The organism is Streptomyces sp. NBC_01142 (assembly GCF_026341125.1).
Taxonomy (GTDB): domain Bacteria; phylum Actinomycetota; class Actinomycetes; order Streptomycetales; family Streptomycetaceae; genus Streptomyces.
Genome location: NZ_JAPEOR010000001.1, coordinates 1,484,632 through 1,542,302 on the forward strand (window position 1 = coordinate 1,484,632; position 57,671 = coordinate 1,542,302).

A 57,671-nucleotide genomic window follows, 5' to 3' on the forward strand; every position below is an offset into this window, starting at 1 on the left:
CGGCGGCCCCGGAATGGTCATGAAGACCGAGCCCTGGGGTGACGCGCTCGACGACGCACTGGCGAGCGGGTACGAGGCGGGGGCGCACGGCCCGGTGCTCGTCGTGCCCACCCCCAGCGGCCGGCCCTTCACCCAGGAGCTGGCCGTCGAGCTCTCGGAGCGGCCCTGGCTGGTCTTCACCCCCGCCCGCTACGAAGGCATCGACCGCCGGGTCGTGGACGAGTACGCGACGCGGATGCCGGTGTACGAAGTGTCCATCGGCGACTACGTCCTGGCCGGCGGTGAGGCTGCCGTACTGGTGATCACGGAGGCCGTGGCACGGTTGCTGCCCGGTGTCCTCGGCAACGCCGCATCACATCGGGACGACTCCTTCGCGCCCGGCGCGATGGCGAATCTGCTCGAGGGGCCGGTGTACACCAAGCCGCCCGAGTGGCGCGGACGCGGGATTCCGGATGTGCTGACCAGCGGGCACCACGGGAAGATCGCGCGGTGGCGGCGGGACGAGGCGTTCCGCCGTACGGCTCTCAACAGGCCCGATCTGATCGAGCGTTGCGACCCCGCGGCCTTCGACAAGAAGGACCGCGAGATGCTCTCCATCCTGGGCTGGGCACCGGAGCCCGGCGGCCGATTTTGGCGCAGGCCCGGGGCCATGGAACAATAGGCCGCTGCTGTACGTCCGGTCGGCGCCCCTGCCACAGGGGGAACGACGCCCGCTCGACGCGAACAGCACCCTCACTCTCATCCCGATATTCCGCTGATGACCTGTGGCATCGGCGAGGAAGCAGACCTTCATGGCCAGCCTGCTCGACTCCGTCAACTCTGCGTCGCTGCGCAGCGACGTCCCCGCCTTCCGTCCCGGTGACACCGTGAACGTGCACGTGCGTGTCATCGAGGGCAACCGCTCGCGTATCCAGCAGTTCAAGGGCGTGGTCATCCGCCGCCAGGGTTCCGGCGTCAGCGAGTCCTTCACGGTCCGCAAGGTCTCCTTCTCCGTCGGCGTCGAGCGCACCTTCCCGGTGCACAGCCCGATCTTCGAGAAGATCGAGCTGGTCAGCCGCGGTGACGTCCGTCGCGCCAAGCTGTACTACCTGCGCGAGCTGCGCGGCAAGGCTGCCAAGATCAAGGAGAAGCGCGACAACTGAGCTTCGGCTCACACGCGCGCCCAGCTTCGGATCAAGCACAGCCACAGGGCGGCCGGATAAACTCTGGCCCCGATGGACACCGAAGCACAGCACACAGAGCGCGACCGTTCTTCCGCCCCCGAAGCCGGGGACAAGGGAGAGCGGTCGCGCTCTGCGCGTTCCGCGCGACCTCTTACGCGCTTCTCACGCCTGTCTGTGCTGTCCTGGCGTAGAGCAGGCCTGCTCTACGCCGTCTGCGCAGTCTTCGTACTGCTGCTGAGCCACTTTGTGATGCAGCCGTTCCAGATCCCCAGCACCTCCATGGAGCCCACGCTCCAGGTCGGGGACCGGGTGCTGGTGAACAAGCTGGCGTACCGTTTCGGTTCCGGTCCGGAGCGCGGAGACGTGATCGTCTTCGACGGTACGGGTTCCTTCGTGCAGGAGACCTTGGCGGAGAATCCGGTCAGCGCGTTCACGCGCGAGGTGTTCGCGGCGCTGGGGCTGGCCGAGCCCGCCGAGACCGACTTCGTGAAGAGAGTGGTGGGTGTGGGCGGCGACCGCGTCGTCTGCTGCGACAAGGGGGGCAGGGTCGAGGTGAACGGCGTACCGGTCGACGAGGGATACCTGCACCCCGGCGACGTCCCCTCGGAGGTGCCCTTCGACATCGTTGTGCCCGAGGGCACGCTGTGGGTCATGGGGGACCACCGGAGCGCGTCGCGCGACTCCCGCGACCACCTCGGGGAGCCGGGCGGCGGCATGGTGCCCGTCGACAAGGTGATCGGCCGGGCCGACTGGATCGGCTGGCCCTTCGGCCGCTGGACGTCGCTGGAGCGGACCGACGCCTTCTCCGGCGTGCCGGGGACGGCACGAATGCCGGGCGGCGCCCATGGGTAACCGCGGGCGTCGTGCGAGCCACCGGGCCGACACCCGGCTGCCCACCGGGACACGGCCGACGGACGGCGCCCGGTCGCTGCCGGGCCGTGCGGACCGGCGCAGACTGGCGCAGAAGGTGAAGCGCAAGCGCCGCCGGTCGGCCGTGAAGGAGATACCCCTCCTCGTCGGCGTGGCACTGATGATCGCGCTGGTGCTGAAGACCTTCCTGGTGCAGGCCTTCGTGATCCCGTCGGGCTCGATGGAGCAGACGATACGGATCCAGGACCGCGTGCTGGTGGACAAGCTCACCCCGTGGTTCGGCTCGAAGCCGCAGCGCGGCGATGTCGTCGTCTTCAAGGACCCCGGCGGCTGGCTGCCGCCCGACGAGACGAAGAAGGGCGACGACCCGGTCGGGGTCAAGCAGGTCAAACAGGGGCTGACCTTCATCGGGCTGCTGCCGTCGGACGACGAGCAGGACCTGATCAAGCGGGTGGTCGCGGTCGGCGGGGATACCGTCAAGTGCTGCGACAAGGACGGGCGCGTGACCGTCAATGGCGTACCCCTAGATGAGCCCTATCTCCACCCGGGAAACGTTCCTTCGACGATGCAGTTCGAGGTGCAGGTGCCGGCCGGGCGGATCTTCGTACTCGGGGACCACCGCTCCGACTCGGCCGACTCGCGCTTCCATCTCGACGAGCAGTACCGCGGCACGGTGTCGGAGGAGGAAGTCGTCGGACGCGCGGTCGTCATCGCCTGGCCGCTGAGCCACTGGCGCAAGCTGGAGGAGCAGGAGACCTTTGTATCCGTGCCGGATCCGCGCGCCGGGACGACGGCGGCACTCCTCCCGTCGAATAGTGTGTCTCCTCAGGATCAGAACGGAATGATCCTGCTCCCGAGCCCTGCGGAACTCCCGCTCGTTATGGGAGTGGTGGGCCTGCACCTTCTCTGGGGCAGGCGGTTCGCACGGAGTGAGGAGTGGATGTGGGGGATGTGGCCGTCGGCGCACGATCCGGACACGAAGAACCCGAGGAGAAGCCCGGGGAGCCCGCCGACTCGTCCGCAGCCGTGACGGAGGGTTCGGCGGAGACGGCAGGGACGGACGGCGGGTCCGGGGAATCCTCGGACAACAGCGGTACGGGACAGAAGAAGCAGCGATCCTTCTGGAAGGAACTGCCGCTCCTGATCGGTATCGCACTGCTTCTCGCCCTTCTGATCAAGACGTTCCTGGTCCAGGCGTTCTCGATTCCCTCGGACTCGATGCAGGACACCCTGCAGCGGGGCGACCGGGTGCTGGTCGACAAGCTCACCCCGTGGTTCGGCTCGGAGCCCGAGCGTGGCGAGGTCGTGGTCTTCCACGACCCGGCCGACTGGCTCCAGGGTGAGCCCACCCCCGACCCGAACGCCGTGCAGAAGTTCCTCAGCTTCATCGGCCTTATGCCGTCGGCCGAGGAGAAGGACCTGATCAAGAGGACGATCGCGGTCGGCGGCGACACGGTGGAGTGCAAGAAGGGCGGCCCGGTCAAGGTCAACGGCAAGGCGCTCGACGAGCCGTACATCTTCCCCGGCAACACCCCCTGTGACGACCAGCCCTTCGGGCCCTTGAAGGTGCCGAAGGACATGATCTGGGTGATGGGCGACCACCGTCAGAACTCCCAGGACTCCCGCTACCACACGGAAGATGTGAACGGCGGCTTCGTCCCGGTCGACAAGGTCGTCGGGCGCGCTGTCGTGGTCGCCTGGCCGCTGAACCGCTGGTCCACGCTGCCGGTGCCCGACACCTTCGACCAGCCCGGGATCAACACCGCGGCCACTGCCATGTCGGCGGCGCCCGCGGCGATGGGCATGGCGGGCGCGCTGCCGATCGTGCTCTGGCGCAGGAGGAGGCTGACCGGCGGGCTTACCGCCGGGTAGGGTGCCGTCCCAGATCGCCGATCCCCGAGGAGTCTCTCGGGGACGAATCTCCGAGGTGGGGAGCGCTGGGATGAGCGGAACAGGACGTACGGACGACGGCCGCGGCCGGCTCGGCAGTGCACTGTCGGGTCTGGCCGTGGCCGTCGGCTGTGTGCTCTTCCTCGGAGGGTTCATCTGGGGAGCCGTGGTGTACCAGCCGTACACCGTGCCGACCGACTCGATGTCCCCGACCGTGAAGGTGGGGGAGCGGGTCCTGGCGGAGCGGATAGACGGCGACGCGGTCCGGCGCGGGGACATCGTGGTGTTCCGCGATGCGCAGTGGGGCGATATGCCGATGGTGAAGCGCGTGGTCGGGGTGGGCGGCGACAAGATCGCCTGCTGCGACGCGGACGGTCGGCTGACGGTGAACGGCACGGCGGTCGAGGAACCGTATCTGCGCACCCAGGGGCCCGCCTCGCGGCAGGGTTTCACGGCGACGGTGCCCAAGGGGCAGCTGTTCCTGCTCGGCGACGAGCGCAGCGTCTCGCTGGACTCCCGGGAACACCTCGAGGAGCCCGGGCAGGGGTCGGTCCCCCGCTCTGCGGTGACCGCGCGGCTGGATGCTGTGGCGTGGCCGCTGGACGGCGGTCTGGTGGACCGGCCCGAGGGCTTCGCAGCGCTGCCGGGCGGGGTGTCGCAGCCGGGTCCGGTGAAGCTGATCGTCGGGGCGGTGGTGGTGGGCGTCCTGCTGATTTTGGGCGGCGCGGCGTACGGGCCGATCCAGCGGAGGCTGTCGAGGCCGCGGCGCGGGGCGCCGGGCAGTGGTGGCAACGGGGGCAGTGGGAGCGGGAAGGCGGTCGCCGGTGTCGGATGAGAAGCGTGGCGAGGGACTTGAGGGCCCTGGGGGTTTTGAGGGGCCCCAGGGCTTTGAGGGACTTGAGGGTGTTGAGGGCCTGGAGGGCTTTGCAGGCGAGCTGCGGAAGGTCGCCCGGGTCGTCCTGCTCGACCCGCAGGACCGCATTCTGCTGATGCACGGGTACGAGCCCGAGGACCCGGCCGACAGCTGGTGGTTCACCCCGGGCGGCGGCGTGGAGGGCGACGAGAGCCGCGAGGAAGCCGCGCTGCGCGAGCTGGCGGAGGAGACCGGGATCACAGAGGTGGAACTGGGGCCCGTGCTGTGGCGCCGGACCTGTTCTTTTCCGTTCGACGGCCGTCGCTGGGATCAGGACGAGTGGTACTTCCTGGCACGTACCGCTCAGACGGCGACTGCCCCGCGCGGACTGACGGAGCTGGAGCAGCGCAGTGTCGCGGGGCTGAGGTGGTGGACCTCCGCCGAACTGTCGGCGGCGCGTGAGACGGTGTATCCGACCAGGCTCGCCGAGCTGCTGCGGACGCTGCTCGACGAGGGTCCTCCGGGCGTGCCGGTGGTTCTGGCCCCCGAGGTCGTCTAGGGGCTCAGGGGGCTGGCGCACAATAGGGGGACGCACGGCTGAAGGGGAACATGCCATGAGCGCCGAGGACCTCGAGAAGTACGAGACCGAGATGGAGCTGAAGCTCTACCGGGAGTACCGAGATGTCGTCGGGCTGTTCAAATATGTGATCGAGACCGAGCGTCGCTTCTACCTCACCAATGACTACGAGATGCAAGTGCACTCGGTGCAGGGAGAGGTGTTTTTCGAGGTCTCAATGGCGGACGCCTGGGTCTGGGACATGTACCGCCCGGCCAGGTTCGTCAAGCAGGTGCGCGTACTCACGTTCAAGGACGTGAATATCGAGGAGCTCAACAAGAGCGATCTCGAACTTCCGAGTAGCTGAGTTATCCACAAGAGCCGAGTTTTCCACCAAGATCCACTAGTGGGGATCTGACGCGTCACAGTCGGTGCCGGAGGTGGTGCCGATATGAACGCGACGGGTGCACTGGGGCGGTACGGCGAGGAACTGGCAGCACGGCTGCTGGCCGGCGCCGGTATGACGGTGCTGGCGCGGAACTGGCGCTGCGGGCGGGCCGGTGAGATCGACATCGTCGCCCGGGACGGCGACGCGGTGGTGGTCTGCGAGGTCAAGACCCGCAGAGCGGGCGTGCACGGGCCGTACGAGCATCCGATGGCCGCCGTGACGCCGACGAAGGCGGCGCGGCTGAGACGGCTCGCCGAATGCTGGCTGGAGCGGCACGGCGGGCCGCCGCCCGGCGGGGTGCGTATCGATCTCGTGGGCGTGGTGCTGCCCAGACGGGGCGCGCCGGTCCTCGAGCATGCGCGGGGGGTGGCCTGATGGGCTTCGCGCGTGCGTGCTCCGTGGCGCTGGTGGGCGTCGAGGGTGTGGTCGTCGAGGTCCAGGCGGACCTGGAGCCGGGTGTGGCCGCGTTCGCGCTGGTCGGGCTGCCGGACAAGAGCCTGGTGGAGAGCCGGGACCGGGTCAGGGCGGCGGTGGTGAACTCCGGCGCCGAGTGGCCGCAGAAGAAGCTCACGGTGGGGCTCAGCCCGGCCTCCGTACCCAAGAGTGGCAGCGGTTTCGATCTGGCTGTCGCGTGCAGTGTGCTCGGCGCGGCGGAGCGCATCGACCCGCGGGCCATCGCTGATCTGGTGCTGATCGGGGAGCTGGGGCTCGACGGCCGGGTGCGGCCGGTGCGCGGGGTGCTGCCGGCGGTTCTCGCCGCGGCCGAGGCGGGGTACGAGCAGGTGGTCGTCCCCGAACAGACCGTGGGGGAGGCCTCGCTGGTGCCGGGGGTGTCGGTGCTCGGCGTACGGAGCCTGCGGCAGCTCATCGCCGTACTGACCAACGAACCGGTGCCCCACGAGGAGCCGGCCTCGCCGGGCCGCCCCGACCCCATGCTGGCCGGGCTGATGGTCCCGGGTGCGGGTGTGGGCACAGGATTGGCACCGGAACCGGCGGACGGCCCCGATCTGGCCGATGTCGCCGGGCAGCGCGCGGCACGCATGGCGTTGGAGGTCGCGGCGGCGGGCGGTCACCATCTGCTGCTGCACGGCCCGCCGGGCGCGGGCAAGACCATGCTGGCGGAGCGGCTGCCCGGGGTTCTGCCTCCGCTGACCAGGCAGGAGTCCCTGGAGGTCACCGCGGTGCACTCGGTGGCGGGCATCCTGCCGCCGGGCGAGCCCCTGGTGCGTACGCCGCCCTACTGCGCGCCGCACCACTCGGCGACGATGCAGTCGCTCGTCGGCGGAGGAAACGGATTGCCGAGGCCGGGAGCAGTGTCGCTGGCACACAGGGGCGTGCTGTTTCTCGATGAGACTCCCGAGTTTTCGGGCAAGGCGCTGGATGCCTTGCGCCAGCCGCTCGAATCAGGGCATGTGGTGGTGGCGCGGAGCGCGGGAGTGGTGCGGCTGCCCGCCAGATTCCTGATGGTTTTCGCTTGTGCACGCTTGGTCACTGACCATCTCCCGTTGGCTGGGCGATCACAGGTTCAGACCGAGGAACGTGAAGACGCCGAGCACCACGCCGGTGGCTATGGCGAACGCGCTTGCCGCTTGGACGATGCAGCCGGCGGTGTTCCTGCCTGACTTGCGAGCGAGCCATCCGCCCAGGAGGGCGGCGATGACGCCGATCAGAAGCGCGATGCATACCAGCGCCACTGCCATCCCGATGCTCCCGTTCATCTGACCCCTTCCGGTCTTGTCGGCCTGGTGATCAGTAGCGTCTCAACGGCGTGCAGGGGAGAATAGTTAATCTGTTGCAGCGTCAGAAGGAGGTTTGCAGTGCATGCCTCAGACTGGCCCCGGCTTCGGATATTTCACCGGCAGATGTATGTCGACCTGGTTCGTGCATATCTAGCCGACTACGGAACGCAAGAAGAGCTTGCCCGGGCGCTCAACCTCTCGGCGCCCTACGTGTCCTACATTCTGAAGCCTTTTGATGCCGGCCTGGAAGGTAGCCGTGTGTCTGCTTACTGGGAAGATGTCGAAGATGTGCCGTTGCTCGACATTAGCGAAGCTCTGAAATACTTGAAGACGCCTGCAAAGGGTAGAGCGCGACAGATTGCCGATACTCTCTGCTCCGACAGTGAAAGACGTGAGCTTCTGCTTGAGCATATGAGGCTCGCCGCCGCGCGACGCCCCATCGAAGGCGCCATAGCCAACCCGCTCGGTCGTGATGAAATTGAAGAAGCTATTAGAGTCATCGGTCGACTTCATTCCGTTGCGCTGTCGAGCCTAGACCCGGGTGATACCAAGAGGGCGTATTCTCAGGTGTGGACCTACGCGCGACAAATCGTTGACAGAGTAGACGCTACGACTTTCCCTATCGAATTTACTCAAGCGCTCATGTTCTTGCACGATGCCGCCTCCGTGCTGGGTCGCCACGACTTGGCCCTGCAGTCCGCTAGGCGTGCGCTCGTCTCCCTGGGGGGCAGTCGCACGCTGACAGGGGCTTCGAGAGACTATGTGGCACGGTTCCGACTCAATGCGCTGCTGGCTGAAACCGTCACTCTTAATAATGTTGGCCTGAGAGATGCTGCCATGGCGGTAGCGGAGCGGGCTCAAAACGCTCCTGGATGCGCTGTAATAGAGCCGGAACACTGGAGGAGATCGTTCCTTGAGGAGCAGTTGAAGTCGCTGGCAGCAATGCCCAGATCTGCAATTTCTGAAGCGGAGAGGAAGGCTGACGAAGCGTGTTGCCTTTCGGGCGACAGGGCTCAGCAGCTGATTGGAATAGAGTCGAGGTTGTTGGACCTCTACGTGTCCCGTGACAGCAAGGGGAACGCGCGAAGGCTTGGTGAGCGCCTAGCAGGCGAGGATGAAAGTCGGTTGAGCCCTCTATATGGCGTCAGGCTCTCTCGAGCGTTGGCTCGCTACTACAGTTCAAGGTCTGAACCGCAGGCGGCAGTGGATACCCTTTCCAGAGCCCGTGCCATTGCGCTGTCGGCAGATCTCAGACATCAAGCCGTGGAGATCGATCGACAGGTCACTCGACTAGGAAGACGGCACCGCTGACAAGGGCGACGCCGCCACCTCTCGACCAACCAGGGCGTGACCACGCACTTCCGGTAGCCGCCCGATTGATCAGGACCTATATGGTCCGCAGGTGTTGATCCGAGAAGCCTGGTCAGTCCACTACAGCTCGCGGGACCTGCCGCAGCCTGAGCCTCAGCCCTGGCACCTGCGGATTTCCCAGGATGAGTGGGAGCTGGGGCTCGATGACCTGGGCATTCCCGACGGGACGCCGTACCTGTTGTCGCCGTGCTTCGTCTACGACACGGATCTGAACTCGTACTTCCATCAGGTGAACCTCATGGAGGGCCCGCTGAACAGCCAGCTCAACCACGCGTCGGCCCTCTGCCGGAAGCTGAACTTCCTATACCGGAGCCGGGGTGGGAAGGACTGGCGGGACGCGACCGAGGCCGACCACACGGCCTACCACTACTGGCGTCGTCGTGACCCTCGCGGACCGCGCGTCGACGGCGACACGTGGAGCCAAGAGGTCTCCCACTTGCAGCAGTTCTACGTCTACGCGAAGAGGAAGCTGTGGGTGCCGGAGGTGCCGATCCCGCAGCGACCACGGCGCGACGGGAAGCACGAGGAGAAAAAGGGACGGAGGCGGCGCTCGAAGTCGGCCGATGTGCAGGAGACGGTGCCGGCGACCTACGCCCACGACGAGGGCGGCGAGATCCTCGAGTGGCTGCCTGCACGCTCCTACCGGTGGTGGCGGGACGTCGGCGTCCTTGGCTACGACCGTGAGGGCCTGCCCCGAGACAACTTCCGCGGCCGGTGGGCCCCGCGCAACGGCACCTTCACCGACTCAACGGTCCGCACCGGCCTGCGGCTCGAAGAGCAGGCCAGCCGCCTCATCACGGAAGTGCCGACCGGCTCGGGCCCGGCTGGTTACAGCAAGTCGTGGCTGCCCGCGGCTATCGCGAAGCGGAACTCGGCCCGCTGGGTCTATGAGCCGGCATCGGTCCGCCGGGACCTGACGGCCTACGCGACCGAGGACCGGCGGTGGGTCGTCGAGGAAGCCCGGGACGCGGGCCGCTACGACAAGATCCGGCGGCCGATCGTGATCTTCGATCCGGAGAGGCCGCACCTGGCTCAGTACACGAGCGGCATCAACCGCGGCGAGAAGGTCGACGTCCGGCTCCTCGATCCGCGCGAGCGTCAGCGACTGTTGATCGACACCGAACAGGGCCTGGAGCCAGCGATGTTCTGGCTCGGCGAGGGCGGGATGCCGCTGTCCTTGTCGACCTGGAAGGACATGTTCACCGACGCCAACCGGCGGTGCGAGGAACAGGGCCTCGACGTCTTCGCACACGCCCATCTGCTGAGGCACACGTTCGCGGTCATCACCCTCGAACAGCTCCAGCGCGGACACATCGCCGCGCTCGGTGACATGAACCCGGCCCAGCGTCTGCACTACCAGCGGATCTTCGGTGACCCGATGGACTGGGTCCGCCGCAGACTCGGACACGCCTCCCAGCTGTCGACCTTGATCTATCTGCACGCCCTGCAGGAACTGGAGATGGAAACCCGCATGGCCCTGGTCCCCGACACCTGGGAGGACCCGCGCGACACGCCGGTGACGGCCATCGGGGACGAGAAGCCGCCGCCCGACCTGCCTGAGAAAGGAGGGCCGGCATGACCCGCCGGGGCCGCGGCAGCACCGGACCGGGCCGCCCGTCCAGCCTGCCGCCGAATGACTACGAGGCGCCCGCGCCGGTCAGGAAGGGAGTCGGCGGAAGCCTGGTCGTCGACTTCCACGGGGACGACGGCCGCCGCGCGACCTATGAAGTCGGCGAACTGCCGCTGCCTGGCTGGCACGCGCTGCTGGCTGAGGCCCTCGCTCTGCGGATCGGCCCCAGCGGCGGCATCCGCACGCTGGCGGGCGCCAGAGGAAGCTGGCGGGCCCTGGGCAGTTGGGCGCGCTTCCTGGAGAGGACGTTCCCGAGTCCCGATGTCCCCGAGGAACTCACCCGGGCTCACGTCGATGCCTTTCACACTCGTGCCGACGCGTCACCGCGCACGAGATACAGCGACATGCTCGAGATGCGCCTGCAGTTCGAGGACAGCCATCTGGAAGGCCGGCTGCCCGCCGAAGCCTGGGACGCCTTCAACCGGCGCCTGCCCAGGCCCAGGTCGGTGGCGATCGGCGGCTACTCCAGCGGCGAGCTGGACCGGCTGACCGCGGCCGCACGGGCGGACACGTCCCGCATCGTCCGTCGCATCCGTGCCGGCGAACAACTCGTACGCCAGCTCGCCGAAGACGCGGGGCAGGTCGAGCCGCAACGAAGGGAACTGGCCCAGACCCTGGCGGCCACCGGCGAGGTCCCCCTGCTGGAGTTCGGCCTCGATCTTCGCCAGCGGCGGGCCGAGCTCGCCTCGCACCTGTTCCTGACCTGGCGGGACATGGCCCCGCTGATGGCCCTGTTGGCCCTGGCCACCGAGCGCAACGCGGAGACCCTCAAGGAACTACCAGCGAAGCACCGGACCCTGGAGGACCGCGCGGTCGAGCTTGTCGTGGTCAAACGCCGACGCGGGGCCAAGAAGTGGTTCGAGACGGTGACCTGGGAGATCGGCCCGAAAGAACGTGAACTGCACACGCCTGGCGGCCTCTATCTCCTCCTGCTGGAGCTGACCGCCCGCAGCCGGGAGATCTGCGGATCGTCCCTGGCCTTCTGCATCTGGCGCAACGGGATCAAGAACCGCAACGAGCACTTCGCTCCCTTCGAGACCGCCCTCAACGACGGCGGCCAGATCGCGATGTCCCAGTGGGCGGCCACCCGGTCCAAACCGGTCCTCGCGGACCCGCCGCCCGCCGCGAAGACGAAGAAGAATCACGCCGAGAAACCGAACGGCGAGTCAGACGAGGAGCCCGCCCGCACCGGCCCGACGCCACTCAAGGTGACCTTCAACAAGATCAAGACCAGCGTCGAGGCCCGCCGCACCAAGCAGCTAGGCGGGCACCTTCCCTCGTCCGCGAAGAGCAACACGGCCCAGACACTGTTCACGAACTACCTCGAACCGGATGAGACCACTCGTGAGTGGGCCGAGGAAGTGATCACAGAAGCCCTCGCGGACGCCGAACAGGCCGCCTGGGACGCCCACGCGACGGCTGTCGGCCGCCGCGGCGAACCCACCGTGATCCCGGACGCTGAGTCACCCGAGCAACTCGAGGACGCGGGGCTTCCCGCCCAGACCGCCCGGGACCTCGCCGACGGCGCATTGGACACCGCCTGGACCGCCTGCGAGGACTACGAGCACCACCCGGAGACGGGAGCCCCCTGCGGCGACTCGTTCCTCGCCTGCTTCCACTGCGGGAACTGTCTGGTCACCCGCACCCATCTTCCGAAGCTCCTGGGCCTGCTGAACGGCCTGGGCACCTTGCGCGAGCGCATGAGCGAGGACGCCTGGTGGAAGCGCTACGGGCCCGCCTGGGCCGCCGTCCGCCACGACATTCTATCCAAGTTCACCCCGGCAGAAGTCGACAAAGTACGCCAGCAGCCGCTGCCCGATGCCCTTCTCGATCTGGTCGAAGCCCCCTGGGAACAGCCATGAGCCTTGCCACCTTCGCTGCCCACCCGACGGCCGTCACACTCAAGGATCCGTACGTCCTGCACGGCCGTCAGCTGCGGTCCGGAATCCGCCTGGAGGACACCTCCCGCTACAGCCATGACATCTGGGTCCTGACCCCCGCCCGCCTCAAGGCCCACGAACATTCCATGATCCTGAACTTCCCCACCCTGCCGCAGCGGTTCCACCCGTCCGCGAAGCGGCTGTTCTATGCACTGCTGTCTCTGGAGGCGCCGGACGGCGAGGACCCTCCCGGGATCTCGACCATCCGCGGCAAGTTCACCGAGATCAAGAGGTTCCTGAAGTGGCTCGACCGCCGATGGCCGCCGGAGCGGAACGAACTGTCCGAACTCTCGCCCAGAGACCTCGATGACTACCGCAAGTACCTCCTGGCCCGGTTCCCGAACAGCCAGGCACAACGCGAACGCTCCCGGGCACCCCTGCGATTGTTCTGGCGCTGGCGCCGCCACCTCGGCGAGGACGCACTCCGCTTCGACCCGCTCCACCTCGACGGCTGGGGCGAGTCCCGGCCGACCAAGAGCAGGGAGAACGACACGGCCCGGCTCCCCGAGGACGTGCTTGGTCCCCTGTTGATCTGGGCCCTGCGGTTCATCGACGACTTCGCGCCCGACATCCTTGAGGCCGACCGGCAGTGGCATGAGGCCCGCGCGGATCGGCCTGCCCGGAACTCGGCTCACACGAGTGTTGGAGCAAGGCTGGAGAAACTGCTCGGCGAGTACGTCGCCGTCGGACGTCCGCTGCCCGGCTACAAGGGAGAGCCGAGCCTCTTTCACCTCGCTGGCATCCTCGGCTGCGACCGCACGAGCGCTGACCGGCACCGCCATCTGATCGACGCCGCGGCGACCGTCGTCGGTGTCACCGAGGCCGCGTTCGTCGAGGACGTCCGAGGACGTCTGGACGAGAAGCCCTGGATCGAGTCGATCACGACCGACCACACGACGGCCGACAGCCTGGCCCGGGTCGCCCGCCACCTGCAGGCCGCCTGCTACATCGTGATCGCCTTCCTCAGCGGCATGCGGGACTCCGAGGTCAAACACATCAGGCGGGGCTGCCTGGAGATCAAGTGCGACGAAGACGGCCGGCCCTACCGCTGGAAGCTCCACAGCTTGGCCTTCAAGGGGGAGGAGGACGTCGCCGGAGTCCCGGCGACCTGGACGGTCAACGCGGCCGTCGCCCGCGCGGTCAAGGTCCTCGAACAGCTCCAACCACCGGCCCAGAGGCACCTGTTCGGTCGCCTCCTCCACGGCTCCGGGTCCCACAAAGGCACCAACGACGCCCTCGGCAACAACGCGACCAACACGCACCTCAATGAGTTTGCCGCGTTCGTGAACCGCCTCTGCACCAACCATGCACGCACCGACACCATCGCCGCCGGGCCCGGCCAGCCGCTCAGGCTCAGGACCAGCCATTTCCGGCGCACTCTGGCCTGGTTCATCGCCCGGCGCCCCGGCGGCGTCATCGCCGGCGCCATCCAATACCGCCACCACAGCATCCAGATGTTCGAGGGATATGCAGGCACCAGCGACTCCGGCTTCCGAGCCGAGGTCGAGAGCGAGCAGGCGATCGCCCGCGGCGAGGTCTACATGGAGATGATCGAAGCCCACCAGCACCTCGACCTCGCCGGGCCCTCGGCCGAGGAGGCTGCCCGCCGGCTGAAGGACTTCGGCGAGCGCGCGCAGTTCCAGGGCCAGGTCGCCCTGGACAAGCACCGCCTGAAACGGATCATGAAACGGCACGATCCGGCGGTCTATCCCGGCGAATACATCACCTGCGTCAACGACTCCGCCAAAGCCCTCTGCGAGAAGGCGCGGGGCGGCAACAGCGAAGGACTTCCTTCGCACGGTGGCTGCATGCCCCTGGCCTGCCGCAATGTCGCACTGACCGCCGAGAACGTCGCCGCCTGGCAGAGAGAGATCGCCCGCATCGACAAACGGCTCGCCTCCCGGCCGACCCTGGCCCCCCGCCTCCGGCAGCGACTCCAGCACCGGCGGGCCGAGGTCGTGGAGTTCCTGACAGACAACGGGCAGGAGGCCGTCCCGGCATGACCCGCAGAGTCTCAGACCTCCCCGAGGCCCTGGTCCGCAAGCACCTCCAGGAGGTGCTGGACACCTGCCGCGAGACCAACACCAGGCCCAGCGTCCTCATGCTGGCTCGCCGCCTCGGCCTGACCAACACCACCTTCCGCCGCCGCTATCCCGAGGTCGCCCGGGAGATCGCCGACCACCGGGCAGTCCCTGTCACTCCGAGCAGCGGCCCGACCGAGCACGACAGGCTCGTCGCCCGCAACGCGAAACTCCGCCGACGGAACCGTGACCTGGCAGCTCAGCTTGCCCTCGCTGCGGCGCAGATCCAGCACCTCGCCCTCCGGAACGAACGGCTCCAGGAAGCACTAGAGACAGCGTCGAACGTCACCAGCATCAATAGGAAGCCCAGGCTTCGTTGAGTCAGCAGCAACAAGATCTGTGCTAAGCCGCCGCTTCCGTGGGGGCCCAAGGCTGGGAGGCGGTCAACGGTCAGTTCTCAACCACGTCCACAACCTCGCTGCCAACCCATGTCCCTGCGGCCGTCACACCCTGCACGGCGCGGGCTGCGAGTGCCCGCCGTCGGTGATCCGCCGGTACCAGGCGCGGCTGTCCGGGCCACTGCTCGACCGTGTCGATCTGCGGGTCGGGGTCGAGCCGGTCAGCCGGAGCGACCTGCTCGGGCAGGGCGGGAGAGGCGAGACGTCGGCGGTCGTCGCCATACGGGTGAGGGAAGCCAGGGAGCGTTCGGCGGTACGGCTGCAAAGCACCCCATGGACCGTCAACAGCGAGGTGCCGGGCCACGAATTGCGTACGCGCTGGCCGCTGGCGACCGGTGCGATGGGTGCGGCCGAGCGGGACATGGAGCGGGGGCTGCTCACCGCCCGTGGTCTGGACCGGGTGCTGAGGGTGGCGTGGACGATCGCGGACCTCGCCGGGCGGGACCGGCCACAGGCGTACGACGTTGACCTCGCCCTGGAGCTGCGTACGGGAATCTCGCGGGGCGCGGCCATGGCGGGTGTCGGGGGAGGCCCATGATGCCCGGGGCCGGAGACGGGAGGACAGGAGCAGCAGCCGGAGCCGGAGCCGGAGCCGGGAGGACAGGAGTGGGAGCGGGGAACGAGGAGCGAGTGGCGCGGGCCGGGCTGACGCGGGTGATCGAGCCGGGGGACGAACACGGCGGGCAGTGGCTGCGCGAGTGCGGGGCCAAGGAGCTCATGGCACGGCTCACCTCCCCGGAGGGCGAGGTGCCCGCCTTCACCGGGGTGACGGCGCGACGACTCGCGGGCTATCGGATACGGGCGGCGAGGGCCGAGCCGGAGCGGGATCTGGCGGCGGTCGCCGCGGCCGGGGGCCGTTTCATCTGCCCCGGCGACAGGGAGTGGCCCACCCAGCTCGACGACCTCGGTGACGCCAGACCCATCGGTCTCTGGACGCGAGGCCAGGCCGACCTGCGGAAATGGGCGCTGCGCTCCGTCGCCGTCGTAGGGGCAAGAGCCTGCACGCCGTACGGAGCACATGTGGCGGCCGGCCTCGCCTCGGGACTCGCGGAGCGTGGCTGGGTCGTGGTGTCCGGCGCGGCGGCAGTTCTGTATCCAGTGACAGTTGTTGCTGACACTCGATAAGGTCACTCATATGGCGGAGTTGGAGCAGAGTGGCCGTTGTTGGCAGCTTCATCGGCACGCGCCGAGCCGTACGGAGGATGCCGTCGCCGAGCTACTGGGGGAAGTGCGGTCAGGCCATGCCGCTCGTACGGGGAACCTGGCTGTACACGACGGGCAGCGCTTCGTGATTGGTCCCGACGGTCGGCCCGATCTGCGGGTGAACTACTGCCTGGGGTCGCCGAAGTGGCGGAAGATGGCCTGGCGCACGCAGCGGGACTACTCGTACTCGCTGATGGTGTGGCTGAATTACCTGCTCACGATCGGTGTGAACTGGTGGGACGCCGACGATGAGGTGGCGTCTGAGTTCCTGTTCTGGCGGGTCACGGATCCTGCGAACGAGGACACGGTGGAGACCGGGACGTTCGCCCGGGATCTCGCCGGGATGAAGAAGTTCTACAAGGTGGCCGCGCGTTTTGGGGTCGCCGATCCGTTCGCGGACATGGACGCGCCGAGCATCGTCCGGCACGCGGACGTCAAGTGGCTCGATCCTGGGGGCTACACCCGATGGGTGGACCTGGGCATCCGGGGCTTCGATCTCCATGGTCGGCCGGATCCGTGGTGGAAGGGCCGCAACGAGCAACGGGACCGGGCGTTTTGCGACGGCCTCTACGGCAATGGTCTGCGCGTCTCGGAGTGGGCCAGCGTGGTGCTGCCCGAGCTGCCCGCCTACGACCGGCGGCGGGGCTTCTTCACCTGCGAGCTCGCCGAAGCCTGCGCGAAGGGTGGGTACGGGCACAAGTACTGGATGCCGAGGTCCTCTCTGCGCGGGGTGCTCGGCTACGTCGAAGGCGCCAGGGCGGCCGCAGTCCGGCGGGCCCAGGCGGCGGGCCGTTACGAGCGGATCGCCAACCGGCGCATCGTGCGGGCCGTTCACGGCAGGCATTCGGTGACGATGTCCTCGGCCGACGGCGGTTCTCAGCGGGAGGAGTGGAACGACGTCGGGCCGCAGACCCGGATGCTTTTGTTTCGCGAGACTGCGCAGGGGCTGGAGCCGGTGGCGCTGTGGTTGAACGAGGACGGCCTGCCGCGCGACGGCGGCGGCTGGGAGCACACCTTCGACGTCGCGAACGCGCGGATCGAGTCGCTCGGGCTGGAGAACTTCAGCTGCACCGCCCACATGCTGCGGCATTCGTTCTCGCTGAGGTGGTTTTCGGTCGGCAAGTTGATCAAGTACGCACAGCTTGGGCACCTGACCGAGGACGAACAGCGCGACTTCCGCGAGGAGGTCGGCAACACCTGGCACTTGGTCCAGACGATGCTCGGGCATCGCAGCGTCGAGACGACCAAGAGTGTCTACCTCGAGCCCTTCCGGACCCTGGAGGTGGAAGTGCTGCTGGCGCACGCCGACGGCTTCCCGGTCGCGTCGTTCATGGCGGATGTGTTCGCCGAGCATCCGTGGGTCCGCACCGATCCGCTGGTGGGGTCTCGGTGAGCCGGGGCCGGCGGGCCGCCCTGCCGAGCGGGCCCAGGACCCGGTTTGGGCTGATGACGGCCGAGGACGGCCGCCGGGTCGTGCGGTGCTACAGCCAGGATGGCGAGGACCGGGTCGACTACGACGTGTCGGCGCTGGCCATGCCCGAAGCCCTGCGGGAGCCGCTGATCGCGGCTCTGGTCGGTCGCACCGCACCCGGAGCGGGGCTGACATCCCCCCACTCGTCCAGGAAGTCCTACCACGCTCTGATGGGGTTCGACCGCTACCTCACGGGCCTGAAAGCGGTCCCGCAGAGTGCGGCCGAGGTCACCCCCGAGCACTTCGAGGGGTACTACGACCAGCGCAAGGCCGAGGGCATCAAGACCGCCTCGAACGAGCTGGCGGATCTGCGGCTGCTGCTGCTTCGAGTGGCGGGAATCAGCGACGCTCTGGCGGGCCGGCTCGCCGGGGCACTACCGGCCCGGCCCGAAGGCGAGCCGGCCCACAGCTACAGCCGGGACGAGCTGAAGCGGATCGCGCAGGCCGCACGGACGGCCCTGCGCTCGGCGGAGAAACGCATCCGCGGCAACCGCGAGTTGCTGGAGCAGTTCCGCGCGGGGGACCTCGACGTCAGCACCGATCTCCACCTGCGGCGGCGACTGCAGATCCTCGACCACGTGGATCGCGTCGGCGACGTTCCCCGCCGGATGCGCAAGTCCGGAGCGGTGGTTGCCTACGCGCCCGAGCCCTGGGTGATGAAGCGCGGAAGGGTCAAGGACATCGTGGGATGGCTCTATCTGACCCCGGAGGAAATCGCCGCCGCCGCAGTGCTGTTCGGCGTGATGACGGGCCAGAATCCAGAGCCGATCTTGAAGATGACGGCCGCCCACCATCGGGCGGATGGTGGCGTCGGGCCCGGCACGGCGATCGTCGGCCTGCGCAAGCCGCGTCGCCAGAGCCGGGCCTACATGGACCTTGCCCTGACCGAGGTCCCGGACTGGATCAGCATCCCTGAACAACCTGATCAGATCTCTACCCGGGACATCCTGCACACGCCCTTCGGTCTCTACGTCCTGGTCCACGAACTGACCGCACGGGCCCGGCACTTCGCCGGCGGCAACCGCCTCCTGGTCGCCTACATGGTCAGCGGCGGCGGTCCGGGCACGGCCAAGGGCCGGGGATGGCGCCCGATCCGGACGGACGGAGCTCTGATCAGCAAGCTCGGCAGGGACTGGCAGCTGCCCGCGGACGAGGTGGACGAGGAGGGGCAGCCGCTGCCGCTGCGGCCGCTGCGGCTGGAGACGCTGCGGATGACCTACATCGAGCTCCACCAGAAGCCCGTCGCCCACACACGGCGGACAGCGACCCGCTACCTGGTCCGCAACCGCGGCAACATCAACGAATACCGCGAGGTCGTGGCCAAGGCCCTGAACACCGAGGTCGCCAAGGCACGGGCCCGGTCCAAGATCATCACGATGAGTGCCGAGCAGGTGGCCCACGCGCAGGAGAACGCCGACGAGGTTGCCGCCGAGATGGGGCTGGAGCCGATGGTGCTGAAGAAGATGATCGCGGGGGAGTTGGACACGGTGCTGGGGGCCTGCACCGACAACAACAACGGCTCCTACAACCCGGGGGAGCCCTGCCGGGCCTCGCTCCTGCTCTGCCTGGACTGCGAATGCGCCAGGGCCTTGCCCCGGCACCTTCCGCTGCAGGTCGTCGTGCATGACCGGCTCGCCGAGCGGCGCGAGCAGATGGGCTCGCTGCAGTGGGCCGAGCGGTTCGCCGGCCCGCACGCACAGCTGGCCGATCTGCTGGACCAGGCGGACGACACGGCCGTCGAAGATGCCCGCAGGTCCGTCGGGCCGGACGAGCGCAAACTCGCGGACCGCCTGCTGAACAGGGAGCTCGACATCCGATGACATCCCCCGCCCCGATCATGCTCGGCGAGCCGGACGGCCTTCCCGAAGGACTTCCGGAAGGCACCATCTGGCCGGGCCCGGACACGCTCGTGCTGATGAACCGCGAGGTGGCCAGTGACGTCGATCCGGCGCGGTTGTCGCGCTTCGCGGACATGCGCTGGGACCTCAACCCCGGGATCTTCGAGGCCCATGCCCGGTCGCAGTCCCTGAACTTCGAGACCATCCCTGAGCCGTTGCGGCTGGCCACGAAGTTCTACGTCTGGCAGTTGATCAACCACCCGAAGTCCCGCACCATGCGGCGCTCGGCGACGGGCCGGACCGCGCTCCACACGATCGAGATCCTCTTCTACGGCTCCCTGCAGCCCGTCATGAAGTGGTTCGTGGCTCAGGGGATCACCGAGTTCTGCCAGGTCACCCACGAGATGCTCTGGGAGTATCTGGATGCGCTCGACGCGGACGGCGTCGCCACTACCAAGCGCTATCGCCGCATCACCGAAGTTCGACGGCTGTGGATTCACCGCAGCATTCTGCCGTTCTACCTGCGGCTTCCCGAGGCGCCTCCCTGGGACGGCGAAGACACCAAGGACCTGCTCGAGCGAACCCGCGGCGACCGGGAGAACCGCACGAAACGGATCAGCGAGCACACGATGCAGCCGCTGCTGCGGTGGTCTATTCGCTTCCTGGAGGACTTCAGCGACGACATCCTGGCCGCCTGGGACGAGTACCAGATCCTGTTGGCCCGGCGCCCGGAGCGCATGCGGGGCAAACGGCGTCTGCGGAAGCCCGGCGAACTGCAGGCCGATGTCGTGGCCTACCTCGACGGGCTCCGCAGCCGGGGCGAGAGCCTGCCCGGCACCCGCCGTGACGACGGCACTGTGGATCTTGCCTGGCGTCACATTGCGTCTCTGCTCAACTGCTCGGGCTCGCTTCAGCTCACCTCGTCCGGCCGCATGATCATGGAATCGGGTCTGCCCGTCAGCGGCGACATCAACCTCGTTTGCCCCGTCACCGCCGAGCTGGACGGGCTGCCTTGGCATCCCCGGGTCACGTTCACCCAGGCCCCGCGGCTGGCGCGGTTGTTGAGCACAGCCTGCTTCGTCATCGTCACCTACCTTTCGGGCGCGCGCGTCGGCGAGGTCCTCAACCTGCGGCGGGGCTGTGTCAGCTTCGACAAGGACACCGGCTTGTGGTTGCTCAAGGGGCTCTACTTCAAGGGCGCCGAGGACGAGGACGGCAACAAGATCCCGGAGGGCACCGTCCGTGAGGACCCCTGGGTGGTCATCGAGATCGTCTCCCGGGCCGTTGAGATCCTGGAGCGACTGCACGAGAGTCACCTGCTCTTCCCGAACCGGCTCATCCCGATCAAGCAGACGCCCGGCAAGGAACCGAAACGCCGCGGTGAAGCCCGCTCGGACCGCATCATCGCCGAAGATATGGCCACGTTCATGGCCTGGGTCAACGAGCGCTGCCAGCAACTGGGCCGCAAGGATCACATCCCGACCGACGCCGCTGGACCGATCGCAGCCAGTCGCTTCCGGCGGACTTTGGCTTGGTTCATCCGGCGCAAGCCCCGCGGCTTGATCGCCGCATCCATTCAATATGGACACGCCCACACCCAAATGCTGCAGGGTTACGCGGGTTCCTACGAGGCCGGCTTCCTGGACGAGTACGCATTCGAGGACTGGCTCTTCCGCATGGAAGGCATCGCCGAGGATGAACGACGCCTTCTCGCAGGTGAGCACGTCAGCGGACCCGCCGCCGACGCCTACCGCTACCGCGTCCAGGCCGCCAGCCGCGAGTTCGCCGGCCGCGTCCTGACCAGCGAACGGCAAGCGCGCGACCTGCTCGGCGACCCGCTCCTGCAGATCCACCATGGTGAGGGAATGACCTGCGTCCTCAACCCCGCCGTCGCAGCCTGCCAGCTCAGAGGCTCAGCGGACGACCCCATGGTCACCCCCGACACCGACGACTGCCGCCCCAACTGCCAGTGCCTCGCCCGCACCGACCGGGACATCGAGATCAACAAAGAACGCGCCGCTGAACTCGCCGAGATCGTCGACGACCCCCTCGCCCCAGCCATCCGTCACGCGCGCGAGCAGCATGAACTCAACCGGCTCCGCGCAATCATCGAACATCATCAGCGCGGAGCCCAGGAATGACCGTCCTCCCACTCGACGGCGAGAGCGACCCCGTCCGCCGCGGGATCATCGCCGCCATCAACCGCCTCCTCGCCGGCACCCCGCACCGATCCAACGGGCGCCTGAACGTGACCCAGCTCGCGGTCGAGGCCGACGTCAAACGCTGGCACCTCACCCACCAGCACACCGACCTCAAGGACCAGTTCCAGGCCGAGGTCGCACGCGCCGAAGCCAAACGGACAGCCGCCGTCCAGCAGGCCGACGAGTACGCCGAGCTGAAGAAGCAGAACGCCGATCTCCGCAAGCACTGCCGCCACCTGGAGGCCCGTCTGGAGATCTACGCGACGGCCCTGAACCAGCTCGCTCTGGAAAACGCCGCTCTCTCGGGCCGGGACGCCGACGCTGCCAAGGTCAGGACGCTTCCGCGGAGCCGCCGTCTGCCCTGACGGCTCGCGCCGGTTCCTGACGTGACCGCGGACGCATGTTGCCCCGGGCCAGGATGGCTCCGGGGCATGTCAGCGTCCGCAGGGAAGGCGGCTCAGGCGGCGACGCCGAGTTCCTTGCGGGTCCGCTGGACGAACTCGCGGACGGCCGGCTCGCGCCGCCAGGGGGCGAGGGCCGCGTTGAACTCGGCGACGTAGTCCTTGGCCCGGCTCGACTGGACGCGGGCGAGGATGTCGACGCTGCGGTTGCCGAGTTCGAGGCCGTGGTCGAGGTCGCGGGCCTGGAGGTGAGCGGTCCCGACAATGGCGAGCCGCATGCCGACAGAGCGGGTGAACACCCCGGCCGGCATGGCGGTGGCCTGCTTGTTCCAGCCGAGGGCGGCCTTGGGGTTCTTGAGGTCGCGGAAGACCTCGGCGGCGTCCGCGGAGAGGCGGGCGTGGTGATAGAAGTCGATCCACGCGGGTTCGTCACCGCTGTCGTCCTTCGCCTGCCCGAGGAGGTCCTCGGAGGCTTTCAGGGCCCGGGATGCGGCCCGGGGGTCGTTCTCGCGGGCGTGAGCACGTGCCTCGATGAGCTTGGTGAACGCCAGCACCCTCGGGACGGCCTGGCCCTTGGCCCGGTTGAAGGCGCCCTGGGCCATGTCGACGGCCTCGGAGGCGAAGCCTCGCATGAGGGTCTGCATGGCCATCGTGGTCAGGACATAGCAGCCCAGCTGCACGTCGCCGCCGGCGCGGGCGAGGCGGAGGGCCTGGATGAAGTGCCGCTGGGCGGCATCGTGCTGACCGACATCGAAGGCCGTCCACCCGGCCAATCGCGACAACTCGGCGGTCACCGAGAAGAGCTCACGGCCGATCTCGTCCGAGAAACTGCCCTGCAGCAGCGGGCCCGCACGGTGGTCGAGGCAGTCGGTGACGGAGTTGGCCTTCCAGTTCCCGCCGCCGTATTTGGAGTCCCACCGCCTTGCGTCGTCGGCGGCCTCGCGCAGTTCGTGGAGGTCGGCCCGGCCGACCTGCCCTCCGCCTTCGTGGTCGGCGGTCTCGTCGGCGGGGGTGACGAGCCATCGGGTGACGGGGGTGGTGAAGGCGGAGGCGGCGAAGCCGGTTCCGGCCAGGAAGTCGCGGCGGTTCACGGAACTCCAGAACGAAGTGGCGACGCGGACGGCGTCGGCGGGGTCTCGCGGGAAATCCAACCCCACATCCGCGTCGATTGTCTCCGCCTCGCCCATACCGATCTCGCCCGTGGTGACGGGCCGGCCGAGCCTCTCGGCGATGGCCTGCGACAACAGCTTGGGGACCGGCCATTTCGGCGTCATCCCACGCCTGCACCAGTTCGCCACGGAAGTATGCGAATAGTCGGTCTCTATCCCGGAGGCATGGGCGAGCTGGTTGACGCGCAGAGCCAGGGACTTGTGGCTCGCGCCGCTGGCTTCGATGAGCCGGGCCAGGTCCGCGTTGGGCGGACGGGTCCGGCGGGTGGTCGATGCCACGACTCTCCCTCTGCCGGTGACCGGACACGCACGACTCGAACAAACAGTTGAGTACGTATGTCTGTACTTGGTGGGGCACGAAGAGCCCGTACTCAACTGAGGACGAAGAGTCGTACATGTTCCGCGTGATGGGTCACTGACGATATTCCTCCCCGGCCGGCCGCGAACCGCCTTTGCGAGTTGTGGGCCCCCCTGCGAGCCCTCCCCCCGGCCTCCCCGGTCGGCTGTGATGAAGGTCCAGGCCACCGCCGGAACCGGAACAGATTCCTTCCGGCGGTGGCCGCCGCCAAGGCACCACCACTTCTCGGGGGTGAACCAGATATGTGCGGAATCGCAGGACTGGCCGGAGGCGACGCCATCCGGCACGAGCACACGGTCGGCGCCATGGGCGCCTCACAGGCCCACCGCGGCCCGGACGGCACCATGCACGCCGCCAGCACGGACGGGCGGGCGGTGCTGGCCATGAACACGCTGCTGATCGTCGACCCTCAGGCAATGCCCGGCCCCTACCTGGAACGCGAGTCCGGGGTGCTGCTGGCCTTCAACGGAGAGATCTACAACTACCGCCAGCAGGCGAAAGCCTGGGGCATTGCGCTCGGCGCACGGGACACCGACGCCCACCTCGTCCTGCGAGCATGGGCCAAGCTCGGGCCGTCCTGCCTGGACGGACTGGACGGCATGTTCGCCCTCGCCGTCTACGACCCGCGCGTCGGCAAGCTGTTCCTGGCCCGCGACCGGCTCGGCGAGAAGCCGCTCTACTGGCGCCTGGACGGCGGCCGGCTCGCGTTCGCCTCCGAGGTCACCACCCTGACCGGCTACGGCACCGCCCCGCTCGTCCTGCGGCCCGAGGTCCTGGCGATCGAGACGCCGGTCGGCGTCGACACCCCCTTCCAGGGCATCCAGCTGCTGGCCCCCGCCACCCTGCTGTCCTTCGACGTCGCCACCGGCTCCCTGGACCAGCACGTCTACTGGCGCCTTCAGGACCGGCAGCCGTTCACCGGCACCTATGCCCAAGCCCTGGCGAAGTTCTCCGTCGTCCTGGCCGAACAGGTCCCGCTGCGGGCCCCGGCCTGCGACTTCGCCCTCTTGCTCTCCGGCGGCCTCGACTCCTCGGTGCTGGCCTACCTGATGAGGCCGCCGGTCTGCATCACCGTCCGCTACCCCGGCCAGGACCGGCTCGACGAATCCGCGATCGCCACGAGGATCGCGGCCGACATCGGCGCCGAGCTGATCGTCGTCGAGCCGGACCACATCGACTTCACCAACGTCCTGCCGCACATGATGTCCGCGCTGGACTACCCGATGGGCAACGCGTCAACGTTCTCCGAGTACATGGCCTACCGGAAGATCGCCGACCTCGGGCTGAAGGTCGCCGTCGGCGGGCTGGGGCCGGACGAGTTCTTGATGGGCTACGTCCGTCACGCCCTGGTCCTGTTCGGCCCGGATGCCGTCCTGGCCGCGGGGATGGACGCCTACAAGCCGCTGGCCGCGAAGCTCATGCACGCCGCAGGGGAAGAACTGGATCCGGCGGAGGCGGTCACCCGGCTCGTTCTGCGCGGCCCCGACCCCGACGGCCGCATCCGCGACCTGGTCGCCACCGCGATGGAGAAGGCCGACGGGGACCTGGCCCGCGCCCTCACCCTCGCCGATCTGGCGACGGCCTGGCGGCCGCTGGTGATGACCAGCGACAAGCTCGCCTCCGCCTATGCCCTCGAACGCCGGTCGCCGTTCCTCGCGAGGGAGTTGGTCGAACTGTCCTACCGGCTGCCCTCCGAGCACAAAATCTGTCACCCCGCAGAGGGCAAGCGGATCCTCCGCGATGCCGCGAAGGCCCTGGGACTGCCGCGGGAGGTCTGGGGCAGCCGGGACAAGCTCGGTTTCGCCAGCCCCGTCCCCGCCTGGCTGAACGGCCAGCTCGCCGCCTGGGCGGACGCCCAGATCAACACCGCTCTCGCCGAGGCGCCGGCCGCGATGCGGCCGCTGCTGGAGGGCGGGCTGAAACCGGGCGGGCGATTCGACCGCACCCGCATGCAGGCCCTCATGGCGGCCGCCTGGTTTTGCGACCAGACGGTGAGGGCTGCCGCATGAAAGCCCCTCACGTCACTACGGTGTCCGGATGCACCAGGACACCACCGCCGAAAGCCCGGCCACCGCCCGCGGAGCGGTCGCGATCATCACCAACCGCCGCGGCGAACTCCTCCTCCACCTGCGTGACGACCTGCCGCACATCGCCTGGCCGGATCACTGGAGCGTCCTGGGAGGCGGCTGCGACCCCGGCGAGAACCCCCGCACCGCGATCGTCCGTGAGCTCGATGAGGAAGCCGGCCTGAGCGTCGACGACCTGATCGAACTGTTCGAGATTCGCGACGAGCGCGGGTCCGGGCAGCTGATCACCTTCTTCGCCGCCTCCTGGGACGGCGACGAGAGTGCCCTGCCCCTCGCGGAGGGCGTCAAGCTCCAGTTCCTCGCCCCCGAAGACCTCGAATTCCGCACGATCCCGCCGTTCATCCGCACCGGGATCAACCGTTACCTGGCCACCCGGCCCACCTGAGCACCCCGCCCTTCCGGGCGGGGCAGAGGTGGGGGCCGCCGGCGGCCCCCACCTCACAAAGGAACCCCGTCATGAAACTCACCGTCGTCGGCTGCGGCTACCTCGGCGCCACCCACGCCGCCTGCATGGCCGAACTCGGCCACGAGGTCCTCGGCATGGACTCCGACATGGACAAAGTCGCCGTCCTCAACACCGGCAAGGCCCCCTTCCACGAGCGCGACCTCGACGAGATGCTGGCCCGCCACACCGCCAGCGGCCGGCTGAAGTTCACCGCCTCCTACGCGGAGGCCGCCGCCTTCGCCGACCTGCACTTCATCGGGGTCGGCACCCCGCAGCTGCCGGGCGAGAACGCCTACGACCTCTCCCACCTGTTCTCCGCCGTCCGCCAGCTCGCACCCCGTCTCAAGGGCCCCGCCGTCATCGCGGTGAAGTCGACCGTCCCCGTCGGCACCGCACCCCGCGTCCGCGACCTGCTGCACGAGTTCGCACCCGCCAGCGATGCGGTCGAGGTCGCTTGGAACCCCGAGTTCCTGCGCGAGTCGTTCGCCATCGAGGACACCCTCCGCCCGGACCGGCTCGTTCTCGGCTTCGAGACCGAGCACTCCTGGGCCGAAGCCGTCCTGCGGCAGTGCTTCGAGAAGATCATCGAAGCGGGGACGCCGACGATCGTCACCGACTGGGCGACCGCCGAACTCGCCAAGGCGTCCGCGAACGCCTTCCTCGCCACGAAGATCTCCTTCATCAACGCGATCGCCGAGGTCTGCGAAGCCTCCGGCGCCGACGTCACCACGCTCGCCGACATCCTCGGCCACGACGCACGCATCGGCCGACGCGGCATGCGGCCCGGCCTCGGATTCGGCGGCGGCTGCCTCCCCAAGGACATCCGCGGCTTCATGGCCCGCGCCGGCGAGCTCGGCGCCGACCAGGCCCTGACGATCCTCCGCGAGGTCGACGCCATCAACAACCGGCGCCGCGAGCGCATGGTCGACCTCGCCCGCCAGCAGCTCGACGGCAACCTCGCGGGCAAGCGCATCACGATCTGGGGCGCCGCCTTCAAACCGAACACCGACGACATCCGCGACTCGCCCGCCCTCGCCGTCGCCCAGAAACTCCACCAGCTCGGTGCCGTCGTCACCGTCACCGACCCCCAGGCCCTGGACAACGCCCGCAAGACCCATCCCGAACTCGACTACATCGACGACCCGATTGCCGCCGTCCAGGACACTGACCTGTTGCTTCACCTGACCGAGTGGCCGCAATTCGCCCACGTCGACCCGCACCGCCTCGCCGCCCGGGCCGCGACCGCGAAGGTCATCGACGGCCGCGGCACCCTCAACGCCGACACCTGGCGCGAAGCCGGATGGACCGTCCGAGCCCTCGGCCGCCCCTGAGCCCCCGCAACCCCGCTGCGGGCCCGTCCCAGGAACCTCCTGGCCACGGGCCCGCTGTCGTTTTCGAGGACAAACGAGGATCACTGAGAGTCAGCGAACAAGGGCAACACATCTGTTGCATCCCTTGCCTACCGCTATGACACTGTCTTCCCTGATCACATCGCTAGCCCAAGGAAAGAGAGAGAAGACACCCCGCATCCCACACTGGCGGAAGAACTTTCGGGATCGACGGCTCTGCGCACCGCGGCGCACTGGCCGCGGGCGGGGCCACCGTCGCCGTGCTTGCCTGCGGCGTCGATGTCGCCTATCCACGCGGCCACGCAGAGTTGATCGGCCGCATTGCGGAACAGGGGTTGGTCATCAGTGAGTTGCCGCCGGGCGATCACCCCACGCCCCGCAGATTCATCCTCCGCAACCGCGTGATCGCAGCCCTCACGCGGGGCACCGTTGTCGTCGAGGCCGAGTACCGGAGCGGTTCGCTCGTCACGGCGCGCAGTGCACAGCGGCTGGGCCGCCACACGATGGGCGTTCCCGGACCTGCCACCAGCGGACTATCGGCCGGGGTGCATGAACTGCTGCGCGGTGAGGGTGTACTGGTCACCGATGCCTCCGAAGTGGCCGAGCTGGTCGGCGACATTGGCGATCTCGCCCCGGACCGCCGGGGCCCGGTTCTCCCCAGAGACCTGCTGGATCCCTTCAGCGCACGCGTCCTTGAAGCCCTGCCGGCCGGAGGAGCGGTCGGCGCAGAGCACGTCGCCCGGGACGCCGGGGCGACCGTGGACGAGACGCTCGGCAGACTGTACGAACTCCACTCACTGGGGTTCGTCGAACGTCATGGCGATCACTGGCAGTTGACGCGCGGTGCGATCCGCGGCTCGAACGCGCGGCGAGGCGGTGCTTGACCTGGAGCATTCGGGTGAAAAGGTGACATCGATGACCTTTGTAATCCCGTCGGTGTCGTCAGTGCTGTTGGTGCTGTCGGTGACACCCGAAGGGTCGGCGCGCACGGCGTCGGCCCGCGTTCGAAGGTGTGGCCGACGGGCGGTACCCGCACAGGTTCGTTCCCCCGCCCTTGCTCACCGCAACTCTGCAGTCACGCTACGCTCACCAGGATTCCGGCCCAGACGCTCGTCCCCCACATCACAGCAGAACGGCTCAAGGCAACGCATGCCCCAGCACACCTCCGGGTCTGACCGCGCGGCAGTGTCACCCACTGCCCGTGGCACCGTGCGGCCCCCAGCTCCCACGTCGCTCGACGAGCTGTGGCGGTCGTACAAGGCGACGGGTGACGAGCGGCTGCGGGAACAGCTGATCCTGCACTACTCGCCCCTGGTGAAGTACGTCGCGGGCCGGGTCAGCGTGGGCCTGCCGTCCAACGTCGAGCAGGCGGACTTCGTCTCCTCCGGAGTCTTCGGACTCATCGACGCCATTGAGAAGTTCGACATCGAGCGGTCCATCAAGTTCGAGACGTACGCGATCACCCGGATCCGCGGCGCGATGATCGACGAACTGCGTGCGCTGGACTGGATTCCACGCTCCGTGCGGCAGAAGGCCAGAGCCGTGGAGCGGGCCTATGCCACGCTCGAGGCACAGTTGAGGCGCACTCCGTCGGAGAGCGAGGTCGCCGCCGAGATGGGCGTCGCGCTCGAGGAACTGCATGCGGTTTTCAGCCAGTTGTCGCTGGCGAACGTCGTGGCGCTGGAGGAGCTGCTGCATGCCGGCGGCGAAGGCGGCGACCGGCTCAGCCTGATGGACACCCTCGAGGACACTGCCGCCGACAACCCCGTCGAAGTGGCCGAGGACCGGGAGCTGCGGCGGCTGCTCGCCCGTGCCATCAACACCCTGCCGGAGCGCGAGAAGACCGTGGTCACCCTTTACTACTACGAGGGCCTCACCCTGGCCGAAATCGGCAACGTACTCGGCGTCACGGAGAGCAGGGTCAGCCAGATCCATACGAAGTCGGTGCTGCAACTGCGGGCCAAGCTGGCCGACGTCGGACGTTGACGGTGAATCGTGCCTGCCGCATCCGTACAGTGGTGATGTGCCCAGGATTCGAGCGGCCTCCGTGGCCGAGCACCGGACGATGCAGCGCGGCGCCCTGCTGGACGCTGCGCGCTCCCTGCTTTCCGAAGGCGGTACGGAGGCGCTGACCTTCCCGGCGCTCGCCGAGCGCACAGGCCTGGCGCGGTCCTCCGTCTATGAGTACTTCCGCTCGCGTGCCGCGGTCGTGGAGGAGCTCTGCGCGGTCGACTTCCCCCTCTGGGCGGCGGAGGTCGAAGCCGTGATGGAGCAGGCGGACACGGCCGAGGGCAAGGTCGAGGCGTATGTACGCCGGCAGCTGGACCTGGTCGGGGACCGGCGCCACCGGGCGGTTGTCGCGATCTCGGCGAGTGAGCTGGACGCCGGGGCGCGGGAGAAGATCCGCGCAGCGCACGGCGGGCTGATCGCCATGATCGTCGAGGCGCTCGCCGAGCTGGGCCACGACCAGCCCAGGCTGGCGGCGATGCTCCTGCAGGGAGTCGTGGACGCCGCGGTCCGCCGTATCGAGCTCGGCGTGGCCGAGGATCCGGGGGCCATCGCCGACGCTGCCGTGTCGATGGCGCTGCGGGGTGTGCGGGGCTGACCCCGCACGGGCGCCGCCCCCGTCCGAGCCTGGGGTGGGCCACGGCGGCGGTGACCAGGAGCAGTACCGCGTGCATGGCTTCGGCCGTCCCCGCGCGACCCGGCGCGGCTGCGGCTGCGGCTGCGGGTGCGGGTGCGGCAACGGGCGCGGCCGACGGTGCGAGTGGCGCATCGAGGGACGGGACACCGAAGACCGGGAGCAGCCTGGACGGGGCACGGCGCAGCAGCCAGGGCGGCAGCAGGGACAGCGGGTCCAGATACTCCGTGCCACGCCGCAGACCCCAGTGGAGACAGCCCGCATCACAGTGGGACGGCCCCGGTGCGACCGTGGCCACCACGTCGCCGGCGCTCACCTCCGCACCCTCGGGGAGCAGCGGGCGCACCGGTTCGTATGTCGTACGCAGCGGTGGGTCACCCGTACCGGTGAGGCTGAGCGAGAGCACCCCCCGGCCGGCGACCTGGCCGGCGAAGGAGACCCGGCCGGCAGCCGCGGCCCGTACCGGGGTGCCGGGCGGTGCGGCCAGATCCACCCCGCGGTGGCCCGGGCCGTACGCCGAAGCCGGTGGCTCCCAGCCCCGTACGACCACAGGGCGCGGCGGCCCCAGCGGCCAGCTCCGGTCATGGCCGGCGGCCGGGGCCGGGCCCGCGCCGAGGGTGAGCAGGGCAAGGGCGAGTACGGGGACGAACAGGCTGAGGTACATGCACAGACCGTCCCGCGGGAAGCCCGTCTCGCGCTGATCATGGTCCGGATCTGTGGACAACCGGCCGGTTGTGGACAGCGCCGTCACCCGGCACCGCCCGGGTCCCGTACACTTCTTCTGGCGATCCGGGTCACCGGGTCGACTTCGCACGCCCCGCCACCACACCCTCAGCGGTCGGTGGCCGCGCTCCTCGGTCCCTTGTGGCACGGCGCGTCGGGGCGTCAGGACATAACCGAGAATCCAAGGAGATACGGCCATGGCCGTCGTCACGATGCGGGAGCTGCTGGAAAGCGGCGTCCACTTCGGTCACCAGACCCGTCGTTGGAACCCGAAGATGAAGCGTTTCATCTTCACGGAGCGCAACGGCATCTACATCATCGACCTGCTCCAGTCGCTGTCGTACATCGACCGCGCCTACGAGTTCGTCAAGGAGACCGTTGCCCACGGCGGCTCCATCATGTTCGTCGGCACCAAGAAGCAGGCCCAGGAGGCCATCGCCGAGCAGGCGACGCGCGTTGGTATGCCGTACGTCAACCAGCGTTGGCTGGGCGGCATGCTCACCAACTTCTCCACCGTCTACAAGCGCCTTCAGCGTCTGAAGGAGCTTGAGCAGATCGACTTCGAGGATGTGGCCGCCTCCGGCCTCACCAAGAAGGAGCTCCTGGTCCTCTCGCGCGAGAAGGCCAAGCTGGAGAAGACCCTCGGTGGTATCCGCGAGATGCAGAAGGTGCCCAGCGCCGTCTGGATCGTCGACACCAAGAAGGAGCACATCGCCGTCGGTGAGGCGCGCAAGCTCCACATCCCGGTCGTCGCGATCCTCGACACCAACTGCGACCCCGACGAGGTCGACTACAAGATCCCGGGCAACGACGACGCGATCCGCTCCGTCACCCTGCTCACCCGCGTGATCGCCGACGCCGTCGCCGAGGGCCTCATCGCCCGTTCCGGCGTCGCCACCGGTGACTCCAAGCCGGGCGAGAAGGCCGCCGGCGAGCCGCTCGCCGAGTGGGAGCGCGACCTCCTCGAGGGCGAGAAGAAGGCTGACTCCGACGAGGCTGCCGAGGCTCCGGCCGCCGCCGAGGCCGAGAAGCCGGCCGAGGCCGCTGCTGAGGCCCCTGCCGCCGAGGCGCCCGCCGCTGAGGCCGAGGCCCCCGCCGCCGAGGCTCCGGCCGCGGACACCGAGCAGGCCTGACCTCACAGGTTCGGTAGTTGACGGCGGGGGACGGTGCCACAAGCACCGGCCCCCGCCGCTCACCCGTAGATCTTCGACTTTCGACTTTCGAGAGAGATTCAAGGACATGGCGAACTACACCGCCGCTGACGTCAAGAAGCTCCGCGAGCTCACCGGCGCCGGCATGATGGACTGCAAGAAGGCGCTGGACGAGGCCGAGGGCAACGTCGACAAGGCCGTCGAGGCTCTGCGCATCAAGGGCCAGAAGGGCGTCGCCAAGCGCGAGGGCCGCTCCGCCGAGAACGGCGCCGTCGTCTCTCTCATCTCCGACGACAACACCTCCGGTGTCATCGTCGAGCTGAAGTGCGAGACGGACTTCGTGGCCAAGGGCGACAAGTTCCAGGCCGTCGCGGGCGCGCTCGCCGCCCACGCCGCCGCGACCTCCCCGGCCGACATCGAGGCGCTGCTCGCCTCCGAGATCGAGCCCGGCAAGACCGTCCAGGCGTACGTCGACGAGGCCAACGCCAACCTCGGCGAGAAGATCGTCCTGGACCGCTTCGCGCAGTTCACGGGTGGGTACGTTGCCGCGTACATGCACCGCACCATGCCTGACCTCCCGCCGCAGATCGGCGTCCTCGTCGAGCTCGACAAGGCGACCGATGAGGCCGCTGCGGTCGCCAAGGGCATCGCGCAGCACATCGCCGCCTTCGCGCCGAAGTACCTCTCCCGTGAGGACGTCCCGGCCGAGGTCGTCGAGGCCGAGCGCCGCGTCGCCGAGGAGACCACGCGCGCCGAGGGCAAGCCCGAGGCCGCCCTCCCGAAGATCGTCGAGGGTCGCGTCAACGGCTTCTTCAAGGAGGCCACGCTCCTGGGCCAGCCGTACGCGCTCGACAACAAGAAGTCCGTCCAGAAGGTCCTGGACGAGGCCGGTGTCACGCTGAAGCGCTTCGCGCGCATCAAGGTCGGCATCTGACCCGTTAAGCGATCGACACGGGAGCCCGCTAGGGTTCCTTACGCAGTCGCCGGTCGCACTCGCGCCGGACGACCGCAGATCTGACGAGGAGGCCATTGCCGACAGGGACATACATACCCACCGGCAATGGCCTTCTTCGTATGTGCACGAGGAGATCTCCATGAACAAGGGCGCGGACGCCACCAAGGCTGCCGAAGACAAGAGCGACCACGACGGCAAGAAGGCCGGACGCTTCATGCTGAAGCTGTCCGGTGAGGCGTTCGCCGGCGGTGGCGGGCTCGGCGTCGACCCCGACGTCGTACACGCCATGGCACGCGAGATCGCCGCGGTCGTCCGTGACGGCGCGGAGATCGCGGTCGTCATCGGCGGCGGCAACTTCTTCCGCGGAGCCGAGCTCCAGCAGCGCGGCATGGACCGGGCCCGCTCCGACTACATGGGCATGCTCGGTACGGTCATGAACTGCCTCGCCCTCCAGGACTTCCTGGAGAAGGAAGGCATCGACTCCCGCGTTCAGACCGCCATCACCATGGGCCAGGTCGCGGAGCCGTACATCCCCCTGCGCGCCGTGCGTCATCTGGAGAAGGGCCGCGTCGTCATCTTCGGCGCCGGTATGGGCATGCCCTACTTCTCCACCGACACCACCGCCGCACAGCGCGCGCTGGAGATCGATGCCGAAGCCCTGCTGATGGGCAAGAACGGCGTCGACGGGGTCTACGATTCCGACCCCAAGACCAACCCCGACGCGGTGAAGTTCGACGCGCTGGAGTACGGCGAGGTGCTCTCCCGCAATCTCAAGGTCGCCGACGCCACCGCCATCACTCTCTGCCGCGACAACGCCCTTCCGATCCTCGTCTTCGAACTGCTCGCCGAAGGCAATATCGCTCGGGCCGTCAAGGGTGAGAAGATCGGCACGCTCGTGAGCGACCAGGGCACCCGGGCCTGACTCGGGACGTCCCTCGAGGATGGACAAAGGCCTGCCGGTCGGACACCGTGCAGGGAATACGCGACACAGGTTCCGCCGGCCCTGTTGCATGCCGGGCCAACTCAAGACACGCAGGAGCAAGTGGTGATCGAAGAGACCCTCCTCGAGGCCGAGGAGAAGATGGAGAAGGCCGTCCTGGTCGCCAAGGATGACTTCGCCGCGATCCGCACCGGACGTGCGCACCCGGCGATGTTCAACAAGATCGTGGCCGACTACTACGGTGCGCTGACCCCGATCAACCAGCTGGCGTCCTTCTCGGTTCCCGAGGCGCGGATGGCCGTGGTGACCCCGTTCGACAAGACCGCTCTGCGCAACATCGAGCAGGCGATCCGGGACTCCGACCTCGGCGTCAACCCGAGCAACGACGGCAACATCATCCGAGTGGTGTTCCCGGAGCTCACGCAGGACCGCCGCAAGGAGTACATCAAGGTCGCCAAGACCAAGGCCGAGGACTCCAAGATCTCGATCCGCTCCGTCCGCCGCAAGGCGAAGGAGACCATCGACAAGCTGGTCAAGGATGGCGAGGTCGGCGAGGACGAGGGCCGCCGCGCCGAGAAGGAGCTCGACGACACCACCGCGAAGTACGTCTCGCAGGTGGACGAGCTGCTCAAGCACAAGGAAGCCGAGCTGCTCGAGGTCTGATGAACGACTCTTCCTGGGGGGCCCCGCCGAGAGCCGGTTACTGGGGGCCGCCCGACCAGGGGCCTGTCCCGGCGGGTCCCGCATACGATGGGCATGAGGCACAGCAGACTCGGCCCATGCCCATCGTGCCGGACTTTCCCGACGCAGGTAGAGACGCCGAAGACCGTAACGACGGCGAGGACCGCAACGACCGCGACCGGGGGTCCGCTCGGCCGAGTGGTCCCCTGTTCCGCGACGAGACGCCGCAGGAGCCCATGCACACCCCGCCGCCGTCGGCAGCGCCCGAGCCGCAGAAGAAGCGGGCCGGCCGTGACCTGCGCGCGGCCATAGGGGTCGGCGTGGGACTCGGCGCGGTGATCGTCGCGTCGCTCTTCATCGTCAAGGCCGTGTTCGTGGGCGTGATTGCGGTCGCGGTCGTGGTCGGGCTCTGGGAGCTCACCTCCCGGCTCGAGGAGCGCAAGCAGATCAAGGCGCCGCTGGTGCCTCTCGCGGTCGGCGGCGCGGCGATGGTGGTGGCCGGGTACGTGCGCGGCGCGGAGGGTGCCTGGGTTGCCATGGCGCTCACGGCGCTCGCGGTGCTGGTCTGGCGGATGACCGAGCCGCCCGAGGGCTATCTGAGGGACGTTACGGCGGGCGTCTTCGCGGCGTTCTACGTCCCCTTCCTGGCGACGTTCGTCGCGATGATGCTCGCGGCGGACGACGGGCCGCAGCGGGTGCTCGTCTTCCTCGTACTTACTGTGGTCAGCGACACGGGTGCGTACGCCGTCGGCTGGCGCTTCGGCAAGCACAAGCTCGCGCCGCGCATCAGCCCCGGAAAGACCCGCGAGGGACTGGTCGGCGCGGTGGCGTTCGCGATGGCTGCGGGCGCGCTGTTCATGGAGTTCCTCATCGACGACGGCACGTGGTGGCAGGGCCTGGTGCTCGGCTTCGCCGTCGCGGCCACTGCGACGCTCGGCGACCTGGGCGAGTCGATGATCAAGCGGGACCTCGGCATCAAGGACATGGGCACGCTGCTCCCGGGGCACGGCGGCATCATGGACCGGCTGGATTCGCTGCTGCCGACCGCGCCGGTGGTGTGGCTGCTTCTGGTGATCTTCGTGGGAAGCGGCTGACCCGGCCATTCGTACGTGAGGGGTTCGTTGTCCACAGGGCGGCGAACCCCTCTTCGTATCTCTGCGGCACTGGCAGCACCATGCCCGAGCCTGGAAACCCATCCGCCTCGGGCAGCGCCAGGTCTCCTGCCTGGGCCGTCGCGCCCTGACTTTCGAGCGGGCCGACCGCGCCCCGGCCGGGTACTGGCGCGCAGCGGCAACCAGCTCCCGCCCGCCGGTTGACCGCGCAACCTCGTCCACGTCGACGTCCGCGTCCGCCCGGCATCGCGACGGGCGGACGGGAGGCTTCGCTGCTTCCTCAGCAGAACTTGGCGGCTGCCGCGGCGGCTCCCTCTTTCCAGCCGTCGTCGTAGCTCTTGGTGCGGGGTGCGATTCCCTGCGGCTGCGTGGCCTGGCAGTTCGCCTTGACCGCCTTGTGGCCGGCGGTGAAGCCCGCCGCGCGCTCCTCGTCCTTCTGTGCCTGCGGGCCCTTCGCCTTGGCGCACTTGACGGTGTCCTCACCGTCGTCCACCACGATGTGGTACTGGGCGTCCTTTGCGCCGGGCACGACGAAAGCGCCGTCGGCGTCCACGGTGAGGTTTGTTCCGGCGTGCGACGGTCCCAGGAACGACACCTTCGCTCCCTCCGGGAATCCCTCGCCCATGAGCGAGAAGGCGGCTGGGCCCGGGGCGTCGGTGCTCCGCACCACCGCGCAACCCGGTGTCGGGAGGACGGTGGCGCTCTCGGGAGCCCTTTGGCTCATCCCTTGTGCACCGGCGGCCGAGGCGAGTGCGAACGACACGGCGAGCGGTGGTGTCAGGAGAGCGAGGCAACGTCTGCGGTTCATAGGTCCACCCTCGGATGGGCGGGCTGACCTTACAGCCCTGGTCCCGCCACTATTGCGCGAGGCCCATGACCGCGGCGTGACGCCGACGTGACGAGGGACCCGGGGAACGGGCGGGCGGCCGCCGCCCGGCCGTCCGGATCCCGCGCCTCCGACGCGGTATGCCCTGGTGGGGCGGCGGGGCAGACTCATCTCGGAAGGACGGCCGGCCGGGCCGACCGCGCGGTGCACGACAACGGTGCAGTGCGCGTGACTTCGTGCTGCGACGGGTCCCGGTTCACAGCACTCCAAGGTCAGTGTCCGGTCGGCAGTAGGGGCACGCCGTAATGCCGTCCTCTGTGATCGCGCGAAGTGCCTGCTCACGGGTCAGCGGCCGGGTGGCATTGCCGGCCATCCCGCAGTCGCTGGTGTGGACGGCGTCGGGGGTCGGCCGCCCGCCTGCTCGCTGCATGGAAAGCCTCCACTCCGGCACGCGTGGGGGCAGCGTGCGGGCTGCGCGTGCGGCCGCCGCTTCCTGCTTCTCCAGCTCGGCGATGGTCTCGTCCGTGCGGCGCAGCTGCCAGGCCAGCCACTGGCGGACGCTGCGCAGGCGCTCCAGGCGAGGCACTTGTTCGGACACGTGTTCGAGTCTAGGTCCTGGTGGGGCCGCTGCACGACAGAGCCCGTCCTGGGGCGGGGGAGGGCTCTGTCACGTGCGTCGGCTCCTGAGGGTGTGGCGGTACAGCCCTGCTTTCCCTCCCGCTGTCGCTGTGGCCAGCCGGAATTGCTCTGAGGCTGGGTCGTCCGAGGATGCCCAACAGCCACCGGCAACGACCGGCAACGCCTGCCCCGGGTCTCGGCGATTGCAGGTCACGACACTCCATCTGCGACACTCGAGGCACCATGCCCAAGCCCGGAGAACTCACTTTCGTCGCGCCCCGCGGAGCCAAGAAGCCACCGCGGCACCTTGCCGACCTCACGCCCGCCGAGCGCAAGGACGCCGTCGCCGCGATCGGCGAGAAGCCGTTCCGCGCCAAGCAGCTCTCGCAGCACTACTTCGCGCGATACGCCCACGACCCGGCCCAGTGGACCGACATCCCTGCGGCTGCGCGCGAGAAGCTCGCCTCCGAGCTGCTCCCCGATCTGATGTCCGTCGTACGGCACATCTCGTGCGACGACGACACGACCCGCAAGACGCTCTGGCGGCTGCACGACGGCACGCTCGTCGAGTCCGTGCTGATGCGCTACCCGGACCGGGTGACGATGTGCATCTCGTCGCAGGCCGGCTGCGGGATGAACTGCCCCTTCTGCGCGACGGGCCAGGCCGGTCTCGACCGCAATCTGTCGACCGCGGAGATCGTGCACCAGATCGTCGACGGCATGCGCGCCCTGCGCGACGGCGAGGTGCCCGGCGGTCCGGCGCGGCTGTCGAACATCGTCTTCATGGGGATGGGGGAGCCGCTCGCCAACTACAAGCGGGTCGTCGGCTCCATCCGGCGGCTGACCGACCCCGAGCCGGACGGGCTCGGGCTCTCGCAGCGCGGGATCACCGTCTCCACCGTCGGTCTGGTGCCCGCGATGCTGCGCTTCGCCGACGAGGGCTTCAAGTGCCGGCTGGCCGTCTCGCTGCACGCGCCGGACGACGAGCTGCGCGACACCCTGGTTCCGGTGAACACCCGGTGGAAGGTCCGCGAGGTGCTGGACGCCGCGTGGGAGTACGCGGAGAAGTCCGGCCGCCGGATCTCCATCGAGTACGCCCTGATCCGCGACATCAACGACCAGGCGTGGCGGGGTGATCTGCTGGGCCGGCTGCTCAAGGGCAAGCGGGTCCATGTCAATCTCATCCCGCTGAACCCGACGCCGGGATCGAAGTGGACCGCCTCCCGTCCCGAGGACGAGAAGGCGTTCGTGGATGCCATCGCGGCGCACGGGGTGCCCGTGACGGTTCGCGATACCCGTGGCCAGGAGATCGACGGAGCGTGCGGACAGCTGGCCGCTTCGGAGCGTTAGGTTCCGTGTAACCTGACGGGAAACATCTGCATATTCCGACAGGGGAGCGCCACAGCGCTGAGAGTGCGACACCGTCAGGTCGCAGACCCTCTGAACCTTGCCCAGGTCATTCTGGGTAGGAAGTTCGGTCATTACTCACAAGCTGTTGCGCCCTGCCCGGATCCTGCTCAGGACCGGGCAGGGCCGCGTCTCTTCCTGGTCATCTCCAGGAGGAATCCGATGAGCACCACCAAGAAGATCACGGTCACCGCGCTGGCCGCTGCGCTGGGTGTCTCCACGCTCGCCGCCTGTGGCGGGGAGGCAAAGGACTCCGCGGACGGCGGTGCCACGTCCAAGACCGTGACGCTGGTCAGCCATGAATCGTTCGCCGCCTCGGCCTCCGTGCTGAAGGAGTTCACCAAGGAGACCGGCTACACGGTCAAGGTGCTCAAGAGCGGGGACGCAGGCGCGGCCCTCAACAAGGAGATCCTCACCAAGGGCTCCCCCCAGGGCGATGTCTTCTTCGGCGTCGACAACACCCTGCTCTCGCGTGCGCTCGACAACGGCCTGTTCACGCCGTACGAGGCCAAGGGCCTGGCCCAGGTCACCGACGAGGTCCAGCTCGACAAGGACCAGCACCGCGTCACGCCCGTCGACACCGGCGACATCTGCGTCAACTACGACAAGAAGTACTTCGCCGACAAGAAGCTCGCTCCGCCGCAGACCTTCGACGATCTGGCCGACCCCGCCTACAAGGACCTGCTGGTCGTCGAGAATGCCGCGACCTCCTCGCCCGGCCTCGGATTCCTGCTCGGCTCCGTCGGCAAGTACGGCGACGACGGCTGGCAGGACTACTGGAAGAAGCTGAAGGACAACGGCGTCAAGGTCGTGGACGGCTGGGACCAGGCTTACAACGAGGAGTTCTCCGGCTCCGCGGGCGGCAAGAAGGCCAAGGCCGACCGCCCGCTGGTCGTCTCCTACGCCTCCAGCCCGCCGGTCGAGGTGCTCTTCGCCGAGCCGCAGCCGGCCGAGGCACCGACCGGTGTCGCGACCGGCACCTGCTTCCGTCAGACCGAGTTCGCGGGTCTGCTCAAGGGCGCGAAGAACGAGGCGGGCGGCAAGGCCCTGCTGGACTTCCTGGTCTCCAAGAAGTTCCAGGAGGACATGCCGCTGAAGATGTTCGTCAACCCGGTGGTCAAGGACGCCAAGCTGCCCGAGGTGTTCACCAAGCACGGCGTCGTGGTCGACAAGCCGGAGACCGTGTCCCCCGAGGAGATCGCCGAGAACCGTGAGCAGTGGGTCCAGTCGTGGTCCTCGCTCGTACTGAAGTAAGGAAGTCGCTGCGCGGGAATGCGGCGCGGCTCGGACTGATGGCCGGGCCCGTCGTGTTCTTCGCGGTCTTCTTCGCCTACCCCGTGGCCGCGATCGTCGGCCGGGGTCTCCAGATCGACGGGGTATGGCAGTTCGGCCGGATCGGCGAGGTCCTCGGCCGCTCCGACATTCTGCGCGTCCTGTGGTTCACCACCTGGCAGGCGCTCGCCTCCACCGCGCTCACCCTGCTGATCGCCCTGCCCGGCGCGTACGTCTTCGCCCGCCTCGACTTTCCCGGCAAGCAGCTGCTGCGGGCCGTGGTCACTGTTCCGTTCGTGCTGCCGACCGTTGTCGTCGGGACGGCGTTCCTGGCGCTGCTGGGGCGCGGCGGGCTCCTCGACGAAATGTGGGGTCTGCGGCTGGACACGACGGTGTGGTCGATCCTGCTCGCGCATGTCTTCTTCAACTACGCCGTGGTCGTACGGACCGTGGGCGGTCTGTGGTCGCAACTCGATCCGCGCCAGGAGGAGGCCGCCCGGGTGCTCGGTGCCGGACGGTTCGCGGCGTGGCGGCGCGTGACTCTGCCGGCGCTCGGGCCCGCCGTGGCCGCGGCCGCCCTCATGGTCTTCCTCTTCACCTTCACCTCCTTCGGTGTCGTACAGATCCTCGGCGGACCGACCTTCGCCACCCTCGAAGTGGAGATCTACCGGCAGACCGCCCAGCTGCTCGACCTGCCGACGGCGGCCGTGCTGACGCTGGTGCAGTTCGCCGCGGTGGGCGGCATCCTCGCCGTACACGCCTGGACCGTACGGCGTCGGGAGACGGCGCTGAAGCTGGTGGACCCGGCGCAGACCGCGCGGCGGCCGCGCGGCGCAGGGCAGTGGGCGCTGCTCGGCGGGGTCCTCGTCACCATCGGGCTGCTGATTCTGGCGCCGCTCTGGGTGCTCGTGGAGCGCTCCTTCGACGGGGCGGCCGGCTACGGTTTCGGCTACTACCGGGTGCTGTTCACCATGGACCCGAGCGGGGGCGCGTTCCTGGTGCCGCCGATCGAGGCCGTGTGGAACTCCCTGCAGTACGCGCTCGCCGCCACCGCCATCGCGCTGCTCATCGGCGGGCTCGCGGCGGCCGCGCTGACCCGCAGGGCAGGCCGGCTGGTGCGCGGCTTCGACGCGCTGCTCATGCTGCCGCTCGGCGTCTCCGCCGTGACCGTCGGCTTCGGCTTCCTGATCACCCTCGACGAGCCGCCGCTGGACCTGCGGGCCTCCTGGATTCTGGTGCCGCTCGCCCAGGCTCTGGTCGGCGTCCCCTTCGTCGTACGCACGATGCTGCCGGTCCTGCGGGCGGTGGACGACCGGCTGCGCGAGGCGGCCGCTGTGCTCGGCGCGTCTCCGCTGCGGGCCTGGCGCGAGGTCGATCTGCCGCTGGTGCGGCGGGCGTTGCTCATTGCCGCGGGGTTCGCCTTCGCGGTGTCCCTGGGCGAGTTCGGGGCGACCGTCTTCATCGCCAGGCCCGACAATCCGACGCTGCCGGTGGCCGTGGCGAGCCTCCTCGGCCGGCCCGGCGAGCTCAACTACGGGCAGGCGATGGCGCTCAGCACCATCCTGATGCTGGTGTGCGCGGCGGCTCTGCTGCTGCTCGAACGCCTGCGTACCGACCGACCGTCCGGGGAGTTCTGATGGCCTTGCTGCGACTGGATGACATCACCGTACGGTTCGGGGCGCGGGCGGCGCTCGACGCGGTGGACCTGGAGGTCGCCGAGCACGAGATCGTCTGTGTGCTGGGGCCGAGCGGCAGCGGAAAGTCCACGCTGCTGCGGGTCGTCGCGGGCCTGCAGGATGCCGACGCCGGGCGGGTGCTGCTGTCCGGCGCTGACCAGGCCGGGGTGCCGGTGCACCGGCGGGGCGTGGGCCTGATGTTCCAGGACCACCAGCTCTTCCCGCAGCGCGACGTGGGCGGCAATGTCGCTTTCGGGCTGCGTATGCGCGGCACAGGGCGGGGCGAACAGGTGTCTCGGGTGGGTGAGTTGCTGGAGCTGGTGGGGCTGCCGGGGGCGCAACGGCGGGCCGTGGCGTCACTGTCCGGCGGCGAGCAGCAGCGGGTGGCGCTGGCCCGGGCGCTTGCACCGGAGCCGCGGCTGCTGATGCTGGACGAGCCGCTCGGCCAGCTGGACCGGGGGCTGCGGGAGCGGCTCGTCGTCGAACTGCGCGGGCTGTTCGGGCGGTTGGGTACGACGGTGCTCGCCGTCACCCACGACCAGGGCGAGGCCTTCGCGCTCGCCGACCGCGTGGTCGTCATGCAGGACGGCCGGATCGCCCAGGCGGGCACACCGCTGGAAGTGTGGCAGCGGCCCGTCTCCGAGTTCGTGGCCCGCTTCCTCGGCTTCGGCAACGTGGTGGCGGCGACGGTGAGCGGCACGGCCGCGGACACCCCGTGGGGCAAGGTCCCGGTGCCGGACGGTTCACCGCAGGGCGCGCGGACGGTACTGGTACGACCGGCCGGGGTACGGCTCACGGACCCCGAGGGCGGCCTGCGCTGCACGGTCGAGGCGCGCACCTTCCGGGGCAGCCACGTCGCCCTCCAGCTTCGGCCGGACGACGGGCCGCCGCTGGAGGCGGAGTGCTCCCTGCGGGACGCGCCGGAGGAAGGGGCGGCCGTGGGGGCCGTCTTCTCCGCCGAGGACGTGGTGGTGCTGGCTCCGGCCGGCTGACTCGGTCATTCACTCAGCCCGTTGACTCAGCGGTGGACTCAGTCGCTGTCGCTGTCGCTGTCGCTGTCGCCTGCGCAGGCGGCGGCGATCGCGAGGCTGTCCTCGTACACGCGGTAACGGGTGATCAGACCGTCCTCGACGGTCAGCCGCATGGCGAAGGGCGACCGAAAGGACTTCCCGGTGGCCCGTACCGTGCCGGCGAGCTGCCCGCTCAGCATCGCTTCCGTACCGTCCACGACGATCACGTCGACCCTCGTGGCGTCCGGGTCGGGCGTCTGCCCCTCGGCCAGGGCACGGAAGTGGTCCGCGACGTCGGCGCGCGTCGTGCGGGGCCGGATCCAGGGCACGGTCGGGTTCTCGGCGATCTCCCAGTCGACCTTCTCCGCGAACAGTGCGGCGATACGGTCGGGCCCGCCCTCCCCGACCCGCCCCAGGAAGTCCTGGACGGTGGCGCGGGTGCGGTCGGTGGTGGTCGTGGTGCTCATTCCGGCCCCTTCGTCGTGTTCCGTGTTCCGTGCACGGGGCCGATCCTTGCTGCTGCCCGCTGCCGGGGTCGATTACCTGGCGGGTAAGACGACAGCGTCGGGAGGCGGGGCATACGGCCCCGCCTCCCGACGTAAACGCGGATGGTCCATGGTCGTCAGCCGACGATGTCGCCCGCCGCGTCCGCCTTGGCCTGGGCGGCCCGGAGCATCCGCTCGAACGTGCCGTCCTCCGCCCACCGGCGGAATCGGGTGTGAAGCGTCACCCACATCCCGTAGTGGCCGGACGAACTCCCACTCGGCATCGGACAGTTCAGGGCGACCTATCACGACTCCATGATCCACCATCCAAGATCATTTGAAGACACTGCCCAGGGCCGAGTCCTTAGCGACGGCCAGGGCCTCCGAGCTTCGCGTGACGTGTCGGCCGGCCGGGCGCCGCTGCGCCCGGCCGGCTCGTCGGCGAACGCCATAACGGGCCGAGCGTGTGTCCGAATGCATGTGTCTGATAATTGATCACGTGGCGGTGGGGGTGAAGCACGGCTGTGCGACAACCGGTGAGGGGCTGGTTCGCTGCCACGTCAAAGGCGTGGGGGATCGCATGGGATTGCTGGTTGCGTTGGATGCTGACGTGGCGTGTGAGGACAGGTTCGATTGGTTTTGCGAGACAGTGTCCAGCGATGTGATGCCTGTCATGCTCAGCACCCAGCATGCGGCCGACTTCCGGGCGAGCGTCACGGATCTGGATCTGGGCGTGGTGCGGTTGTCTGCTTTGGCTTGCTCACCGGTGCTCTCGCGCCGCACCTTGGCTCATGTCCGGCGTGGCGATCCCGAGCACCTGCAGCTGGCGCTCGTCACACAAGGTGCTTTCAGGATCTCTCAGCGGGGCAACGAATCGGTGGTCGCGGGGGGACTCGTGCTCACGGACACCTCACGACCGAGTGAGGGGGAATGTACAGGCGGGCGGGTTGAGACGGTGGTTATGCAGATTCCCCGTCCGGACCTGGCGCTGCGCCCGGACCGGGTGGACCGCCTCCTCGCACAGGGCATGGCTGCAGACGTGGGGTCAGGGGCAATCCTCGCCGGCTTCCTGAAGACGCTGCTGACACACGGCCCGCGCTGTGGCCCGGAAGAGCTGCGTGGGATGGGGTCCGTCGCCCTCGACTTGGCCACCGCGTTTCTCGCGCAGCAGCTCGGTGACCCGGATGAGGCGCCTGCCGAGGCCCGTGCGCAGGAGACACTGCAGCGGATCTACCGCTTCATCGAGAACAACCTCGGCGACCCGGGTCTGACTCCTCAAGTGATCGCTGATCGGCACAACATGTCCCTGCGGGGTCTCTACGCCCTCTTCGGCGACCAGCAGCTGACCATCGCGGCACGTATCCGCCAAAGCCGGCTGGAGCGCGCCCACGCCGACCTCGCACGCGGGGAACTGGGCGGTCAGCCCGTTCAAGCGATCGCGGCTCGCTGGGGCTTTTCCACCGCCACCGCGTTCAGCCGGGCATTCCGCGAAGCCTACGGGATCACCCCTACCGAACACCGTGCGCTCTCCCTGGTCCCCACGGCACGCAGAGCACAGAAACCCTGCACGTCACGCACACCACCGCGCGCTGCTCGGGCCTAGATTCACCGCTGGAGACCCCGCCTCAGCGTGAGCGCAGCCACGGGGGCACTGTCCCGTCTGCTGACCGGTACACCATCGATAGTGACGGTCTGTAACAGTTGTGTCTCCGCGCCTCCTCGCTGCCCGGCGAGGGTGCGCCCAAGATCCATCTCATGGGGGAAATGTGAGCTTGCGCAGTAAGGTCGCCACCACCGCCGGGGCAGCCGCCCTTGCCTTCGCTGGAGTACTCGGGTCCGCCGGCCAGTCGTTTGCTGCATCGAACGGCCAGCAGATCCACTTCCACGACAGCAGCAGCGTCGCCTACTCCATCCGCATCCAGGGATACAACCAGAACGGCGATGTGGCATCGGGATGCTTCGGCACCCCGGGCAAGGACACCTGGATCGGGGGCTGGTGGTGGAAGGGGGAGGTCACCGTCACCTTCTACAAGAACAGCTCCTGCTCTTTCGCTGGATATTTCGGGGAGACGAACGCGTGGGTGCCCGCCTCGCAGAGCGGCGACTGGACGACCGTCTATTCCTGACCGCCGCATCACTCCCGTGGCGCCCTCTCGTGCAGTACGAGGGGCATCGGGTGTATCCGCGCAGGGCGATGACGCGAGGCGGGAGCAACTTGTGCCCAGGAGGTCTCCGGCCCTTGGGGTTCTGGCGACCGAAGGAGCGCTTGGGGTCGCCGGGAGCGAGCCGCGACTCCGCACGCGAGCGATCCTCTGAATGGCCGCGCAAACTCTTGTGCATTGAGCCGCTTACACCCTGACGTGATCCTGCTTCCCGCTGAGTGATCGCGAGCCGGCCCGACTACGGGGAGGGCGGGGGCTCCGGGTCGAGCAAGGAAATGTCGGCCGCATCACAACTGGTCACACCCGTCTGCCGCTTCGCGAGAGAGCCACGTGAACCGCCACGAGGCTCTCTCGCGTGACGGCCGAGCGGCCTCACGCATGGCCCGTTCGACGGGCCCCGTCCACAGATGGTCCACGGTCCACCGACGAAGCGGGGGTGACTCCTTGTGACGCGGTTGGGCACGCAGACCCGCCTCCGAGTGCTCTGATCGCCCGTGGTGGCACGACCGCGGGGCATCTTCAAGGCGAGTGGCGGTGCGACAGCCACAGGGACAGACAGAAGCCCGCTGTAAGCGCGCCGTGGCTCCCTATCCGGCTCCCCACAGCCGGTGAGTGCCGAGGGTGGGGTCTGTGACCTGGGCAGGGAGCCCCCGCCTCCATTACCTGCCGGGTAACGGACGGGCGGACGGGTCCTAGCGGACTGCGGTGAGCCCTTCGGGCCGGGACTCCTCCGCCTGCGGCTCCTCCGGCTGCGCCTCCGTGCCATGGGCCTCCGGCGCGCCGAACCAGGCCACCGCAACCGCGCCCGCCACCGCCAGTACGAAGCCGAGGATCGCCATCCAGGCGAAGCCCGTGCGCGAGGAGTCGCCCAGCCACAGCACGCCGATCATGCCCGGCAGCACGGTCTCGCCGACCACCAGCGCCGCCGTGGCGCCGTTCACCGAGCCGATCTGCAGCGCGACCGTGTGCAGGTACATGCCGCCGATGCCGGCCACCAGGATCGCGTACAGCGCCGGGTCCGAGAGCAGGGCGCCCAGGTCGAAGGGGTCGATGCCGTTCAGAATGCGTACGCCCACCCCCAGCGCGCCGAAGCCGAGGCCCGAGAGCAGGCCCGCCAGAATCGCGGCGCGTGCGCCGAGCAGACGGACGACGACTGTGCCGCCGACCATCAGCAGCAGCGAGATGGCCAGCAGCCACCAATGGGTGGCGATCGGGGTGTGGCCGCTGCCCTCCGGGCCTGCGGCCGTGGCCAGCAGGATCAGGGCCGAGCAGACGACGCCGATGGAGGTCCACTCGGCGCGGGTCAGCCGGATGCCGAGCAGCTTGACGCTCAGCACGGCCGTGACCACCAGGTTGGCGCTGATCACGGTCTGCGAGAGGAAGAGCGGGAGCAGGCGAGCCGCCAGCGCGCCGAGGCCGAACCCGACGAAGTCCAGGATCGTGCCGACGATGAACTCCCACGTCATCGCGGCCTTGGCGGTGGAGGACAGATTCGGCCCGCCGTGCTGGGTGACACCGGTCGCCGCCGACTCGCGCCGGGCGGACTTACGGGATCCGACGGCTTGCAGCACTGACCCCGTGCCGTAGCAGATCGAGGCGGCGACAGCGGTCAGTAGGCCGATGAGCACCAGGGGCTCCGTTCACGTGGGGGCAGTTTCGTTCCGACTGACTGCCAGACGTGAGTTCGGCCCCGGAAGTTGCTTTTGGGCGCGTACTGGTTGCTATGCGCGGCCCGCGAGCCGGCGCAGCGCCTGCGGGGCCTCCTCGACCGAGTCGACCAGCGCGATACGGGACTCCATCGGGCGGCCCGCCGCGAGGGACTGGAGGAGTGGCCAGGTGGGGAGCTTCTCCGTCCAGTGGGCGCGGTTGACGAGGACCATGGGGGTCGGCTCGCCGCGGGACTCGTAGTAGTTCGGGGTCGCGTTGTCGAATATCTCCTGGACGGTGCCGGCGGCACCGGGCAGGAAGATCACGCCCGCGTTGGAGCGGGCGAGGAGGCCGTCCTCGCGGGTGGCGTTGGCGAAGTACTTCGCGATGTGGCCGGCGAAGGCGTTCGGCGGCTCGTGGCCGTAGAACCAGGTGGGGATGCCTACGGAGTCGCCGCCGCCCGGCCAGCGGTCGCGCACCTCGAAGGCGGCGCCCGCCCAGTCGGAGATGGACGGGCTGAACGACGGTGACTTGGCGAGGAGTTCGAGCGACTCGTCCAGCATCTCGTCGGCGTGCGGGGCGGCGTACGCACCGAGGTTGGCGGCCTCCATGGCGCCCGGCCCGCCGCCGGTCGCGACGGTGAACCCGGCACGGGTCAATGCCCGGCCGAGGCGGGCGGCACCGGCGTACGCGTCCGTGCCGCGAGCCATCGCATGACCGCCCATCACGCCCACCACGCGGGCGCCGACGAGGAGTTCGTCCAGGGCGTCGGAGATGGCGTCGTCGTGGATCGAGCGCAGCATCGAGGCGAAGATGTCGCCGTCGGCCTTCGTCTCCTGGAACCAGGCGTAGGCGCGGGCGTCGGGGGTGGCGTCGTAGCCGCCGGGGGCGAGGCCTTCGAAGAGCTCGTCGGGGCAGTAGAGCAGCCCGCGGTAAGGGTCGAAGGGCAGGCCGGGGACGGGCGGAAAGACGAGCGCGCCGTCAGCACGGACTTTGGCGGCGGCGTCGGGCTGCATGGGGCAGCCGAGGAAGACGGCGCCGGTGGTGTCGCGGGACAGCAGGGCGAACGTACGCTCCGTCAGGTCGACGGACTGGACACGGTGCCCGACGAGTGAGCCGGCTGTGACGACGTGATCGAACTCCTCGAGGGTCTCGATCTCCCGGTCGTGGGTGTGCGCTTGCTGTCCATGTCCCTGAACCATGCGGCCACGATAGGCCCCTGGGTCGGAGGCGGTCCGAGCGGGGAGGGGAGGGCTCCCCCACCCCAACCCGCCCCTCCCCGGAACCGGGGCACTGCCCCGGACCCCCGTGCCCGGTCGGCCGCCCCGGGTCACCTGGAGAACGGGGCCGCCGCAAGGGTCGCCACCGACAGGGTCAGGGGGGTGAAAACCGTCAGCAGCGCTGCCGCGCGCAGGGCAGTTGCGTTGCGGAAGATCGCCGTGGGGGTGCCGATGCGGACCAGTGCCTCCGTCGTGTCGGCGCGGGCGTGCCTGGCCTCCAGGAGCGCGGTCAGCAGCGTTGCCGTTGTGCACGTGATGACCAGTGCCGCGCCCAGGCCGGTCAGGGGGCCGAAGGGGACCGGGTCCGGCGAGGGGCCCGACGAGGAGTACACGGCGGACGCGGTGATCGCGGCCGATGCGACCGCACACATCACGCCCAGCGGGCGGCCGATGCGGCGGGACTCCTCCATCAGGATGCGGCCCGCCAACAGGCGGGTGGCGCCCGGGCGGAGGGTCTGGAGGATGCGGCCGCAGAGATGGGTGATGCCCGGTCCCGCCATGGCCAGGCCCAGTGCCGTCAGGGCCCAGCCCGCCAGGACGCCGGCCGGGCTGCCCTCGGACTGGCCGGGGAGGGGGAGCGGTGTACCCGGGGCGCCACCGCTCGCGTACGTCTCCATGGCCAGGCCCGCCGCGGTCAGCGCGACGCCCCAGGGCAGTCCCGGCGGCGCCGCGGACGGGGCGGCCGGAGTCTCGGGCTCGGTGCCCGGCCTGGCCCGGCGCGGGCGCAGCGTCAGCGCGGCGGCTCCCGAGGCCAGCAGCGGCACCAGGGCGAGCAGGGTCAGCGCGGCCGCCAGCGGCAGCGGCTGGTCCGCGGCGAGCAGTTCGGCCTCCGCGCCGTCGAACGGCAGCCCCGTCAGATCGCCCCGCAGATGGAGGAAGAACAGCAGCGCGACCGAGCTGCCGAGAGTGCTGGCGACGGCGGTCGAGACCGCGGCGAGCACGGCGAGTCGTGCGGGGCCGAGGCCGACCGCCGAGAGGCCGCTACGCGGGCGCGTACTCGGGTCCGTACGGGCCACCGCCAGCGCGAAGTGCACCGTCGCTGCGAGCGGGATGAGACACCAGAGGAGACGCAGCGTCGAGGCGGTGGAGTCGTCGGGGTGAGCCAGCGCGTACGTCAGCGTGCACAGCAGCAGGAAACCGACCCCCGCCGACGCCGCCGCGACCATCAGCCGGCGCAGCAGGATCAGCGGGTGCGTTCCGCGGGCTAGACGGAGAGCGAGCACGCCGCTCGGCCTTCCGCATCTGCGGTGGCGAGAGAGCTGACGCGTCGGCCGTCGACGAGCGTGAGCGTACGGTCCGCCAGCGCCGCCACCTCCGCGTCGTGCGTGGCGAGGATGACGGTGATCCGGTGCGAACGGGCCGCGGCCGTCAGCGTACGCAGCACATGCGCCCGGTCGGCACGGTGCAGAGTTGCCGTCGGTTCGTCCGCGAAGAGCACCAACGGCGTGGTGACCAGGGCCCGCGCGGTGGCGACCCGCTGCTGCTGCGCCTGGAGCAGCGCATGCGGCCGCTTACGGGCGCACGCGCCGATGTCGAGCCGGTCCAGCCACTCCATCGCGGCGCTCTTCGCCGCCCGGTGCGACGCCCCGCGCAACAGCAGCGGCAGCGCCGCGTTCTCCCAGGCCGTCAGCTCCGGGACGAGCGTCGGCTCGGGGTCGATCCAGCCGAAGCGGTCGCGCCGCAGCCGCTCGCGCAGCAGCGGACTCAGCGTGTGCACGGGGGAGCTGTTGAACCACACCTCGCCCTGCTGCGCGACGAGCTGACCGGAAAGGCACCGCAGCAGCGTGGTCTTGCCGCTGCCGCGCGGCCCGTTCACGGCGAGGATCTCGCCCTCCCGTACACCCAGCGATACACCGACGAGTGCGGGCGAGCCGTTGTGGGAGTGGTGCAGGGAGCGTGCCCAGAGCACATCGTTGTCCGGCGGAGCCACCATGGCGTACACCTCGGTTCTGATCAGATTTCCCCCTCCCCCGTACGGGGGAACGAAGAGAGGGCCGATCGGTCACTCGGCACGCTAAGGATTCAGAACCGGGGTGTCGGGAAGCACACGGCCCGGGTGCACCCCATCCCACTCGGATGGCCGAATGAGTGAGGGGTGCCCCGGGCCGTCAGCCGTAAGCAACCAGCCGTGAACCTGCTGCGGCTAGAGCTTCGCCCAGGCCTCCGTGAGGACGCTGCGCAGGATTCCCTCGATCTCGTCGAAGGTCTCCTGCGTGGAGATCAGCGGCGGCGCCAGCTGGACGACCGGGTCGCCGCGGTCGTCGGCACGGCAGTAGAGGCCGTTGTCGTAGAGCGCCTTCGAGAGGAAGCCGTAGAGCACGCGCTCGGTCTCCTCGTCGGTGAAGGTCTCCTTGGTCGTCTTGTCCTTCACCAGCTCGATGCCGTAGAAGAAGCCGTTGCCGCGGACGTCGCCGACGATCGGCAGATCGTGCAGCTTCTTCAGGGTGTCGAAGAACGCGCCCTCGTTGTCGAGGACGTGCTGGTTGAGGCCTTCCTTCTCGAAGATGTCGAGGTTGGCCAGGCCCACGGCCGCGGAGACCGGGTGGCCGCCGAAGGTGTAGCCGTGCAGGAAGGTGTTGTCGCCCTTGTAGAACGGCTCGGCGAGGCGGTCGGAGATGATGCACGCGCCGATCGGGGAGTAGCCCGAGGTCATGCCCTTGGCGCAGGTGATCATGTCCGGTACGTAGCCGAACTTGTCGCAGGCGAACATCGTGCCGAGGCGGCCGAAGGCACAGATGACCTCGTCCGAGACGAGCAGCACGTCGTACTGGTCGCAGATCTCACGGACCCGCTGGAAGTACCCGGGCGGCGGCGGGAAGCAGCCGCCGGCGTTCTGCACCGGCTCCAGGAACACGGCCGCGACCGTATCCGCGCCCTCGAAGAGGATCTCCTGCTCGATCTGGTCGGCGGCCCAGCGGCCGAAGGCCTCGGGGTCGTCACCGTAAATCGGCGCGCGGTAGATGTTGGTGTTCGGCACCTTGTGCGCGCCCGGTACCAACGGCTCGAAGGGGGCCTTGAGGGCGGGCAGGCCGGTGATGGACAGGGCGCCCTGCGGGGTGCCGTGGTAGGCGACCGCACGCGAGATGACCTTGTACTTGGTGTGCTGGCCCTTGAGCTTGAAGTACTGCTTGGCCAGCTTCCAGGCGGTCTCGACCGCCTCACCGCCACCTGTGGTGAAGAAGACCTTGTTGAGGTCGCCGGGGGCGTGCTGCGCGAGCCGCTCGGCCAGCTCGACCGCCTTCGGGTGGGCGTAGGACCACACAGGGAAGAAGGCGAGCTCCTGAGCCTGCTTGTACGCGGTCTCGGCGAGCTCGTGACGGCCGTGACCGGCGTTGACGACGAACAGACCGGAGAGGCCGTCGAGGTAGCGCTTGCCCTTGTCGTCGAAGATGTAGGTGCCCTCACCGCGAACGATGGTGGGCACGGGGGAGTTCTCGTACGACGACATGCGGGTGAAGTGCATCCACAGGTGGTCGTAGGCGGTCTTTGAGAGGTCCTTGCTCACGGCTATCGGGTTCCCCACATGTAGGTCTGCTTCTTGAGCTTGAGGTAGACGAAGCTCTCGGTGGATCGCACACCGGGGAGCGCGCGTATCCGCTTGTTGATCACTTCGAGCAGGTGGTCGTCGTCCTCGCAGACGATCTCCACCATGAGGTCGAAGGAGCCCGCGGTCATCACCACGTACTCGCACTCGGCCATGGCTGTGAGCGCTTCGGCCACCGGGTCGACATCGCCCTCGACCCGGATGCCGACCATCGCCTGGCGCCGCAGACCCACGGTGAGGGGGTCGGTGACGGCGACGATCTGCATCACGTTCTGGTCGAGCAGCTTCTGGACGCGCTGCCGCACGGCCGCCTCGGACAGGCCCACGGCCTTGCCGATCGCGGCGTACGGGCGGCGCCCGTCCTCCTGGAGCTGTTCGATGATCGCGAGGGACACGGCGTCGATCGTCGGGGACGATGGGGACGAACCGCTTCCGGTTCTGGAGTCTGCGCTACGACTGGCCACGAGCTCACTCTGCACTGCGACTCGTCTGTCTCGCAAGCCTTGAGCGATGAAATTCGTCGTTCAGTGGTCCCGATCTCACTGAATCCGAAGTTGAGGGGGGTCGGGTCTGTCGAAAGCGTCACCAGAGCTATTAGGGTGGGGTGTCTCACCCATCGGACATCTGACAGGAGGGGTGGCAACAGTGACCACCGAGCTGCGTCGTCTGCGCAACTACATCAACGGGGAGTTCCGGGACGCCGCCGACGGGCGGACGATCGACGTCATCAACCCGGCCACCGGCGAGGTGTACGCCACGTCGCCGCTCTCCGGGCAGGCCGACGTCGACGCCGCCATGGACGCTGCCGCGGCCGCCTTCCCCGCCTGGCGCGACACGACCCCGGCCGAGCGCCAGAAGGTGCTGCTGAAGATCGCGGACGCGTTCGAGGAGCGGGCCGAGGACCTGGTCGCGGCCGAGTCGGAGAACACGGGCAAGCCGCTCGGGCTCACCCGTACCGAAGAGGTCCCGCCGATGGTGGACCAGATCCGTTTCTTCGCGGGTGCGGCGCGGATGCTCGAGGGCCGCTCGGCCGGCGAGTACATGGCGGGCTTCACCTCCATCGTGCGTCGCGAGCCGGTCGGCGTCTGCGCGCAGGTCGCGCCGTGGAACTACCCGATGATGATGGCCGTCTGGAAGTTCGCGCCGGCGCTGGCGGCGGGTAACACCGTCGTCATCAAGCCGTCCGACACGACGCCCGCGTCGACCGTGCTGATCGCCGAGATCATCGGCGCGATCGCGCCCAAGGGTGTCTTCAACGTCATCTGCGGCGACCGGGAGACCGGCCGTGCGATGGTCGAGCACCCGACGCCGGCGATGGCCTCCATCACCGGTTCCGTACGGGCCGGCATGCAGGTCGCCGAGTCCGCGGCCAAGGATGTCAAGCGCGTGCACCTCGAGCTGGGCGGCAAGGCGCCGGTCGTCGTCTTCGAGGACACCGACATCGCCAAGGCCGTCGAGGAAATCTCGGTGGCGGGGTACTTCAACGCCGGCCAGGACTGTACGGCCGCGACACGTGTCCTCGTGCACGAGTCGATCCACGACGAGTTCGTGACGGCGCTGGCGAAGGCCGCGTCCGACACCAAGACGGGCGCGCCGGACGACGAGGACGTGCTGTACGGCCCCCTCAACAACGCCAACCAGCTGAAGCAGGTCTCCGGCTTCATCGACCGGCTGCCGGCGCACGCCAAGGTCGAGGCCGGCGGCCACCAGGTCGGGGAGAAGGGCTACTTCTACGCCGCGACCGTCGTTTCGGGTCTGAAGCAGGACGACGAGATCATCCAGAACGAGGTCTTCGGCCCGGTGATCACGGTCCAGTCCTTCAACGAGGAGTCGCAGGCGGTGGAGTGGGCGAACGGCGTGGAGTTCGCGCTCGCGTCGTCGGTGTGGACGAAGAACCACGCACGGGCGATGCGGATGTCCAAGGCGCTGGACTTCGGCTGCGTCTGGATCAACACCCACATCGTGCTGGTGGCGGAGATGCCGCACGGCGGCTTCAAGAAGTCGGGCTACGGCAAGGACCTGTCGTCGTACGGCTTCGACGACTACACCCGCATCAAGCACGTGATGACGTCGCTCGACGGCTGACATCCGCCGGGATCGAGCGGGCAGCGAGCCGGTAGCCGGTAGCCGGTAGTACGAGTGCGGGGCGCGGGAGCATTTCCCGCGCCCCGCGCTCATGCAACGGGCGTTCTGTGCAGGGCCAGCAGCAGTCGCCAGACCTGGGCAGCCATCGCCTCGGGCGTGGCGTCGATCAGGCCGTGGAGCCAGTCCGCCAGGACGCCCGCGAACGTCGCCGCCACCGCCGAGGCGATCAGGTCCATGGCCGGTGCGCCCGCCAGTTCCCTTTCCCCGCGGCTGCGTTCGCGCAGTTCGCGGTGGAGCAGATCGCCCAGCGGGCCGCTCCCGCCCTCGCGCAGCAGGGTCCGGTAGAGCGCGGTGTGCGGAGCCAGCTCCGTGAAGAAGGCCGTCAGCGCGGGCGGTGGAGCGTCCGGGACCGGAATGCCGCGCCAGGCGTGCAGGGCCTCGACCGCATCCCGTACGACCTCCGCACAGGCGTCGACCGCCAGTGCCTGCAGGTCCGTGTAGTGCAGATAGAACGTGGCCCGGCCCAGACCCGCCCTGCGCACCAGCGCCGCCACGCTCACCTCTTCGAGCGGGCGCTGCGCGCACTCCTGAAGCAGCGCCTCGCGCAGCCGGGCCCGGGTGCGTTCCGCCCGCGGGTCGCTCATCCGGCGACCAGCACGGCCGCCAGTGCGAGCGCACCCGGCAGGGCCTGTGCCACCAGGATGCGGCGGTTCGCGGTGGCGCCGCCGTACAGCCCGGCGATCACCACGCAGCTGAGGAAGAAGACCTGTACCCGGCATCCGGTCGGGTCCGCGGCGATCAGGCCCCAGATGAGGCCCGCGGCGAGGAAGCCGTTGTACAGGCCCTGGTTCGCGGCGAGAGGGGCCGTCGCGCGGGCCATCTCCGCATCGAAGCCGGAGAGGCCGCGGCCGGGTCTGCGCTGCCACAGGAACATCTCCAGAACCAGGATGTACACGTGCAGCGCGGCCACCAGGCCGACCAGGACATGTGCCGTTGTGTTCATGACCGACCCTCGATTTTATGGACGCTTGTCCAGTAAGTATAGACACATGTCCATGATCGACAAGGTGTCGGCCGGGACGCGCAGCGGTCGACGCAGCGTCCATTGCTGTGGGTGCACACCTACCGGCATTCTGCGGACGTGCCAGCGATCCGGATGAACCCCATGTCCCGGCGGTCCCTGCTCCGTGCTCTCGGCGGTGGTGCGGCAGGGTTTGCACTCGCCGGCTGCGGCGTACCCGCAGCGTACGTACAGCCCGGAGACCGCGCCCGGCGCGATGTCTCGGCGCACGAGAGGACTCTCGACTTCGCCAACTGGCCGCTCTACATCGACACCGACGACGAGAACACCTCCCGCCGCCCCACCCTCGACGCCTTCACCGAACGCACCGGGATCTCCGTCCGCTACACCGAGGAGATCAACGACAACGACGAGTTCTTCGGGAAGATCAGCCCCGCGCTGATGAACCATCAGGAGACCGGGCGGGATCTGATCGTCGTCAGCGACTGGATGGCCGCCCGGTTCGTACGGCTCGGCTGGGTGCAGGAGATGGACCGCGCCAAGCAGCCCAATGTCGCCAGGTACCTCGACCCGCAACTGCGTTCGCCCGCCTTCGACGAGGGGCGGCTGCACAGCGTCCCCTGGCAGTCCGGAATCACCGGCATCGCGTACAACCGCAGGAAACTCGGCCGCGAGATCCGGCAGACCGGCGACCTGTGGGCGGACGATCTGCGCGGCAAGGTCACCCTGCTCTCCGGGCTCGACGAGTCCTTCGCGCTGCTGATGCAGGGCAACGGCGTCGATGTCACTCGCTGGACCGCGGACGACTTCCATGAGGTGTGCGAGCAGGTGGAGGAGCTGGCGCGGCGCAAACACATCAGGCGCTTCACCGGCAACGACTACATCAAGGACCTCTCCACCGGGGACGTACTGGCCTGTCAGGCGTACTCCGGAGACGTCATCCAGCTCCAGGCCGACAACCCGGACATTGAGTTCGTGGTGCCGGAGGAGGGGGCGGAGCTGTGGGCGGAGAGCCTGATGGTCCCCAACCTCGCCCGGCACAAGCGCAACGCCGAAGCGCTCGTCGACCACTACTACGAGCCCGCGGTCGCGGCCGAGCTCGCGGCCTGGGTCAACTATGTCTGCCCGGTGCCGGCCGCCCGTGACGTACTGGCCTCCGCCAAGGACGAGGAGACGGCCGCACTCGCCGAGGACCCGCTGATCTTCCCCGACGACGCGATGCGCAAGCGCCTCGCGATCGCCCGCGACATCACCGCCGAGGAGCGCGCGTCCTTCGCGAAGCGGTGGAATTCGATCGCCGGGCTGTAGCAGAATCGCGATCATGAACGACGACCGCGTGAACTCTGCTGTGACGTACGGGCTGTTGGCCGCATGGGCGCTGCACGACGCCGAGGAACTGGCGGCCGGTCCGCGCTGGATACGGGAGAACGTCCCCGTGCTCCGCTCGCGCTTCCCGGACGTTCCCGAGGGGGTGTGGCGCACCATGGAGTCGGTCGACGAGCGTGAATTCGCGGTCGCGGTGGGGGTGATGGCCACCATCGTCGGCGCGGCCGCCGTCGCCGGCCGGCGCACGGGCGGCCGGTCCGCCTTCTACCAGGGCGCGCTGAACGGATTCGGGCTGCACGGCCTCGTCCATCTCGCCCAGGCCGCGGCGGTACGCGGCTACACACCGGGCTCGGCGACCTCGCCGCTCATCGTGGTGCCGTTCACGCTCTGGGCGCGGGGCCGGCTGCGGCGCGCCGGCGTCCTGCGGCCCGCTCGGGCACGCGACGCGGCGGCCGGTCTGGCGCTGGCCGCAGGCGCCACCATCGTCTCGCACCTGGTCGCCCGCAAGGTCACCGGGGCCCGGTAAAGAGGGCGTAAACGCGGGCGTACGCTGCGGATATGAGCGAGCGAAGCGCCCTCTTGCGGCACATACGCGTGTGGTTGGTCCTCTTCATCGTCTGTCTGGTGCTGAGTGGGCTGACCGCCTTCCCGCTGGTGAGCGAAATGCGCTGGCTGGAAGATCTGCTGAAGTCCTCCGCCTCGCCCGCGCCCGAGCACTTCCCGGGGCTGATGGAGTGGATCGAGCGGGTACGGGAAGGGCTGGACGCCACCGACGAGAAGTACCCGTTCGTGCTGTACGGCACGGACTGGCTGGCCTTTGCGCATCTGGTGATCGCGGTCGCCTTCTACGGCCCGTACCGCGATCCCGTACGCAACATCTGGGTCATCGAGTTCGGGATGATCGCCTGCGCGGGGATCATCCCGCTCGCCCTGATCTGCGGGCCGATCCGCGGGATCCCCTTCTGGTGGTCGGTCATCGACATGTCGTTCGGGGTCTTCGGAGTGATCCCGCTGTACGTCGTGCGCCGCAAGATCAAGCGGCTGGAGGCGCTGACGGAGGCTGCGGCGACGGAACCGGTCGCCGCAGCCGTACAGCCCACCTCCGCCGGGTAGCCCACCTCCGCGGGGTAGCCGGCCTCTGCTGGGTGGCCCACCTCCGCCGGGTGGCCGACCTCCGCCGTGCAGTCCTGGTCAGCCGGTGACGCGGTCCGGCTCCGGAGTCCAGCCGGATTCCGGTGCGTCGGCCCCGCCGGGTTCCGGCTGTCGGTCCTGCCGGGCTCCGGCGCGGCGGAAGGTGTCTCAGGCCGGGTCAGGGGTGCCGAATGCCGCGAAGACGAGGCCGAGCACGACCTTGTTCCTGTCGGCGCCCTTCGCATCGGTGGAGTTGACGCTGTACACAAGGGTGCGGGACAGATCGCGGGTGCCGCCGATGCCCGCGTTGTAGCCCCAGCGGCCTCCGGTCTTGCCCCAGACCCGGCGGCCGCCCAGCTGCCAGGATGTCAGGCCCACGCTGTAGATCGCGGGCTCGCCCTTGAGATCGGTCACCCGTGCCGGAGGCAGCGTGAACATCTCCTCCAGCAGCGGTCCGCGCACCACCCGCCCGCGGAACAGCGCGTGGGTGAACCGCTCCAGGTCGGCGGTGGTGGAG

50 protein-coding genes, 6 pseudogenes and 1 riboswitch (2 of these 57 only partly in view) are annotated in these 57,671 nt (G+C 68.9%); of the genes and pseudogenes, 42 read left to right on the plus strand and 14 right to left on the minus strand.

All coding sequences use genetic code 11. The annotated features are described in order from the left end of the window. The 21 genes and pseudogenes from trmD to OG883_RS07095 all read left to right on the plus strand — a co-directional run. Positions 1–661, plus strand: partial view of a tRNA (guanosine(37)-N1)-methyltransferase TrmD gene (gene trmD / locus OG883_RS06995; protein WP_266536429.1) — the 3' portion only. The gene continues 161 nt to the left of window position 1, outside the view; the window shows 661 of its 822 coding nt (coding positions 162–822); the start codon falls outside the window, past its left edge; it ends in the stop codon at positions 659–661. Positions 662–791: 130 nt separating this feature from the next. After that, positions 792–1,142, plus strand: coding sequence for a 50S ribosomal protein L19 (rplS, locus tag OG883_RS07000; RefSeq protein WP_266536431.1), 351 nt, complete (start codon positions 792–794; stop codon positions 1,140–1,142). Between the two features lie 72 nt (positions 1,143–1,214). Continuing rightward, on the plus strand, positions 1,215–2,015 hold the full coding sequence (gene lepB, locus OG883_RS07005) for a signal peptidase I (RefSeq protein WP_266536434.1): 801 nt from the start codon (positions 1,215–1,217) through the stop codon (positions 2,013–2,015). Further along, positions 2,008–3,043: pseudogene (gene lepB / locus OG883_RS07010) on the plus strand (signal peptidase I); the annotation flags it as partial. The gene lepB (OG883_RS07005) and the pseudogene lepB (OG883_RS07010), both read left to right, overlap by 8 nt. Further along, a complete protein-coding gene (gene lepB, locus OG883_RS07015; RefSeq protein WP_266536436.1) occupies positions 2,985–3,905 on the plus strand; it encodes a signal peptidase I in 921 nt (306 codons plus the stop codon). The pseudogene lepB (OG883_RS07010) and the gene lepB (OG883_RS07015), both read left to right, overlap by 59 nt. Before the next feature lie 70 nt (positions 3,906–3,975). Further along, on the plus strand, positions 3,976–4,758 hold the full coding sequence (gene lepB, locus OG883_RS07020) for a signal peptidase I (RefSeq protein ID WP_266536439.1): 783 nt from the start codon (positions 3,976–3,978) through the stop codon (positions 4,756–4,758). 79 nt (positions 4,759–4,837) lie between these two features. After that, positions 4,838–5,335 carry an NUDIX hydrolase gene (locus OG883_RS07025; protein WP_266541314.1) on the plus strand — a complete coding sequence of 166 codons (498 nt, stop codon included), beginning with the start codon at positions 4,838–4,840 and terminating at the stop codon, positions 5,333–5,335. Positions 5,336–5,390: 55 nt separating this feature from the next. Continuing rightward, entirely contained in the window at positions 5,391–5,699 is a 309-nt protein-coding gene (locus OG883_RS07030) for a DUF2469 domain-containing protein (protein WP_055510545.1), read from the plus strand. Positions 5,700–5,783: 84 nt separating this feature from the next. Further along, a complete protein-coding gene (locus OG883_RS07035; RefSeq protein WP_266536441.1) occupies positions 5,784–6,155 on the plus strand; it encodes a YraN family protein in 372 nt (123 codons plus the stop codon). Continuing rightward, positions 6,155–7,249, plus strand: a pseudogene (locus OG883_RS07040) (YifB family Mg chelatase-like AAA ATPase); the annotation flags it as partial. The gene OG883_RS07035 and the pseudogene OG883_RS07040, both read left to right, overlap by 1 nt. 348 nt (positions 7,250–7,597) lie before the next feature. After that, positions 7,598–8,830 carry a hypothetical protein gene (locus OG883_RS07045; RefSeq protein ID WP_266536444.1) on the plus strand — a complete coding sequence of 411 codons (1,233 nt, stop codon included), beginning with the start codon at positions 7,598–7,600 and terminating at the stop codon, positions 8,828–8,830. Positions 8,831–8,921: 91 nt separating this feature from the next. Continuing rightward, entirely contained in the window at positions 8,922–10,469 is a 1,548-nt protein-coding gene (locus OG883_RS07050; protein WP_266536446.1) for an integrase, read from the plus strand. After that, positions 10,466–12,382 (plus strand): hypothetical protein, encoded by a 1,917-nt coding sequence (locus tag OG883_RS07055; RefSeq protein WP_266536447.1) that lies wholly within the window; start codon positions 10,466–10,468, stop codon positions 12,380–12,382. The genes OG883_RS07050 and OG883_RS07055 overlap by 4 nt, the downstream gene beginning before the upstream one ends. After that, positions 12,379–14,463 carry a hypothetical protein gene (locus OG883_RS07060; RefSeq protein WP_266536449.1) on the plus strand — a complete coding sequence of 695 codons (2,085 nt, stop codon included), beginning with the start codon at positions 12,379–12,381 and terminating at the stop codon, positions 14,461–14,463. The genes OG883_RS07055 and OG883_RS07060 overlap by 4 nt, the downstream gene beginning before the upstream one ends. Then, complete coding sequence (locus OG883_RS07065) at positions 14,460–14,861, plus strand: hypothetical protein (RefSeq protein WP_266536451.1); 402 nt, start codon at positions 14,460–14,462, stop codon at positions 14,859–14,861. Before OG883_RS07060 ends, OG883_RS07065 begins: the two co-directional genes overlap by 4 nt. A gap of 94 nt (positions 14,862–14,955) precedes the next feature. Continuing rightward, positions 14,956–15,477 (plus strand): annotated as a pseudogene (locus OG883_RS07070) (ATP-binding protein); the annotation flags it as partial. Beyond that, a pseudogene (locus OG883_RS07075) lies at positions 15,474–16,022 on the plus strand (DNA-processing protein DprA); the annotation flags it as partial. The pseudogenes OG883_RS07070 and OG883_RS07075, both read left to right, overlap by 4 nt. 346 nt (positions 16,023–16,368) lie before the next feature. Next, positions 16,369–17,535 (plus strand): hypothetical protein, encoded by a 1,167-nt coding sequence (locus tag OG883_RS07080; protein WP_323180890.1) that lies wholly within the window; start codon positions 16,369–16,371, stop codon positions 17,533–17,535. Positions 17,536–17,588: 53 nt separating this feature from the next. Continuing rightward, positions 17,589–19,433, plus strand: coding sequence for a hypothetical protein (locus OG883_RS07085; RefSeq protein ID WP_266536453.1), 1,845 nt, complete (start codon positions 17,589–17,591; stop codon positions 19,431–19,433). Continuing rightward, complete coding sequence (locus tag OG883_RS07090) at positions 19,430–21,592, plus strand: hypothetical protein (RefSeq protein WP_266536456.1); 2,163 nt, start codon at positions 19,430–19,432, stop codon at positions 21,590–21,592. Before OG883_RS07085 ends, OG883_RS07090 begins: the two co-directional genes overlap by 4 nt. Beyond that, a complete protein-coding gene (locus OG883_RS07095; RefSeq protein WP_266536458.1) occupies positions 21,589–22,017 on the plus strand; it encodes a hypothetical protein in 429 nt (142 codons plus the stop codon). Before OG883_RS07090 ends, OG883_RS07095 begins: the two co-directional genes overlap by 4 nt. Before the next feature lie 92 nt (positions 22,018–22,109). On the opposite strand, the gene OG883_RS07100 is transcribed toward OG883_RS07095, so the two are convergent. Next, a complete protein-coding gene (locus tag OG883_RS07100; RefSeq protein ID WP_266536460.1) occupies positions 22,110–23,501 on the minus strand; it encodes a sporulation protein in 1,392 nt (463 codons plus the stop codon). Between the two features lie 321 nt (positions 23,502–23,822). Here OG883_RS07100 and OG883_RS07105 point away from each other — a divergent pair, with 321 nt between their 5' ends. The 6 genes and pseudogenes from OG883_RS07105 (at position 23,823) to OG883_RS07130 (ending at position 30,066) form a co-directional block, all read left to right on the plus strand. Beyond that, positions 23,823–25,589, plus strand: coding sequence for an asparagine synthetase B (locus OG883_RS07105; RefSeq protein WP_266536463.1), 1,767 nt, complete (start codon positions 23,823–23,825; stop codon positions 25,587–25,589). A 28-nt stretch (positions 25,590–25,617) separates the two neighbouring features. After that, positions 25,618–26,052, plus strand: a complete 435-nt coding sequence (locus OG883_RS07110; protein WP_266536465.1) for an NUDIX domain-containing protein — start codon at positions 25,618–25,620, stop codon at positions 26,050–26,052. A 71-nt stretch (positions 26,053–26,123) separates the two neighbouring features. Continuing rightward, on the plus strand, positions 26,124–27,443 hold the full coding sequence (locus OG883_RS07115; protein WP_266536468.1) for a UDP-glucose/GDP-mannose dehydrogenase family protein: 1,320 nt from the start codon (positions 26,124–26,126) through the stop codon (positions 27,441–27,443). Between the two features lie 218 nt (positions 27,444–27,661). Beyond that, positions 27,662–28,345 (plus strand): annotated as a pseudogene (locus OG883_RS07120) (DNA-processing protein DprA); the annotation flags it as partial. A 265-nt stretch (positions 28,346–28,610) separates the two neighbouring features. After that, positions 28,611–29,447, plus strand: coding sequence for an RNA polymerase sigma factor WhiG (whiG, locus tag OG883_RS07125; protein ID WP_266536470.1), 837 nt, complete (start codon positions 28,611–28,613; stop codon positions 29,445–29,447). 61 nt (positions 29,448–29,508) lie between these two features. Then, positions 29,509–30,066, plus strand: coding sequence for a TetR/AcrR family transcriptional regulator (locus OG883_RS07130; RefSeq protein WP_266541320.1), 558 nt, complete (start codon positions 29,509–29,511; stop codon positions 30,064–30,066). A 178-nt stretch (positions 30,067–30,244) separates the two neighbouring features. Here the strand turns inward: OG883_RS07130 and OG883_RS07135 are convergent. Then, a pseudogene (locus OG883_RS07135) lies at positions 30,245–30,766 on the minus strand (peptidoglycan DD-metalloendopeptidase family protein); the annotation flags it as partial. Between the two features lie 256 nt (positions 30,767–31,022). Here OG883_RS07135 and rpsB point away from each other — a divergent pair. The 5 genes from rpsB to OG883_RS07160 all read left to right on the plus strand — a co-directional run bounded on the left by rpsB (position 31,023) and on the right by OG883_RS07160 (position 35,646). Continuing rightward, positions 31,023–31,958, plus strand: coding sequence for a 30S ribosomal protein S2 (gene rpsB, locus OG883_RS07140; protein ID WP_266536472.1), 936 nt, complete (start codon positions 31,023–31,025; stop codon positions 31,956–31,958). 106 nt (positions 31,959–32,064) lie between these two features. Continuing rightward, entirely contained in the window at positions 32,065–32,910 is an 846-nt protein-coding gene (gene tsf, locus OG883_RS07145; protein ID WP_266536475.1) for a translation elongation factor Ts, read from the plus strand. A gap of 160 nt (positions 32,911–33,070) precedes the next feature. Further along, positions 33,071–33,853 carry a UMP kinase gene (gene pyrH, locus OG883_RS07150; RefSeq protein WP_266536477.1) on the plus strand — a complete coding sequence of 261 codons (783 nt, stop codon included), beginning with the start codon at positions 33,071–33,073 and terminating at the stop codon, positions 33,851–33,853. Positions 33,854–33,976: 123 nt separating this feature from the next. Continuing rightward, the gene (frr, locus tag OG883_RS07155) at positions 33,977–34,534 is read left to right on the plus strand and encodes a ribosome recycling factor (protein ID WP_266536479.1); all 558 of its coding nucleotides are present in this window, start codon (positions 33,977–33,979) and stop codon (positions 34,532–34,534) included. Continuing rightward, positions 34,534–35,646: a phosphatidate cytidylyltransferase gene (locus tag OG883_RS07160; RefSeq protein WP_266536481.1), complete on the plus strand. Its 1,113-nt coding sequence runs from the start codon at positions 34,534–34,536 to the stop codon at positions 35,644–35,646. Before frr ends, OG883_RS07160 begins: the two co-directional genes overlap by 1 nt. Before the next feature lie 298 nt (positions 35,647–35,944). On the opposite strand, the gene OG883_RS07165 is transcribed toward OG883_RS07160, so the two are convergent. Both OG883_RS07165 and OG883_RS07170 read right to left on the minus strand, forming a co-directional pair. Then, a complete protein-coding gene (locus tag OG883_RS07165; protein WP_266536483.1) occupies positions 35,945–36,472 on the minus strand; it encodes a hypothetical protein in 528 nt (175 codons plus the stop codon). A 274-nt stretch (positions 36,473–36,746) separates the two neighbouring features. Further along, entirely contained in the window at positions 36,747–37,088 is a 342-nt protein-coding gene (locus OG883_RS07170) for a DUF6233 domain-containing protein (RefSeq protein WP_266536486.1), read from the minus strand. A gap of 263 nt (positions 37,089–37,351) precedes the next feature. Here OG883_RS07170 and rlmN point away from each other — a divergent pair, with 263 nt between their 5' ends. The 4 genes from rlmN to OG883_RS07190 all read left to right on the plus strand — a co-directional run bounded on the left by rlmN (position 37,352) and on the right by OG883_RS07190 (position 42,455). After that, on the plus strand, positions 37,352–38,458 hold the full coding sequence (rlmN, locus tag OG883_RS07175) for a 23S rRNA (adenine(2503)-C(2))-methyltransferase RlmN (RefSeq protein ID WP_266536489.1): 1,107 nt from the start codon (positions 37,352–37,354) through the stop codon (positions 38,456–38,458). 30 nt (positions 38,459–38,488) lie between these two features. Next, positions 38,489–38,598: riboswitch (TPP riboswitch) on the plus strand. 79 nt (positions 38,599–38,677) lie between these two features. Continuing rightward, entirely contained in the window at positions 38,678–39,769 is a 1,092-nt protein-coding gene (locus OG883_RS07180; RefSeq protein WP_266536492.1) for a thiamine ABC transporter substrate binding subunit, read from the plus strand. Between the two features lie 38 nt (positions 39,770–39,807). After that, on the plus strand, positions 39,808–41,424 hold the full coding sequence (locus OG883_RS07185; RefSeq protein ID WP_266536500.1) for an iron ABC transporter permease: 1,617 nt from the start codon (positions 39,808–39,810) through the stop codon (positions 41,422–41,424). Further along, a complete protein-coding gene (locus OG883_RS07190) occupies positions 41,424–42,455 on the plus strand; it encodes an ABC transporter ATP-binding protein (RefSeq protein ID WP_266536501.1) in 1,032 nt (343 codons plus the stop codon). The genes OG883_RS07185 and OG883_RS07190 overlap by 1 nt, the downstream gene beginning before the upstream one ends. Positions 42,456–42,493: 38 nt before the next feature. Here the strand turns inward: OG883_RS07190 and OG883_RS07195 are convergent, their stop codons facing one another. Continuing rightward, positions 42,494–42,940 carry a nuclear transport factor 2 family protein gene (locus OG883_RS07195; protein ID WP_266536504.1) on the minus strand — a complete coding sequence of 149 codons (447 nt, stop codon included), beginning with the start codon at positions 42,938–42,940 and terminating at the stop codon, positions 42,494–42,496. Positions 42,941–43,457: 517 nt separating this feature from the next. Between OG883_RS07195 and OG883_RS07200 the strand changes: the two genes are divergently transcribed. Together OG883_RS07200 and OG883_RS07205 are read left to right on the plus strand one after the other, a co-directional pair. Next, the gene (locus OG883_RS07200; RefSeq protein ID WP_266536507.1) at positions 43,458–44,561 is read left to right on the plus strand and encodes a helix-turn-helix domain-containing protein; all 1,104 of its coding nucleotides are present in this window, start codon (positions 43,458–43,460) and stop codon (positions 44,559–44,561) included. Positions 44,562–44,724: 163 nt separating this feature from the next. Next, complete coding sequence (locus OG883_RS07205; RefSeq protein ID WP_266536510.1) at positions 44,725–45,084, plus strand: hypothetical protein; 360 nt, start codon at positions 44,725–44,727, stop codon at positions 45,082–45,084. Between the two features lie 728 nt (positions 45,085–45,812). On the opposite strand, the gene OG883_RS07210 is transcribed toward OG883_RS07205, so the two are convergent. From OG883_RS07210 to OG883_RS07235, 6 genes are all read right to left on the minus strand, one after another. Next, entirely contained in the window at positions 45,813–46,748 is a 936-nt protein-coding gene (locus OG883_RS07210) for a hypothetical protein (protein ID WP_266536512.1), read from the minus strand. A 93-nt stretch (positions 46,749–46,841) separates the two neighbouring features. After that, on the minus strand, positions 46,842–47,969 hold the full coding sequence (locus OG883_RS07215; protein ID WP_266536515.1) for an LOG family protein: 1,128 nt from the start codon (positions 47,967–47,969) through the stop codon (positions 46,842–46,844). Positions 47,970–48,097: 128 nt separating this feature from the next. After that, on the minus strand, positions 48,098–49,270 hold the full coding sequence (locus OG883_RS07220; protein ID WP_266536517.1) for a hypothetical protein: 1,173 nt from the start codon (positions 49,268–49,270) through the stop codon (positions 48,098–48,100). Continuing rightward, positions 49,252–49,980, minus strand: a complete 729-nt coding sequence (locus OG883_RS07225; protein WP_266536520.1) for an ABC transporter ATP-binding protein — start codon at positions 49,978–49,980, stop codon at positions 49,252–49,254. The genes OG883_RS07220 and OG883_RS07225 overlap by 19 nt, the downstream gene beginning before the upstream one ends. A gap of 210 nt (positions 49,981–50,190) precedes the next feature. After that, positions 50,191–51,570, minus strand: a complete 1,380-nt coding sequence (locus tag OG883_RS07230) for an aspartate aminotransferase family protein (RefSeq protein ID WP_266536523.1) — start codon at positions 51,568–51,570, stop codon at positions 50,191–50,193. Then, a complete protein-coding gene (locus tag OG883_RS07235) occupies positions 51,555–52,070 on the minus strand; it encodes an Lrp/AsnC family transcriptional regulator (protein ID WP_266536526.1) in 516 nt (171 codons plus the stop codon). The genes OG883_RS07230 and OG883_RS07235 overlap by 16 nt, the downstream gene beginning before the upstream one ends. Before the next feature lie 166 nt (positions 52,071–52,236). On the opposite strand from OG883_RS07235, the gene OG883_RS07240 reads away from it, so the two are divergent. Further along, a complete protein-coding gene (locus OG883_RS07240; RefSeq protein ID WP_266541323.1) occupies positions 52,237–53,676 on the plus strand; it encodes a gamma-aminobutyraldehyde dehydrogenase in 1,440 nt (479 codons plus the stop codon). Positions 53,677–53,765: 89 nt separating this feature from the next. On the opposite strand, the gene OG883_RS07245 is transcribed toward OG883_RS07240, so the two are convergent. Both OG883_RS07245 and OG883_RS07250 read right to left on the minus strand, forming a co-directional pair. Beyond that, positions 53,766–54,320 carry a TetR/AcrR family transcriptional regulator gene (locus OG883_RS07245; protein ID WP_266536529.1) on the minus strand — a complete coding sequence of 185 codons (555 nt, stop codon included), beginning with the start codon at positions 54,318–54,320 and terminating at the stop codon, positions 53,766–53,768. After that, a complete protein-coding gene (locus OG883_RS07250; RefSeq protein WP_266536532.1) occupies positions 54,317–54,679 on the minus strand; it encodes a DUF1304 domain-containing protein in 363 nt (120 codons plus the stop codon). Before OG883_RS07250 ends, OG883_RS07245 begins: the two co-directional genes overlap by 4 nt. Before the next feature lie 162 nt (positions 54,680–54,841). Between OG883_RS07250 and OG883_RS07255 the strand changes: the two genes are divergently transcribed. From OG883_RS07255 to OG883_RS07265, 3 genes are read left to right on the plus strand one after another with little or no spacing between them, the layout of a single operon-like run. Beyond that, positions 54,842–56,005 (plus strand): spermidine/putrescine ABC transporter substrate-binding protein, encoded by a 1,164-nt coding sequence (locus tag OG883_RS07255; protein WP_266541325.1) that lies wholly within the window; start codon positions 54,842–54,844, stop codon positions 56,003–56,005. Between the two features lie 13 nt (positions 56,006–56,018). Next, positions 56,019–56,549, plus strand: a complete 531-nt coding sequence (locus OG883_RS07260) for an HXXEE domain-containing protein (protein ID WP_266536535.1) — start codon at positions 56,019–56,021, stop codon at positions 56,547–56,549. Between the two features lie 32 nt (positions 56,550–56,581). Continuing rightward, positions 56,582–57,136, plus strand: a complete 555-nt coding sequence (locus OG883_RS07265) for a hypothetical protein (protein WP_266536537.1) — start codon at positions 56,582–56,584, stop codon at positions 57,134–57,136. 186 nt (positions 57,137–57,322) lie between these two features. On the opposite strand, the gene OG883_RS07270 is transcribed toward OG883_RS07265, so the two are convergent. Continuing rightward, positions 57,323–57,671, minus strand: partial view of a serine hydrolase gene (locus OG883_RS07270; protein ID WP_266536539.1) — the 3' end only. The gene runs 833 nt beyond the window's last position; only the last 349 of its 1,182 coding nucleotides appear in the window; the start codon falls outside the window, past its right edge; the stop codon is at positions 57,323–57,325.

Coding starts and splice junctions, on each gene's coding strand:
- rplS (WP_266536431.1), top strand. CDS start 792: ATGGCCAGCCTGCTCGACTCCGTCAACTCTGCGTCGCTGCGCAGCGAC.
- lepB (WP_266536434.1), top strand. CDS start 1,215: ATGGACACCGAAGCACAGCACACAGAGCGCGACCGTTCTTCCGCCCCC.
- lepB (WP_266536439.1), top strand. CDS start 3,976: ATGAGCGGAACAGGACGTACGGACGACGGCCGCGGCCGGCTCGGCAGT.
- OG883_RS07030 (WP_055510545.1), top strand. CDS start 5,391: ATGAGCGCCGAGGACCTCGAGAAGTACGAGACCGAGATGGAGCTGAAG.
- OG883_RS07035 (WP_266536441.1), top strand. CDS start 5,784: ATGAACGCGACGGGTGCACTGGGGCGGTACGGCGAGGAACTGGCAGCA.
- OG883_RS07055 (WP_266536447.1), top strand. CDS start 10,466: ATGACCCGCCGGGGCCGCGGCAGCACCGGACCGGGCCGCCCGTCCAGC.
- OG883_RS07060 (WP_266536449.1), top strand. CDS start 12,379: ATGAGCCTTGCCACCTTCGCTGCCCACCCGACGGCCGTCACACTCAAG.
- OG883_RS07065 (WP_266536451.1), top strand. CDS start 14,460: ATGACCCGCAGAGTCTCAGACCTCCCCGAGGCCCTGGTCCGCAAGCAC.
- OG883_RS07085 (WP_266536453.1), top strand. CDS start 17,589: ATGACGGCCGAGGACGGCCGCCGGGTCGTGCGGTGCTACAGCCAGGAT.
- OG883_RS07090 (WP_266536456.1), top strand. CDS start 19,430: ATGACATCCCCCGCCCCGATCATGCTCGGCGAGCCGGACGGCCTTCCC.
- OG883_RS07095 (WP_266536458.1), top strand. CDS start 21,589: ATGACCGTCCTCCCACTCGACGGCGAGAGCGACCCCGTCCGCCGCGGG.
- OG883_RS07105 (WP_266536463.1), top strand. CDS start 23,823: ATGTGCGGAATCGCAGGACTGGCCGGAGGCGACGCCATCCGGCACGAG.
- OG883_RS07110 (WP_266536465.1), top strand. CDS start 25,618: ATGCACCAGGACACCACCGCCGAAAGCCCGGCCACCGCCCGCGGAGCG.
- OG883_RS07115 (WP_266536468.1), top strand. CDS start 26,124: ATGAAACTCACCGTCGTCGGCTGCGGCTACCTCGGCGCCACCCACGCC.
- whiG (WP_266536470.1), top strand. CDS start 28,611: ATGCCCCAGCACACCTCCGGGTCTGACCGCGCGGCAGTGTCACCCACT.
- rpsB (WP_266536472.1), top strand. CDS start 31,023: ATGGCCGTCGTCACGATGCGGGAGCTGCTGGAAAGCGGCGTCCACTTC.
- tsf (WP_266536475.1), top strand. CDS start 32,065: ATGGCGAACTACACCGCCGCTGACGTCAAGAAGCTCCGCGAGCTCACC.
- pyrH (WP_266536477.1), top strand. CDS start 33,071: ATGAACAAGGGCGCGGACGCCACCAAGGCTGCCGAAGACAAGAGCGAC.
- OG883_RS07160 (WP_266536481.1), top strand. CDS start 34,534: ATGAACGACTCTTCCTGGGGGGCCCCGCCGAGAGCCGGTTACTGGGGG.
- OG883_RS07165 (WP_266536483.1), bottom strand. CDS start 36,472: ATGAACCGCAGACGTTGCCTCGCTCTCCTGACACCACCGCTCGCCGTG.
- rlmN (WP_266536489.1), top strand. CDS start 37,352: ATGCCCAAGCCCGGAGAACTCACTTTCGTCGCGCCCCGCGGAGCCAAG.
- OG883_RS07180 (WP_266536492.1), top strand. CDS start 38,678: ATGAGCACCACCAAGAAGATCACGGTCACCGCGCTGGCCGCTGCGCTG.
- OG883_RS07185 (WP_266536500.1), top strand. CDS start 39,808: ATGGCCGGGCCCGTCGTGTTCTTCGCGGTCTTCTTCGCCTACCCCGTG.
- OG883_RS07190 (WP_266536501.1), top strand. CDS start 41,424: ATGGCCTTGCTGCGACTGGATGACATCACCGTACGGTTCGGGGCGCGG.
- OG883_RS07195 (WP_266536504.1), bottom strand. CDS start 42,940: ATGAGCACCACGACCACCACCGACCGCACCCGCGCCACCGTCCAGGAC.
- OG883_RS07215 (WP_266536515.1), bottom strand. CDS start 47,969: ATGGTTCAGGGACATGGACAGCAAGCGCACACCCACGACCGGGAGATC.
- OG883_RS07225 (WP_266536520.1), bottom strand. CDS start 49,980: ATGGTGGCTCCGCCGGACAACGATGTGCTCTGGGCACGCTCCCTGCAC.
- OG883_RS07245 (WP_266536529.1), bottom strand. CDS start 54,320: ATGAGCGACCCGCGGGCGGAACGCACCCGGGCCCGGCTGCGCGAGGCG.
- OG883_RS07250 (WP_266536532.1), bottom strand. CDS start 54,679: ATGAACACAACGGCACATGTCCTGGTCGGCCTGGTGGCCGCGCTGCAC.
- OG883_RS07255 (WP_266541325.1), top strand. CDS start 54,842: ATGTCCCGGCGGTCCCTGCTCCGTGCTCTCGGCGGTGGTGCGGCAGGG.
- OG883_RS07260 (WP_266536535.1), top strand. CDS start 56,019: ATGAACGACGACCGCGTGAACTCTGCTGTGACGTACGGGCTGTTGGCC.
- OG883_RS07265 (WP_266536537.1), top strand. CDS start 56,582: ATGAGCGAGCGAAGCGCCCTCTTGCGGCACATACGCGTGTGGTTGGTC.